At 64.6% G+C, this 57,671-nt stretch carries 53 protein-coding genes (2 of these 53 only partly in view); 22 read left to right on the top strand and 31 right to left on the bottom strand.

The window, feature by feature from the left end:
- From QOH60_RS15795 to QOH60_RS15815, 5 genes are all read right to left on the bottom strand, one after another.
- Window positions 1–1,091: MCE family protein (locus QOH60_RS15795; RefSeq protein WP_526421969.1), on the bottom strand; the 1,091-nt coding region annotated here is incomplete at its 3' end.
- Between the two features lie 4 nt (window positions 1,092–1,095).
- Window positions 1,096–1,950, bottom strand: coding sequence for an MlaE family ABC transporter permease (locus QOH60_RS15800; protein WP_526421971.1), 855 nt, complete (start codon window positions 1,948–1,950; stop codon window positions 1,096–1,098).
- A 10-nt stretch (window positions 1,951–1,960) separates the two neighbouring features.
- Window positions 1,961–2,722 carry an MlaE family ABC transporter permease gene (locus QOH60_RS15805; protein WP_526421973.1) on the bottom strand — a complete coding sequence of 254 codons (762 nt, stop codon included), beginning with the start codon at window positions 2,720–2,722 and terminating at the stop codon, window positions 1,961–1,963.
- A gap of 433 nt (window positions 2,723–3,155) precedes the next feature.
- Window positions 3,156–3,791 carry a TetR/AcrR family transcriptional regulator gene (locus QOH60_RS15810; RefSeq protein ID WP_526421975.1) on the bottom strand — a complete coding sequence of 212 codons (636 nt, stop codon included), beginning with the start codon at window positions 3,789–3,791 and terminating at the stop codon, window positions 3,156–3,158.
- Window positions 3,792–3,806: 15 nt separating this feature from the next.
- A complete protein-coding gene (locus tag QOH60_RS15815) occupies window positions 3,807–4,961 on the bottom strand; it encodes an acyl-CoA dehydrogenase family protein (protein WP_526421977.1) in 1,155 nt (384 codons plus the stop codon).
- Between the two features lie 194 nt (window positions 4,962–5,155).
- Here QOH60_RS15815 and QOH60_RS15820 point away from each other — a divergent pair, with 194 nt between their 5' ends.
- Entirely contained in the window at window positions 5,156–6,055 is a 900-nt protein-coding gene (locus QOH60_RS15820; RefSeq protein WP_526421979.1) for an alpha/beta hydrolase, read from the top strand.
- Entirely contained in the window at window positions 6,052–6,852 is an 801-nt protein-coding gene (locus QOH60_RS15825; protein ID WP_526421981.1) for an SDR family NAD(P)-dependent oxidoreductase, read from the top strand. The genes QOH60_RS15820 and QOH60_RS15825 overlap by 4 nt, the downstream gene beginning before the upstream one ends.
- A 69-nt stretch (window positions 6,853–6,921) precedes the next feature.
- Here QOH60_RS15825 and QOH60_RS15830 read toward each other — a convergent pair whose 3' ends face one another.
- Window positions 6,922–7,983, bottom strand: coding sequence for a helix-turn-helix transcriptional regulator (locus QOH60_RS15830; RefSeq protein WP_526421983.1), 1,062 nt, complete (start codon window positions 7,981–7,983; stop codon window positions 6,922–6,924).
- A gap of 11 nt (window positions 7,984–7,994) precedes the next feature.
- On the bottom strand, window positions 7,995–9,149 hold the full coding sequence (locus QOH60_RS15835) for a helix-turn-helix transcriptional regulator (protein WP_526421985.1): 1,155 nt from the start codon (window positions 9,147–9,149) through the stop codon (window positions 7,995–7,997).
- A 198-nt stretch (window positions 9,150–9,347) separates the two neighbouring features.
- Between QOH60_RS15835 and QOH60_RS15840 the strand changes: the two genes are divergently transcribed.
- The 5 genes from QOH60_RS15840 (at window position 9,348) to QOH60_RS15860 (ending at window position 16,143) form a co-directional block, all read left to right on the top strand.
- Window positions 9,348–10,328 (top strand): zinc-binding dehydrogenase, encoded by a 981-nt coding sequence (locus QOH60_RS15840; protein ID WP_526421987.1) that lies wholly within the window; start codon window positions 9,348–9,350, stop codon window positions 10,326–10,328.
- Window positions 10,329–10,338: 10 nt separating this feature from the next.
- A complete protein-coding gene (locus QOH60_RS15845; protein ID WP_526421989.1) occupies window positions 10,339–11,142 on the top strand; it encodes an enoyl-CoA hydratase/isomerase family protein in 804 nt (267 codons plus the stop codon).
- Between the two features lie 122 nt (window positions 11,143–11,264).
- Window positions 11,265–12,968, top strand: a complete 1,704-nt coding sequence (locus tag QOH60_RS15850; RefSeq protein ID WP_526421991.1) for a class I adenylate-forming enzyme family protein — start codon at window positions 11,265–11,267, stop codon at window positions 12,966–12,968.
- Window positions 12,968–14,158 carry an acyl-CoA dehydrogenase family protein gene (locus tag QOH60_RS15855; protein WP_526421993.1) on the top strand — a complete coding sequence of 397 codons (1,191 nt, stop codon included), beginning with the start codon at window positions 12,968–12,970 and terminating at the stop codon, window positions 14,156–14,158. Before QOH60_RS15850 ends, QOH60_RS15855 begins: the two co-directional genes overlap by 1 nt.
- A 17-nt stretch (window positions 14,159–14,175) precedes the next feature.
- A complete protein-coding gene (locus QOH60_RS15860) occupies window positions 14,176–16,143 on the top strand; it encodes an AMP-binding protein (RefSeq protein WP_526421995.1) in 1,968 nt (655 codons plus the stop codon).
- Between the two features lie 18 nt (window positions 16,144–16,161).
- Here the strand turns inward: QOH60_RS15860 and QOH60_RS15865 are convergent, their stop codons facing one another.
- The 6 genes from QOH60_RS15865 to QOH60_RS15890 all read right to left on the bottom strand — a co-directional run bounded on the left by QOH60_RS15865 (window position 16,162) and on the right by QOH60_RS15890 (window position 22,425).
- On the bottom strand, window positions 16,162–16,887 hold the full coding sequence (locus tag QOH60_RS15865; RefSeq protein WP_526421997.1) for a FadR/GntR family transcriptional regulator: 726 nt from the start codon (window positions 16,885–16,887) through the stop codon (window positions 16,162–16,164).
- A gap of 201 nt (window positions 16,888–17,088) precedes the next feature.
- Window positions 17,089–17,394 carry a hypothetical protein gene (locus QOH60_RS15870; RefSeq protein ID WP_526421999.1) on the bottom strand — a complete coding sequence of 102 codons (306 nt, stop codon included), beginning with the start codon at window positions 17,392–17,394 and terminating at the stop codon, window positions 17,089–17,091.
- A gap of 78 nt (window positions 17,395–17,472) precedes the next feature.
- Entirely contained in the window at window positions 17,473–17,931 is a 459-nt protein-coding gene (locus tag QOH60_RS15875) for a MaoC family dehydratase (protein WP_526422084.1), read from the bottom strand.
- 255 nt (window positions 17,932–18,186) lie between these two features.
- Window positions 18,187–18,981, bottom strand: a complete 795-nt coding sequence (locus QOH60_RS15880; protein WP_526422001.1) for an enoyl-CoA hydratase-related protein — start codon at window positions 18,979–18,981, stop codon at window positions 18,187–18,189.
- 61 nt (window positions 18,982–19,042) lie between these two features.
- The gene (locus QOH60_RS15885; protein WP_526422003.1) at window positions 19,043–20,905 is read right to left on the bottom strand and encodes a 1-acyl-sn-glycerol-3-phosphate acyltransferase; all 1,863 of its coding nucleotides are present in this window, start codon (window positions 20,903–20,905) and stop codon (window positions 19,043–19,045) included.
- Window positions 20,902–22,425, bottom strand: a complete 1,524-nt coding sequence (locus QOH60_RS15890; protein ID WP_526422005.1) for an HAD-IB family hydrolase — start codon at window positions 22,423–22,425, stop codon at window positions 20,902–20,904. The genes QOH60_RS15885 and QOH60_RS15890 overlap by 4 nt, the downstream gene beginning before the upstream one ends.
- A gap of 377 nt (window positions 22,426–22,802) precedes the next feature.
- Here QOH60_RS15890 and QOH60_RS15895 point away from each other — a divergent pair, with 377 nt between their 5' ends.
- From QOH60_RS15895 to QOH60_RS15930, 8 genes are all read left to right on the top strand, one after another.
- Window positions 22,803–23,903, top strand: coding sequence for an NAD(P)-dependent alcohol dehydrogenase (locus tag QOH60_RS15895; protein ID WP_526422007.1), 1,101 nt, complete (start codon window positions 22,803–22,805; stop codon window positions 23,901–23,903).
- 21 nt (window positions 23,904–23,924) lie between these two features.
- The gene (locus QOH60_RS15900) at window positions 23,925–24,890 is read left to right on the top strand and encodes an alpha/beta fold hydrolase (protein ID WP_526422009.1); all 966 of its coding nucleotides are present in this window, start codon (window positions 23,925–23,927) and stop codon (window positions 24,888–24,890) included.
- The gene (locus QOH60_RS15905) at window positions 24,883–26,298 is read left to right on the top strand and encodes a wax ester/triacylglycerol synthase domain-containing protein (RefSeq protein ID WP_526422011.1); all 1,416 of its coding nucleotides are present in this window, start codon (window positions 24,883–24,885) and stop codon (window positions 26,296–26,298) included. The genes QOH60_RS15900 and QOH60_RS15905 overlap by 8 nt, the downstream gene beginning before the upstream one ends.
- 53 nt (window positions 26,299–26,351) lie before the next feature.
- Window positions 26,352–26,678, top strand: a complete 327-nt coding sequence (locus QOH60_RS15910; RefSeq protein WP_526422013.1) for a hypothetical protein — start codon at window positions 26,352–26,354, stop codon at window positions 26,676–26,678.
- 182 nt (window positions 26,679–26,860) lie between these two features.
- A complete protein-coding gene (locus QOH60_RS15915) occupies window positions 26,861–28,192 on the top strand; it encodes a cytochrome P450 (RefSeq protein ID WP_526422015.1) in 1,332 nt (443 codons plus the stop codon).
- A 15-nt stretch (window positions 28,193–28,207) separates the two neighbouring features.
- Window positions 28,208–29,683 carry an aldehyde dehydrogenase gene (locus QOH60_RS15920; protein WP_526422017.1) on the top strand — a complete coding sequence of 492 codons (1,476 nt, stop codon included), beginning with the start codon at window positions 28,208–28,210 and terminating at the stop codon, window positions 29,681–29,683.
- 75 nt (window positions 29,684–29,758) lie between these two features.
- Complete coding sequence (locus QOH60_RS15925; protein ID WP_526422019.1) at window positions 29,759–30,754, top strand: PDR/VanB family oxidoreductase; 996 nt, start codon at window positions 29,759–29,761, stop codon at window positions 30,752–30,754.
- On the top strand, window positions 30,751–31,830 hold the full coding sequence (locus tag QOH60_RS15930; RefSeq protein WP_526422022.1) for a Rieske 2Fe-2S domain-containing protein: 1,080 nt from the start codon (window positions 30,751–30,753) through the stop codon (window positions 31,828–31,830). The genes QOH60_RS15925 and QOH60_RS15930 overlap by 4 nt, the downstream gene beginning before the upstream one ends.
- A gap of 16 nt (window positions 31,831–31,846) precedes the next feature.
- Here the strand turns inward: QOH60_RS15930 and QOH60_RS15935 are convergent, their stop codons facing one another.
- From QOH60_RS15935 to QOH60_RS15970, 8 genes are all read right to left on the bottom strand, one after another.
- Complete coding sequence (locus tag QOH60_RS15935) at window positions 31,847–33,043, bottom strand: acyl-CoA dehydrogenase family protein (protein WP_526422024.1); 1,197 nt, start codon at window positions 33,041–33,043, stop codon at window positions 31,847–31,849.
- A gap of 3 nt (window positions 33,044–33,046) precedes the next feature.
- Window positions 33,047–34,093, bottom strand: a complete 1,047-nt coding sequence (locus QOH60_RS15940) for an acyl-CoA dehydrogenase family protein (protein ID WP_526422026.1) — start codon at window positions 34,091–34,093, stop codon at window positions 33,047–33,049.
- Window position 34,094: 1 nt separating this feature from the next.
- Window positions 34,095–34,928 carry an amidohydrolase family protein gene (locus QOH60_RS15945; RefSeq protein ID WP_526422028.1) on the bottom strand — a complete coding sequence of 278 codons (834 nt, stop codon included), beginning with the start codon at window positions 34,926–34,928 and terminating at the stop codon, window positions 34,095–34,097.
- Complete coding sequence (locus QOH60_RS15950) at window positions 34,925–36,538, bottom strand: AMP-binding protein (protein WP_526422030.1); 1,614 nt, start codon at window positions 36,536–36,538, stop codon at window positions 34,925–34,927. Before QOH60_RS15950 ends, QOH60_RS15945 begins: the two co-directional genes overlap by 4 nt.
- Window positions 36,539–36,623: 85 nt before the next feature.
- Window positions 36,624–37,832 (bottom strand): amidohydrolase family protein, encoded by a 1,209-nt coding sequence (locus QOH60_RS15955; RefSeq protein WP_526422032.1) that lies wholly within the window; start codon window positions 37,830–37,832, stop codon window positions 36,624–36,626.
- Window positions 37,833–37,845: 13 nt separating this feature from the next.
- Window positions 37,846–38,685, bottom strand: a complete 840-nt coding sequence (locus QOH60_RS15960; protein WP_526422034.1) for an enoyl-CoA hydratase — start codon at window positions 38,683–38,685, stop codon at window positions 37,846–37,848.
- A 103-nt stretch (window positions 38,686–38,788) separates the two neighbouring features.
- Window positions 38,789–39,796: a dihydrodipicolinate synthase family protein gene (locus tag QOH60_RS15965; protein WP_526422036.1), complete on the bottom strand. Its 1,008-nt coding sequence runs from the start codon at window positions 39,794–39,796 to the stop codon at window positions 38,789–38,791.
- Between the two features lie 10 nt (window positions 39,797–39,806).
- Window positions 39,807–40,604 carry an SDR family NAD(P)-dependent oxidoreductase gene (locus tag QOH60_RS15970; protein ID WP_526422038.1) on the bottom strand — a complete coding sequence of 266 codons (798 nt, stop codon included), beginning with the start codon at window positions 40,602–40,604 and terminating at the stop codon, window positions 39,807–39,809.
- Window positions 40,605–40,724: 120 nt separating this feature from the next.
- Here QOH60_RS15970 and QOH60_RS15975 point away from each other — a divergent pair, with 120 nt between their 5' ends.
- A complete protein-coding gene (locus QOH60_RS15975) occupies window positions 40,725–41,465 on the top strand; it encodes a TetR/AcrR family transcriptional regulator (RefSeq protein WP_526422040.1) in 741 nt (246 codons plus the stop codon).
- Between the two features lie 148 nt (window positions 41,466–41,613).
- On the opposite strand, the gene QOH60_RS15980 is transcribed toward QOH60_RS15975, so the two are convergent.
- From QOH60_RS15980 to QOH60_RS15995, 4 genes are all read right to left on the bottom strand, one after another.
- Window positions 41,614–42,789, bottom strand: coding sequence for a thiolase family protein (locus QOH60_RS15980; RefSeq protein ID WP_526422042.1), 1,176 nt, complete (start codon window positions 42,787–42,789; stop codon window positions 41,614–41,616).
- 91 nt (window positions 42,790–42,880) lie between these two features.
- The gene (locus QOH60_RS15985) at window positions 42,881–43,753 is read right to left on the bottom strand and encodes an enoyl-CoA hydratase/isomerase family protein (protein ID WP_526422044.1); all 873 of its coding nucleotides are present in this window, start codon (window positions 43,751–43,753) and stop codon (window positions 42,881–42,883) included.
- Window positions 43,750–44,529, bottom strand: coding sequence for a FadR/GntR family transcriptional regulator (locus QOH60_RS15990; protein ID WP_526422046.1), 780 nt, complete (start codon window positions 44,527–44,529; stop codon window positions 43,750–43,752). The genes QOH60_RS15985 and QOH60_RS15990 overlap by 4 nt, the downstream gene beginning before the upstream one ends.
- Complete coding sequence (locus QOH60_RS15995; protein ID WP_526422048.1) at window positions 44,526–45,182, bottom strand: hotdog family protein; 657 nt, start codon at window positions 45,180–45,182, stop codon at window positions 44,526–44,528. The genes QOH60_RS15990 and QOH60_RS15995 overlap by 4 nt, the downstream gene beginning before the upstream one ends.
- Before the next feature lie 100 nt (window positions 45,183–45,282).
- Here QOH60_RS15995 and QOH60_RS16000 point away from each other — a divergent pair, with 100 nt between their 5' ends.
- Genes QOH60_RS16000 through QOH60_RS16025 form a run of 6 tightly spaced genes read left to right on the top strand, consistent with a single transcriptional unit; the run spans window position 45,283 to window position 52,303 of the window.
- Complete coding sequence (locus QOH60_RS16000; protein ID WP_526422050.1) at window positions 45,283–46,080, top strand: enoyl-CoA hydratase/isomerase family protein; 798 nt, start codon at window positions 45,283–45,285, stop codon at window positions 46,078–46,080.
- A 19-nt stretch (window positions 46,081–46,099) separates the two neighbouring features.
- Complete coding sequence (locus QOH60_RS16005; RefSeq protein WP_526422053.1) at window positions 46,100–46,912, top strand: enoyl-CoA hydratase/isomerase family protein; 813 nt, start codon at window positions 46,100–46,102, stop codon at window positions 46,910–46,912.
- Complete coding sequence (locus QOH60_RS16010; protein WP_526422055.1) at window positions 46,903–47,724, top strand: enoyl-CoA hydratase/isomerase family protein; 822 nt, start codon at window positions 46,903–46,905, stop codon at window positions 47,722–47,724. Before QOH60_RS16005 ends, QOH60_RS16010 begins: the two co-directional genes overlap by 10 nt.
- A complete protein-coding gene (locus tag QOH60_RS16015; protein ID WP_526422057.1) occupies window positions 47,721–49,175 on the top strand; it encodes a class I adenylate-forming enzyme family protein in 1,455 nt (484 codons plus the stop codon). Before QOH60_RS16010 ends, QOH60_RS16015 begins: the two co-directional genes overlap by 4 nt.
- Window positions 49,165–50,736 (top strand): class I adenylate-forming enzyme family protein, encoded by a 1,572-nt coding sequence (locus tag QOH60_RS16020; RefSeq protein ID WP_526422059.1) that lies wholly within the window; start codon window positions 49,165–49,167, stop codon window positions 50,734–50,736. Before QOH60_RS16015 ends, QOH60_RS16020 begins: the two co-directional genes overlap by 11 nt.
- Window positions 50,729–52,303, top strand: coding sequence for a class I adenylate-forming enzyme family protein (locus QOH60_RS16025; protein WP_526422062.1), 1,575 nt, complete (start codon window positions 50,729–50,731; stop codon window positions 52,301–52,303). Before QOH60_RS16020 ends, QOH60_RS16025 begins: the two co-directional genes overlap by 8 nt.
- 39 nt (window positions 52,304–52,342) lie before the next feature.
- Here the strand turns inward: QOH60_RS16025 and QOH60_RS16030 are convergent, their stop codons facing one another.
- The gene (locus tag QOH60_RS16030; RefSeq protein ID WP_526422064.1) at window positions 52,343–53,164 is read right to left on the bottom strand and encodes an SAM-dependent methyltransferase; all 822 of its coding nucleotides are present in this window, start codon (window positions 53,162–53,164) and stop codon (window positions 52,343–52,345) included.
- 103 nt (window positions 53,165–53,267) lie between these two features.
- Window positions 53,268–54,503: a cytochrome P450 gene (locus QOH60_RS16035; RefSeq protein WP_526422066.1), complete on the bottom strand. Its 1,236-nt coding sequence runs from the start codon at window positions 54,501–54,503 to the stop codon at window positions 53,268–53,270.
- 70 nt (window positions 54,504–54,573) lie between these two features.
- A complete protein-coding gene (locus tag QOH60_RS16040) occupies window positions 54,574–55,248 on the bottom strand; it encodes a GntR family transcriptional regulator (RefSeq protein WP_526422068.1) in 675 nt (224 codons plus the stop codon).
- 28 nt (window positions 55,249–55,276) lie between these two features.
- On the bottom strand, window positions 55,277–56,470 hold the full coding sequence (locus tag QOH60_RS16045; protein ID WP_526422070.1) for an acyl-CoA dehydrogenase family protein: 1,194 nt from the start codon (window positions 56,468–56,470) through the stop codon (window positions 55,277–55,279).
- Window positions 56,471–56,488: 18 nt separating this feature from the next.
- Window positions 56,489–57,671 carry the 3' portion of a CoA transferase gene (locus QOH60_RS16050; RefSeq protein WP_526422072.1) on the bottom strand. The gene runs 2 nt beyond the window's last position, so the window shows 1,183 of its 1,185 coding nt (coding positions 3–1,185); its start codon straddles the right edge of the window (only 1 of its three bases is visible, at window position 57,671); it ends in the stop codon at window positions 56,489–56,491.
- A protein-coding gene (locus QOH60_RS16055) for a thiolase family protein (RefSeq protein WP_526422074.1) crosses the window boundary here: on the bottom strand, window positions 57,670–57,671 show a 2-nt sliver of it. It continues 1,219 nt past the right edge of the window; just 2 of its 1,221 coding nucleotides fall inside the window; its start codon lies off the right edge, out of view — the gene reads right to left on this strand; the stop codon is cut by the window's right edge — 2 of its three bases fall inside, at window positions 57,670–57,671. The genes QOH60_RS16050 and QOH60_RS16055 overlap by 4 nt, the downstream gene beginning before the upstream one ends.

The following is a 57,671-nucleotide window of genomic DNA, read 5'->3' on the forward strand; positions in this document are numbered from 1 at the left end:
AGCTGGCGCACCGGGAAGTTCTTCGTGGAGTCCGGCAGCGACCCGCACCCCGGCTTTCCGCCGGGCCCGCCCTTGGCCTCGGCAATGGGCAGGTTGTCGGGATAGATGTACGGGTCGTTGCCCAGCAACAGCGCGACGTCGAGTTGAAGCGTTCGGCCGTCGGCGCCGCCCCACGCCGAATAGCCCCCGTTGTTGAGATACCAGGTGACGCCTTGTAAGAAGCAGGTGTACTCGGGGTTGTACTTGAGCAGCAGGTTCGTCGTCGGCTCAAGGACGTTGACGGATGCGACGAGACTTTCACTGCTCGAGGCAAGCAGATTGGTCCCTGCCCTCGAGAGGCCAATTACGTTGAGCAGCAAGTTGTCAAGCCCGGTCGACTGATTGACGACGGTGGTACTGGTGGTGCTGGCGGCATTCAGAACCTTCAGAATGTCCTGGGCGGCCGCGCTGTAGGTGTCGTTGAAGTTCTTGAACGAGCGCCAGTCCTGGCGGATGGTGTCGCTGCGGGCGTTGAGCGCCAGCAACACCTCGTTGAGATCAGTGGTTGCCTGGCCGATCCGTTCACCTTGCCCCCGCAGTGCGTCGGCCACTGCGGTCAGTACCGCGTTCAGCTTGAGCGGGTCCACCTGCTTAAGCAGATCCACGAGATTTTCGAAGACTGTGTTGACCTCTGTGCTGACATTCGTCGAATGCAACACTGCGCCGGCCGCCAGCCGCGCAGTACTCGGGTGTTCCGGATACACCAGGTCGACGAACTTGGCGCCGAAGGCCGTGGTGGCCTGGATCTGTGCCCGCACGTTGGCTGGGATGTAACGGATCTGGTCGGGGTCGATCTCGAGCTCCAGGCTCACCGCGTTCTTGCCACCGTTGATCTGACTGACCCGGCCGACCTGTACGCCACGCATCTTGACCTTGGCGTTGGTTTCCAGCACCAACCCGGAACGTTCCGATGTCAGCGTCACCGGCACGGACGAATCGAACGTGCCGGCGAACAGCGCCGACGTCACGTAGAGGAACAAGCCGACCGTCACGAACAGGATCAGGGTCCACCACGCGGGGTGGATGCGGTTTTCTCCTGGCCTGGCTTCCATACCGCTACCCCGCCAGGTTGAAGTGGCCGGATTGCCCGTATACCGCGAGCGAAATCATCGCGATCTCAACCGCCGCGATCACCATCGACGTACGCACCGCCCGACCAACTGCCTCGCCGACCCCGGCCGGCCCACCGCTCGCGGTGAACCCGTAGAAGGTGTGCACGAGCATGATGACAAGCGTCATTGCTACGCATTGGATGAACGACCAGATCAGATCTGTGGGATTGAGGAAGGTGTTGAAGTAGTGGTCATAGACTCCGGATCCCTGGCCGTAGATGGCGGTGGTGCCGGCGCGGGCGGCCAGGAAGGCCATCATGACGGCGATGCAATACAGCGGGATCACAACGATCACCCCGGCGATCACCCGGGTGGACGCAAGGTAGGTGATGCTGCGGATACCAATCACCTCGAGCGCGTCGATCTCCTCGTTGATCCGCATCGCACCCAGCTGAGCAGTCGCGCCGGCGCCGATGGTCGCGGACAAGGCGACGGAGGTGGTGCCAGGCACGATAAGCCGGACGTTGAAGAATGCCGACGCGAACCCCGTGAGGGCTTCCACCCCGACAGACGCCAACTGGTTGTAGCCCTGAACCGCGACCAATGCGCCGGTGGTGAGCGTGAGGAAGCCGACGATTGCGACGGTTCCGCCGACGATCGCGAGGGCCCCGGACCCCAACCCCATAGTCGCGATCAGCCGGTACACCTCCTTCCTGTAGTGGATGAGGGCATCGGGGATCGCTACGAGCGTCTTGGTATAGAACTGCGTCTGCGATCCCACCCGCAGCCACTCCCCGACCACGCTGTCCCGCGCACGGCGGAGGCGCATATATGGCTTGCTGGGAACGGCTTCCGTCATCGGTTTCACCTCACTGCACTGTGAACTGGATGCCGACGGCGGTCACGATGACGTTGATCGCGAACAGCACCATGAAGGTGAAGACCACGGTTTCGTTGACCGCATTGCCGACGCCGGCCGGCCCTCCGCCGACCGAGAGGCCCTTGTAGCAGGCGATCAGACCTGCGGCCATGCCGAATAGCGTCGCCTTGACCAGCGACACAATGACATCGGCGGTGCCGGTGAGCGTCGTCAGGCCCTGCACGAACGCGCCCGCCGCCACGTGCTGGACGAACACGCAGAAGAAGAACGCGCCGGTGAGCCCCACGATGATCACCGTCGCGGACAACGCCAAGGCCACTGTGGTGGCCGCCAGGACGCGAGGGACGACCAGTGTTTGGATGGGGTTGATGCCCATCACCCGTAGTGCGTCGATCTCGTCGCGAATGGTCCGCGCCCCCAGGTCCGCGCACATGGCGGTGGCGCCCGCGCCCGAGACCACCAGGACCGTGACAATCGGGCCGATCTGGTTCACCGTGCCGATCGCGGCGCCGGTGCCAGAGAAATCCGATGCACCGAATTCGGTCAGCAAAATGTTGAACGTGAATACCAGCAACACCGAGTACGGCATCGTCAGCATCAGCGCCGGCAACACGGACACTCGTGCAACGAACCAGCTCTGAAGGATGTATTCCTTCCCGGCGAACGGCGGCTTGAACATGGCCACGAAGGTGTCGAGGGACATCGCGAAGAAACCGCCCATCGCGCGGACCGGCTTCGCATAAGTAACCATCAGGGCGTTCGCCCCCATATGGTCGAAGGACGCACTGATTCGCAGGGGCGTATATGCAGCGTGAGGACGCCCCGGGTGGTCCGCAGCTGTAGATCTTCACCATCAGCCGGCGACATGGCGGGAACGCTAACCAGGTGTCAGCGCAATGGCTGCACCACCAAGGGGGATTATCGGTCCCTCGTCAGAGTCATCGCCAATTCGCAAACACTTCGAATGTGCTGTGCTCGACTGAAAGTATCGCCTATTTGACGTACGCGGCACATCGCACAATTGCACGGCGATGCGGTCGGGCCACGTCACGTCATTCATCTGGAAGACTTGACCTGCGGCGCCCCTGTAGCGCCGGCGGCAATATGAGGGAGGCCTGCGCGTGCAACGCCGCGTAGACCGCGGCCGGGCCGGCGCGACAGCATCTGCCCTGTAACGCCGAAGGCTATCCGCGATCGCGGGTTGGTGCGTAGAGGGTGTTCCAGACGATGCCCGTGTAGGCGTCGGTCAACCGCTCCTGGCCCGCTTCCGACTCCGCGCGCGCCATCTGGTGCAGGCCACGTTCGGCCATCCATTGCAGCCAGTACGCGGTTTCGGCGGCCGGCAACGACGGGTCGATGAACCGACCGGCCTGCCCGGCTTCGATGTGCGCGCGCAGCCCGTCGATGTAGCGGCGCATCGCGGCATCGACGGCCTCGCGCACGCCGTGGTCGGTACCGATGGCTTCATGAGTGGCGGCCATCAGCTCGGGGTGGGCTCGGTAGGCGCCCATGATCCGTTCCAGCGCGGCGCGCACGTCTTCCTTGGTTGCGGTGCCGCCCAGCGACCACCACGCCTGCGCCGCGTCGAGGATGACCTGAGTGAACTCTTCGTACCAGGTACGCAGCAGGGTGGTTTTGTCTACGAAGTAGGCGTAGAACGTCGAGCGCGAGATTCCCGCCCCGGCAACCACACTGGTGACGTTGACGTCCGCGTATGTCGCTCCTGACCGGAGCTGCTGTTCGACAATCGCCAACACCTGCCCACGCAGCGCATCGCGGCGTGCCTGGCCGTGTTTCTGGGCGAACTCCGCGGTTGTCATTCCCCCACGTTACGGTCAGAAGGACGTGCGCTGGCGGGCGAGAATGTCCTTGGCGATCACACGTTTCTGGATTTCCGCCGTTCCGTCGGCGACGAGGTAGGCCATGACGTCCCGGAAACGTTGTTGCAGCGGGAATTCGGTGGCGTAGCCGAGGTTGCCGTGGATTCTCATCGCGGCTTCGATGGCGTCTTTAGCGATCGTGGGTGGCCACCACTTGCTCATCGATGCGAGTGAGGTGTGGGGCTTGCCCTGTTCGCGCAGCCACAACGCGCGGTAGCAGAGCCAGCGGGCCGCTTCCAAGTACGTGGCGTGCTCGGCGAGCGGGAAGGCGACGCCTTGGTTCTCGGCGATCGGCTTACCGAATGCGTGCCGCTGCGTCGCGTAGACAGCGGCTTCATCCAGGCTGGCCTGAGCGGCACCAAGACACAGCAGCCCGAGTGCGGCGCGGCTGAAGTCGAAGTGACTCATCACGGCGTGGAACCCTCGGCCCGGTTCGCCGATCAGATGTGAGGTCGGGACGAACACGTCGTCGAGGTGGATGGAACCCCAGCCCAACGGCAGGCAGCCCATGCCGGGCATGTGGCGCACAGTGACCTTGTCCGCATCGAGTGGCACCAGGTAACAACTGACTCCGGACGAGCGGCTGGTGCCGGGCTCGCGCGCATACACCAGTGCGGCGGAGGAATGCATGGCCCAGGAGATGGCGGTCTTCTCCCCCGTCAGTGTCCAACCGTCCTTGACGGGTCGCGCCACGGTGGTCAGTCCCCCGGCGTCGGAACCCGAGCCCGGTTCGGTCAGGGCGATTGCGACGTTTTCCCGCCCCTCGATCATCGCGGGCAGATACCGCTGACGGACTTCCTCAGTCCCATGCATCAGCTGCGAGCCGATCAGTCCTACCTGCACGGGCGCGGCGGCGACGTTCACATCTCCATAGGCGAGAGTCTCGGTGGCAAGCCCGAGCATGACCGGTTCCTCGGCACCAGTGCCGCCGTACTCCTCCGGCAGTCCGACTCCCAGCACGCCGAGCTCGCCGAGCTGGCGCAGGACGTCGAACGGAAACTCGGCGGACGCCGCGCGATCCCGGTAGCCCGGCAACAAGACCTTGCGAGAGAAGTCCGCGAGGGTTTTTTGAAATGCGGTCTGATCGGAACTGAACTCGAACGAAATCATTCGGCTATCTCTCTACGGTGCGGTGGCCGCTCAGCTGCGTGCTTGAACGTTGGACTCAGCCACGCGATGACACTACACGCGTGTCTGGACACAGATCCAGACGCACATCTTGACATATGTGCCTTACCGGCTTGACTCATTCGGTCTGACCATTTTAATGTTCTCGATATGGATGCGAACCGTGGAGCCAAGTGATGGCTCCTGAGACGTTCACATACCGCTCCGCGGACGGCACGCAACTCACCGGCTATTGCTGGGCCGCCCCTGACGGCACGACATGCGCGGGCATCGTCGTGGTCGTGCACGGCATGGGCGAGCACATGCGCCGATACGACCACGTGGCCGACACGCTGGCCTCAGCGGGTTTCGTCGTGTACGGACATGACCACCGAGGACACGGTGCCTCGCTGGCCGCCAACGATGAGCCAGGCCAGCTCGGAGACAACGGCTGGGCGGCATTGGTAGACGATCTGAATCTAGTGATTGCCCGGGCGAAATCGGAACATCCTGGCGTCCCCGTCGTGATTGTCGCCCACAGCATGGGTTCGTTTGCGACGCAACAGTTTCTGCTGGATCACGGCGCCGACGTGGACGCGGTTGCCCTCACCGGGACGGCGGCGCTCGATCTTCTCGAACCGGCCTTGGACCTGTCGGCCGAATTGGACCTCTCGACCTTCAATGCGCCTTTCCAGCCGGCGCGGACGGATTTCGACTGGCTCTCCCGCGACGAATCGATCGTCAACGCGTATCTTGCTGATCCGTTGTGCGGCTTCGGCATCGACGCCGCGTCGGTGAAAGGCATGTTCGCTGGCGCCCGCCGACTGGCCGATCCCTCCGAGGTCGCACACATGCCGCGCGACCTGCCGCTCTACATGGCAGTCGGATCGAAGGATCCCATCAACGGCGACCTTACTCTGCTGTGGGCACTGGTTGACCGTTACCGCGCTGCCGGTCTCGGTGACGTGACCGTCCGCGTATACGACGACGGCCGGCATGAGATTCTCAATGAGACCAATCGGGCAGAGGTGATCAAGGATCTTCTCCAATGGCTACTGCGGGTGTCAGCCCATCCCGCGCCGCGGACGAACGCATGACTGACGTGACCGGGGCCGACCTGCCCGCCCCGAAGGAACTCAACGCGTGCTCCGCTCTGATCGTGGGCGGCACCGCCGGCATCGGGCTTGCCTCGGCCCGGGCACTCGCCGCCTCCGGCGTACCCCGCATCGCGATCGTCGGACGTAGTGCCGATCGTGGCCGACTGGCGGCGAAGACGATCGCCGAGCTCGGTGCAGCCGCACACTTCATCGCCGGTGACGCCTCCGATCCCAATGCTGCGATCGCCGTTGCGGCAGAGGCGGATCGGATTCTTTCCGGTACCGACATTCTGATGTGCAGCACCGCCGCCGATGTCCGGCCAGACCTGTTCGTCGACATTCCAACGACCGACGTCAGCCGCATACTCACTCAATTGGCGGTGCCGTCGATGCACATGGCCAGCGCGGTGCTGCCTGGTATGCGCAGCCGCCGAGGCGGCGTCATCGTCAACGTCGCTTCCGACGCGGCCAAGACCGCCACGCCGGGCGAAGCGGTCATCGGCGCCGCGAAGGCCGCCATCGTGATGTTCACGCGGACGATCGCGATCGAAGAGAAGCGCTACGGTATCCGCGCCAACGCCCTAACACCGTCGCTGGTCCACGGCACGGCTTCAACCGAACGCATCACGGCGGACGGGTTCAGCGCCAAACTGTTTGCACGCGCCGCCAAACAAGCTCAACTCGGTGTGCCGACCGCCGACGACATCGCCGCGCTGACAGTCTTCCTGTGCAGCCCGGCCGCCGCGCGGTTGACCGGTCAGGCAATCAGCGTCAACGGCGGAATCTCCGCGGCATAACATTACCGTCACGCCAATCGGCCAAAACGCCTGCGGGTAACCTGATTTCGGCATCGACTCCGCAAAATGTCACCCACCGTACGGGAGAAACCCGGTTCTGGCCTCCATATAGAGGGCGATCGCCTCCGAGCGGTTGATCGCGCCGATCTTGCGAAGGATCCTTTTCACGTGTGTTTTGACTGTTTCGACGGTGATGACGAGGTCGTCGGCAATCTCCGCGTTCGAGGCGCCAACTACCATCCTTTCGAAAACCTGGCGTTCACGGTCCGACAGCGTGGCGGCCAATGCTGAGTCCGGCGCTATCGTCGGGGGCTCGACTCGATCCTGGTATTCCACATCAAGGCTGATCGCTGCTGCGGCGATGCGGTCTGCTTGATCGGTGAGTGTCGCGGCCGCCCGCGCAATGGAAGTCCGCTGCTGCTGCACCCGTTCGGTATTCAGCATCCGCTCATGAAGCAACGAGTAGGCGGAGGCGAAGGTGTCCACCACCGCGATGTCACGGCAGGAGATGCTTTCGCCGCCGCGACTGGCGTGAAGAAGGGCGACCACCCGCGATTCCGCGATGACCGGGCCGACCACGTAATGTCCCGAACCGAGCAGCCGCCGGTAGCCAGGCGACGCGGGTACGTCTGACTCATTTGCCCGGATCGTCTCGCGCCGACGAATACAGTCCCGTTCGGCCGTGCATTCGCGACGCGGGACCATGGTGGGGCCGCCAACGCCATGGCCGGATTCCTCGACGACGAATCCGTCGTCGACGACGAGAGACAGCACCGCGTGGTCGAAACCGAACGCATCACACAATTCCGTACAGGCTTGGCGGCCAAGCCCCTGTAGCGAGCCGGCCTTCTTCATACGACGGATGCCCTCGGTTAACGACCGCACCATCTCCGCGCTTTCGGTGGCTTTCATCTCACGCGCTTCTAACTGCGCCTGAAGGAATGCCGCCACAGTACTCGGCGCGATCAGTGGCACGGTGTAGTCGCGCAAGGCACGTTCGCCAACCAACAGTCGATCGGTGGTGGCGGCGGACATCCTAATGGCCTCATCGAGATCTGCCGCATCGCCCACGCGGACCACACCGAATGTGCCACACAGCTTTTCGTCGAGAATATTGAGCGTGGCGACCATCTCGCGGGTGTTCATCGCGACTGACCGGCTTGGGCGACTGCGATGCCGGCGTAGACCGCGACCGCTGCCGCTCTGCTCGACGTTTTGAGTTTCCTCGCGATGTGTTTGAGATGGGACTTCACGGTCCCTTCCGAGATCACCAGGCACCGGGCGATCTGGCTATTGGTGGCCCCAGTCGCCACATACGACATGATTTCTCGTTCGCGGGCGGTCAGCGACGGCACGGCAGGTTGATCGCCGCGGTGGTAAACGTCATGCCGCTGACCGACGGTGACACCTGAAAGCGACCGCCACGCCGATCGGGCGGACCGCTTGAGCAGTTCCTCCACGTTGGCGCAGAGGTTGCCGATTGCGACCTGTTGTTGGGCGGCCCTCTCTTCCAACACCGCGCTCTCGAACGCCACGGCAAGACACTCGGCGAAGGCCTCCAACTGATCGAGGTGGTCGGTCGTCACGATTCCGTCGGGTTCCGGGCGGTCGGCGTGCAACATCCCAATCGCCCTGCCCTGAACGATGATCGGGGCCGCGATGTAGCCGACGCAGCCGGAGGCGTCGACGATTCCCTTGAACGTGCGTTTATCTTCCTTCGGGGATGGCACGAGTGCCCCGCACCGCTTGCGAATGAGTTCTGTCTCGAGCGGAGCGTCCGCCAGTTGGATCTGGGCGCCGGCCACGAATTCGCGGAACGGCCGCGATTGGGGATCGCCCGCTTCGTCTTCGATATACAGGTGTTTGGGCAGCCACACTGAACCTCGCACGGTGGAGATCATGGTCCGCGCGAAACCAAACTCGCGGCTGAGTACCGCGGGGGCGGCGTGGATCATCTCCCGCGGCGACAAGCCCCGTAGGCTGCCCAGCCCGTTACGGACCTCCGCCAGACACCTCGCCCGGCGGCACAGGTCGTGATCGAGCAGTTCACATTGCACCCGCAGGATCGAGATCAACAGCTCGGCAGTTTTCGCTGCCTCATCCGTCGAATCAGGTGATAGCATCAGCCGCTCCTCGAGGCGATGCCTCAGGTCGTCCAGCCGGCACCGCAGTCCGGTCTGTGGAAACTCGGGAGGCGGCAAGCCCAGATGGTCGACGGCGGCGGCAACAGCTGCCGTGGCCCGCTCAACCAAGGTCAGATCTTCTGCGCTGGTGGCTAGGGCTGCTCGCTGAACCATCACCACTCCTTCCCCGCTTCGGCTAACCTATCGAATGGTCATACCATTACGTCGAACTATAACCTGGAAGTTACGTAGGTCACAATGGGCGGAGAAAATCTCCACGCCAGCGTCAATTTGTTCGGTCCTTGTCGCACCTAGTACCTTGTATCGCGTTCTCACGGAATGGTCTAATGGTCAGTCCGTAAGGAGGTCAGTGTGCAGGCTGTAGTGATGCGCGAGTTCGGCGGCCCTGCGGTGTTGCGGCCGGAAGAATGTCCGGATCCCCCCGTACGGCCTGGCTGGGTCACTGTGGCCGTCCGGGCCAGCGCGCTGAATTGGCATGACGTCCTAGTGCGCCAAGGTCGGTACCGTTCGCCTCTGCCACACATCATCGGCGCCGACGGCGCCGGCGTTCGCACCGACACCGGGGAAGAAGTGGTGGTGCTGCCGTCGCTGCACTGGGGCGAACGCGACGATGCACCGAGCGGCAACTGGGAGATCTTGGGCGACCGCACCGCCGGCACGTATGCCGAGTTGGTGAGCGTGCCGGCTGACTGCCTGGCCGCCAAGCCGGCTGGGCTGAGCTGGGCCGAGGCTGCGGCACTTCCCTTGGTGGGGGTGACGACGTACCGGGCGCTGTTCGTCCGCGGACGGCTGAGGTCGGGTGAGTCGATGCTGGTGGTCGGCGCCGGCGGAGGGATCGCCACCATGGCGGTCGCCCTGGCGGTCGCCGCCGGAGTGGCCATCACGGTCACCTCCTCCTCGCCTGACACAATCGACCGCGCGGTCTCGGCGGGCGCCCGCAGCGGCGTGCTGCACAACGAAGCGGGGTGGCCCGAACTCGCCCGTGAGACGACACCAAACAACATGGGGTTCGACCTTGTCCTCGACCCCGTCGGCCGCTGGACGGAGTCTGTCCGAGCACTGCGGCCCGGCGGGCGACTCGTCGTCCTCGGCGCCAACGCGGCGGAGACCGCACCAATGGACATCCGCAGCTTCTATTTCGGCCAGTTCGATCTGCTCGGCACCACCATGGGCAGTAACAGGGACTTCGCCGGCCTGCTCAACATGATCGATCGTTGTTCAGTGCGGGCCCCCGTAATCGACAGCGAGTTCCCATTGGATCGGGCTGCCGAAGCGCACGAATACCTCGAGGACGGACGCACATTCGGCAAATGCGTCCTGAAGCACGACTAGGAGATACGCTTTGGCAGAGTCACCTGAACTGGTCACCTACCGGCTAGAAACCGTCGACTCCGACGCCTTTGCGGCCTACCTCACTCTGAACGACCCCGCGCGGCGCAACGCCTTATCCGACGCACTTCTGGACCAGCTGAGCGAACTGCTGCAACGTGCGGCATCCGAAGCGCGCGTGAGGGTTATCGTGCTGACGTCGTCGCACCCACGGGTTTTCTCCTCCGGCGGCAACCTCGACGCGTTCGCCGACAGTCGGCCGATCATCGACAAGTACGCCGCCCTTGCGCGATTCCCCATCCTCTATCGCACCCTCACGGGAATCGACAAGCCGGTCGTCTGCGCTGCGAACGGCGACGTGCTCGCGGGTGCACTTGGTATCGCGTTGGCCTGTGACCTCGTCATCGCGAAGGAGTCGATCCGGCTGGGCTGCCCCGAGATCAACGTCGGCGCCTTTCCGTTCATGATTTCGGCATTGATCTTCCGGGCCACCGGACGACTGATCGCGAACGAGTTGATGATGACCGGCCGGCTGATCAGTGCGACCGAGGCGGCGGCCGCCGGACTGGTCAACAAGGTGGTTCCGGATACGGAGTTCGACGACGCCCTGCGTCAGTGGGTCGCCGACATCGCCGGCAAATCACCCCTGTTACTCGGGATGGGCAAGCGGGCGTTGGCGGCGACCCAAGACATGCCACTGGATTCGGCGCTGGACTACCTGCAAGGTCAGCTTGCCTTGGCCTTCACCACCCACGATCTGGGCGAAGGAGTGCGGGCGTTCAAGGAGAAGCGCTCCCCGCGGTGGCGCAACTCGTGAAGCTCGATGGCTCGCGTCGGATGGTCCTTGCCGTTTCGGTCTGACCATTCTATGATTCGTATGATTGTGGCCTCCGTGGCACGTCCCCGGAGACGGATCCCGAGTAACCGAGGAATAGCGCGATGAAGCCGAGCCCCCACACCGACCGCTACAGTCAACAGGAAATCGAGCATTACTACGGTTCAGGGCTGTGGTCCACGGAGACGTTCCACGACCTTCTGGTCGGCCGGGTCCAGGAAAACCCCGACAAGGTGTTCGCGACCGATGGAACGCGATCACTGACGTTCCGCCAGCTCTTCGACGCCGGCCAACGGCTGGCCGTTGGACTGCACCGGCTGGGCTTGCGACGCGGAGACACCGCCGCCGTGCAGCTGCCCAACTGGGTTGAGTTCATTCAGGTGCTGGCCGCATTGTCGCGCCTCGGCGTCATCATGATCCCGATCATGCCGATCTATCGGCGCGAAGACGTCAGCTACGTGGTGTCCAACGCCGAGGTACGGGCGGTATTCACACCAGCACATTTCAGCAAATTCGGCTATCTGGACATGTATCTGGGTCTACGTCAGGAGCATCCGGACCTGACGATTGTCGTCGCCCGGCCCGACAGCGCCGCCCAAGATGTCGCTGACACCGACGCCGACGTGTTCACACTGCAGGATCTCGAAGCCGATACCGACGACGACAGCGCCAGACAGGAGATCGGCGACCCGCCGGGGCCAGACGAGCCTTTCGTCATCGTTTACACGTCTGGAACCACCTCGCGGCCAAAGGGATGCGTGCACACCTTCAACACCTACTGCGCGGGCTCTCGTGCGCTGGTCGGCCCGTTCGGCTACACGGAGGCGGATGTCCAGTTCGGCCCATCCCCGATCGCCCACACCACCGGCCTGGTCACCAGCGTGTTGCTGCCCATGCTGACCGGGGCCGCCACACACATCATGGCCAAGTGGGATCCGGTCCACGGCATCGAGGAGATTCAACGCTTCGGTTGCACGGCCGCGGTGACGGCACCAACCTTCCTGCACACACTGTTGGCCGAATACGACCCCCAGCGCCACGACCTGTCCCGGTTGCGGTTGTGGACGTGTGCGGGCGCGCCGATCCCGGGCGCGGTCGTGGAGCGGGCCGGCGCAACACTGCCCAACATCAGGGTGCTCAGCCTCTACGGGCGCAGCGAAAATCTGGTCACCACAACATGTTCGGTCACAGATGCTGTGTCGCGCGCCCTGACCTCGGATGGCACGGCGACGCCGGGTGCCGAGGTCAAAATCGTCGGCGAGGACGGGAAGGAGTTGCCTCGCGGCGCTGAGGGCGACATCGCCTACCGCGGGCCCGCCCACATGATTGAATACCTCGCCAACCCCGAGGAAACCGCGGGCCTGTTCACCAAGGATGGCTTTTCCAAGTCCGGCGATCTAGGGAAAATGACCGAGGACGGATACGTGCGGGTAACCGGCCGGACCAAAGACATCGTCATTCGCGGTGGGATGAACATCAGTGTTCGTGAGATCGAAGAGCATCTGGCCCATCATCCCGCGTTGCAGGCGTTCTCGGTGGTCGGCATGCCCGACGAGCGGCTTGGTGAGCGGGTGTGCTGCTACGTTGTCACCGCGTCCGGACACGACATCCCGACCGTCGAGGAAATGCGCGAGTTCCTGCTCGAACGAGGCATGCCGATCCAGAAGACACCAGAGCGCGTCGTCGCCGTCGACGACCTGCCAATGACCGCAACCGGCAAGGTACTCAAACACAAGTTGCGCAAAGACATCGAACGGCGCGTCAACGAGGAAGCTGCGCGCGCCAGTGAAGTTGCGGGCACCCCCTGATGGAGCTGAAAGACAGTCAAGCCGAGGCCGAGTTTCGCGCGAAAGCGCGCGCGTGGCTGCGGGATACGCTGCCGCGGCTCGGCGGATCCGAACCCGCACGCCTCGAGGACAAGCTCGACTACTGGCGCAATTGGCAGCGGCTGCTCTACTACGCCGGGTATGCGGGGCTGTCGTGGCCGAAGGAGTACGGCGGCGGCGGCGCGGACCCCAAACTGCGTGCCATCTTCAACGAGGAACTCGACCGCGCCGGCGCTCCGGAGCGGCTCAACATTGTCGGCGAGGACTTCGCCGGCCCAACGATCATCGAGTTCGGCACCCCCGAGCAACAGGAGCGGTACCTTCGGCCGATCCTCACCGGCGAAGAGATTTGGTGCCAGTTGTTCTCCGAGCCGGAGGCGGGCTCGGACCTGGCCTCATTGCGTACCACTGCCACCAAGGTGGATGGCGGGTGGCGCATCCAGGGCCAGAAGATCTGGACCAGCCGAGCCCAACTCGCAGCACACGCAATCTTGCTGGCCCGCACGGCCGGCGGAGAGCGGCATCGTGGGATCACCTACTTTCTGCTCGCCATGGACAGCCCGGGCGTCGAGACTCGTCCATTGGCACACATGCTGGGCGAGTCCGAGTTCAACGAAGTGTTCCTCGACGGGGTGTTCATCCCCGACGACGGCGTGCTCGGCGAAGTCGATGGCGGCTGGCGGGTCGCGATGGGCACCTTGGCGTTCGAGCGCGTTGCCATTGCCACCGGACGGGTGAACACCACCGGCGCAGTCAACGATCTGATCCGACAGATCGAGAGCCTCACAACCGATGACGGCGCGCCGCTCGGCGCCGATCCGCTTGTCCGGCAACGGATCGCCGACCTGTACGGCCGCGCACTCGTGCACTACCTCATCGGGCAGAGGGTGATCACCGGGGCGGCCGGCGACGGACCGCCGGGCCCGGTGACCTCGATCGGGAAGCTGTTCTTCTGCCCGCTGGTGGAGGACATCGCAGACTTCGGGCTGCAGCTCGACGAGATGGGAGGGCAGTTTGCCCTCGCCGAGAAGGCAGCGGACGCGCCCTCGGCCGACGACCAGCGGTGGCTGCGGTTGGCATATCAGGCTCGCGGCACTGCCATCGCCGGTGGGTCGACGTACATCCAACGGAACATCGTCGCCGAGCGCATTCTCGGCATGCCAAAAGGCTGAGATCCGAAGAGGATGATGTGACGCGCTATCAATGGAATCCGACGGCCGACTACATCGAGCGGGCCAACGTGACACGTCTGGCCCGCACGCACGGCATGGCCGGCATCGACGAATTGCGGGCGCGCTCTGTCGCCGATACCGCGTGGTACTGGAACGCCGCTGTCACCGACCTCGGTCTGCGGTTCCGCACCCCATACAGCCGGGTGTTGGATCTGCACAACGGAATTGAACATCCCGACTGGTTCATCGACGCCACGATGAACATCATCGATTCCTGCCTGCTGCGCTGGCGCGACGAAGCGCCCGACCGCATCGCTGTGGCCCATGAGGACGAAGCCGGTCGGACCCGACAGCTCTCGTTCAGCCAACTGGCCGCCGAGGTCGCCCGCGCCGCGGAGGGACTGAGGGCGCTGGGGATCGGGCCCGGCGACGCTGTCGCGATCTACCTGCCGATGATCCCGGAGGCGGTCGTCGCGTGCTACGCGGTGGCCTCGCTCGGAGCGGTCCTGGTGCCGCTGTTCTCTGGTTTCGCCTCGGCGGCGATCGCCTCTCGGCTCGCCGATGCCGAGGCTAAGGCGGTGATCGTGGCCGACGTGACCATCCGGCGCGGGCGCGCAGTACCGCTTCTGCCGCAGGTCGGTGCTGCGCTGGCCCACTGCCCCACCGTGCGGCACGTGGTCGTCGTGCCCAACGGCGCCGATGGGCCCCCCGAATACGTTGGCGCGCAGATGGTTTTGTGGTCCCAGCTAACCTATCGCGATGCACCGTTTGCGGCCGTCGAACTTGACGCCATGCATCCGCTGCTGCTGGCATACACGTCGGGTACCACCGGTAAACCCAAGGGGGCGGTGCACACCCATGCGGGATTCTTGGTGAAGACGGCCACCGAGGTCGCCTACTCGTTCGATGTCAACCCCGGTGGAGTCTTTAGCTGGGTCACCGACATGGGCTGGATCATGGGCCCGCTATCGGTGTTCGGCTCGCACGCGAATGGCGCAACCCTGCTGCTGTACGAGGGCTCACCCGACAGACCCGACAGCACGCGTCTGTGGCAGCTCGTCGAGCGCCACCGGGTGACCATGCTCGGTGTGTCACCCACGCTGGCGCGAGCGTTGCATTCCGCTGAGCCCGGCTTCGGCTCAACACCCGATCTGTCATCGGTGCATGTGCTGGGCTCGACCGGTGAACCCTGGGATCCCGAGTCCTACGAATGGCTCGCCCGCGACATGTTCGGCGGACGTGTCCCGGTGATCAACTTCTCCGGAGGCACCGAGGTCGGGGGATCGTTCCTGGCGCCCTATCCGGTCGAACCGATCCGCAGCTGCTCGCTTGGTGGTCCGTCGCTGGGGATGGCCGTTGATGTTGTCGACGAAAGCGGCCGATCCGTGCGCGGCCAAGTGGGCGAGCTGGTCTGCCGTCAGCCGTGGCCCTCGATGACGCGAGGCATCTGGAACGACGAGAAGCGCTACCTTCAGGCGTATTGGTCGCGCTTCCCGGGCATGTGGACGCACGGGGACTTCGCAATCGTCGACGGTGACGGCCAGTGGTTCATCCTCGGACGCTCCGACGACGTCATGAACGTGGCGGGCAAGCGGCTGGCACCCGCCGAGGTGGAATCGGTGATGATCACCCACCCACACGTTGCCGAGGCGGCTGTCGTTGGTGTACCAGATACCGTCAAAGGTGAAGCAGTGTGGGCATTTTGGGTCGCAAGATCCGACCGTGCGCCCGATCCGAACGACGAGCAGGTGGGCGCCGACCTCGCAGCACTAGTCGGACGAGAACTGGGCAAACCATTCACCCCGTCACGGGTGTGGCGGGTGGAGGCACTGCCCAAGACGCGATCGGCCAAGATCATGCGTAGAGCCATCCGGGCCGCCGCGCTCGGCGTTGATCCCGGGGACCTGTCGGGCGCCGAAAACCCCGACGCCGTCGAGAAGATTCGGCGACTCGTTTCCGACAAGGAGACACCTGTCGACGTCTAGGTGACCCACTTGCCCGGCTCAGTCGTCGACACTGATTACGTCGCGCTTGTCCATGGCCAGCGCCGCCTTCGCGTAGCTGTGCACGTGATTACGCATGCGTCGACCGGCCACGTCAGGATCGCCGCTTCGGATCGCGTTGGTGATTGACCGGTGTGCACGTTGAGTGACAGTGCGTACGTTGTCGTCGACGAACGCCGCGTTGTCGGTTCCCATATAGATGGCATGCGACAGCGCCATCATTAAGCCGATCAACAACTCGTTGTGACTGGCCATCGCCACACCGACATGCCAGTCGAGATTGGCCTGCAGAAACGCCGTCAAATCAGCGTCGGGGTTGGCGATTTCGTCGTTAGCCCGGTCGAGAACGTCCAGGTCCTCATTGGTGCGCTTGCGCGCAGCCAGCTCGGCGCAAGAAGGCTCGAGCGCCTCGCGCGTTTCCATCAGATCAGCCAGCCGAATCTTCTGGCCGCGGATCAGCGTGCTCACTGAGCTGGCCATCGACTTTGTTGTAGGGCGCTGGACGAACGCGCCGCCGGCCCGGCCCGGCCTGACCCGAATCAGGTTTTGCACCTCGAGAATGCGTAATGCCTCTCGCACCGTGGCCCGGCTCATCTGTGTCTGCTTGACGAGTTCGCGTTCTGCTGGCAACGCCGTTCCCTCGGTCAGCTCGCCGCTGAGAATCCGCTCGCGAAGCTCGCGCGCCAGCACGTCGGATGCCTTGGGCACATCCACCGGTTTGAGCATGACAGTCGATCGTGTCAGCGCCGCCGCTGCGACTGGCTCCATGGGCGCTCCCGCTTTCAGCTTCGGTGTAACGGTCAGACCTAATTTACCGGTCAAGCATTACCCGGCCGCCAACAAGGGGGTCAGCGCGGTGTCGAGACTATGACTACGCAGACGGGAGCGCTTGTTCGGACGGTATGCGCAATCGACGCATGCCCTGGTTCACGTGTGCTCTTCTCGTTCTAGCTCCCGTTCAACGTCGGCCTCGCCGAACAGCTCGTCACCTGCCGTGTGATGATGTTCCCCAGGCTCGGCCGGTTTAGACTTCGGCCGCTTCGACTCGATGAACAGCAGGATCAGGCCTACCGCGCACAAGGCTAGGCAGGACCAGGCGATGAAACCGCTATCAAATCCTTCAACACCGAAAGTGCCGTGTCTGGGATAGCCAGGTGGGGGAGTACCAACGACCACCGCGGTGATTAATCCCATGATGCTCACGATTAGCAGGATTGCGACAATGACCAACATCGTTCGCCCCTCCCTCGCCGCGTGTGCCGCCCAGAAGCCGAGTCTACTTCGCAGTTCAGCGCCTTTGCGGACTAACTTTCAAAAGATCATCCTGGCGATAACCTCGGCCACCGCGGCCGGTTTCTCCGACCCGTGAAGCTCTACCGTCTGCCGCACGGTCAGGTCGACCGTCGTCTCGTTGACCTCCTTGGCGTCGACAAGGTCGGATCGGAGACGGATGCGGGTGCCCGCCGGAACCGGCGCGAGAAACCGAACCTTGTTGAGCCCGTAGTTGATGCCCATCTTCGCGTTGTCGAGGCGGTAGATGTCCTTGCTCAACGCCGGAATGAGGGACAGCGTCAAGAAGCCGTGCGCAATCGTTGTGCGATAGGGGCTTTCAGTGCGGGCCCGATCCACGTCTACGTGGATCCACTGGTGATCGCCGGTCGCGTCGGCGAACGCATTGATGAGTCCCTGGTCAATGGCGATCCAGTCGGAGACACCGAGGAGTTGCCCCACGGCCTCAACAGCCTCGTCCATCGATGAAATGACTCGCACCATTCGCCTTTCTTGTACCGGTGGACGGAAGATTGGTCGCCTTGGCTATTCGGTTGACCAGGACCCAACCCATCCCAGCGAGCACCAATCCCGTGACGATCATCGCAATGTTGTCCACCACCAAACCCACTGCGCCAGAGGATATTCCGGCTAGCGTAGCGATCAGCGAGACGAGGAGGGGCCGCAGGGCAGTTTCGCGCTCGTCGGCCCCTAACGCTGGCTGTTTGGCGGGGACCATCGCTGTCGACGTCCCGCTCAGTTGCCGCGGTACGCGGCGAATTCAGGCGCACGCTTCTCGTTGAACGCGCTCACGCCTTCCTTGGCCTCGGGTGTGTCGCCGAAAAGTCTCAGGCTGGAATAAGCCATCTGACCCATTGACGCAAACTGTTCGGTGTCGGTATTGAACGACTGCTTCAGAATCCTCAAGGCCGTCGGCGAGAGCTGCAGAATCTCGTCCGCCCACGCTCGGACCTCTGACTTGAGTTGATCGGCCGGTACCACTTTGTTCACCAGCCCCCACTCGGCTGCCTGCTGCGCAGAGTATCGACGGCACAAGAACCAGATCTCGCGAGCGCGCTTCTCTCCCACTATTCGCGCCAGGTAGCCGGTGCCGAAACCGGCGTCAAACGATCCGACTCGCGGACCGTTCTGCCCGAACACCGCAGTGTCGGCGGCGATCGTCAGATCGCACAGCACGTGCAGAACATGACCGCCGCCGATCGCAAACCCGTTGACCGCGGCGATCACCGGCTTGGGCACGTCACGAATGACTCGATGTAGTGAATCCACTTCGAACAGACCGGTTTCGGAAGGTCCGTAGTCGCCGGTCTCTGCCCGTTGCTTCTGGTCCCCGCCGGTACAAAAAGCCTTCTCGCCGGCCCCCGTCAGGCAGATCACGCCGACCTCCGAGCTCCCCCACGCCAACTTGAACGCCCGAATCAGCTCGTCGAGAGTACGCGCCCGAAATGCGTTGTACCGATCGGGTCTATTGATCGTGATCCAGGCCAGGCCGTTGTCGACCTCGTAGGTGATGTCGGTGAACTCGGTCATCTTCGCCTCTCCGTTGAAACTAAGTCATGGCCAATTATGGTCTTACCATATTACCAAAGCGTCACACCGGGACGAAATCCTTGCGCATTCGGGCCAGCTCACCGATCGACGCCTGTAGATCGTCGAGCTCAGTAACGAGCGCTGTTCGACGATCGGCAATGTCGTCCGCTGGGCCCTCGCTGTCAAGCAGACCGCGGTGCCGGGCCATCTTCAACGCGGTACTGAACATCTCACCCGACACCGACTCTTCGGTGATGCGGTGCTGTAACGACCATTGCCGGCCGAGGCGAAGACACCTCGTAAGCAGTTCCCGTTCGTCGACGCTGGGATCCGACCCGAGCTTGACCAGTTCCTCCGCCACCACCCGGTATGCGTCGACGAAGGGTCTGAGCACGAGATGAGCCACCAACAGGTCGCTTTCATTCACGCTCCGGGCGGCCTCTTCGGTGTCGAACGGCGCGCTCGGGTCATGGTCACGTCCAGTCATGATTGCGAACTCACGCCACAACTCGTCCGCGAACTCGTCGCGGCCGGCGAAGAAGAAATCGAATTTCAGCAGTTCGCGAACCGCCAGCGCCTTCTCCCACCCTGTCCGCTTGGTTGCTCCCGGAATGGCCACGATCGCCAGCAAGGCCAATTCGGCGATCGCTCTCATCACCAAGACGTGAATCGCGCTGTTGCGGTAGACCGCAACGATCAGGTGCTGATCGTCACCGATCCCCCACACCGTTTCCGGCCCCTCCGAGTAGCAGGTCAACACACCGGAGCCGACTAAGTCGTGCAGCGTCTGCGACACAGTGGCACGGTCGGTGAGGTCGGCACCCCCGGCGACGGCCCATCCGCGGGCGCGCAGGTAACGGGCCAGCGGCGCGACGGTGGCGGACACTTCGTCAAGGGTGAGCGAACGGTCCTCGCCGAGCATCGCGACGCACACGGCGGCCGTCGCAGACACCGGCGTTGCCTGGTTCAGACGGTGGCAGATGTCCAGCGCGACGCGCTCGACCACCTGCCGGTCATTCAGGCCTTCGGCGCGTAACGCGGCCAGCCGCTCGTACAGCGGCACTGGCGCCCCAAAGTTGATGTAGATGCGTCCCAGGCGATGCCGCAGGCCACGTGCGTAACTGAACAACCAGCGAGCGTTCTCCGGCCTCTTGGGAAGTCCGCGCGACTCCTCGACCATCAGCTTGACCTCGTGCAGCGGCAACTGGTCGAAGAGGATCGAGACCGGGACGGCGAGGGTCTGCTCCGAGCGGACGGATTCGACCGCGTCGGTTACATACCGCAGCAACCCGTACCGCGGTGGCCGCAGTTTGCCGGTGCGCGTCCGTCCACCCTCGATCGACCACACCAGGTTGCAGCCGCTGGACACCATCCAGCCCACGACGGCGCGCAGGGCCAGCCGGTAGGCGGGCAAGTCCCCCGTCGCGCGCCGCACCGGGATGAATCCGTTACGCCGGGCCAGGGTGCCCAACGGAAAGAAGTTGAGGTTGGCACCAGCCAGCCCGAACGTCGGCGCGACTCCGCCCTGGGCAAGGCGTGGCGGAAACGAGAACTGATCCAGGTAGGAGCGGTGCGAGATCAGGAAGATCAGGGCGTGGTCGCGGTCGAGTGCCCGCAGCTTGGCGAGGTCGTCGTCGTCGATGACGACCTGGAAACCGCGGACCATCCACGCGGACATCGCGTGCCACGCGCGTACCACGGGGGCTACGTGCGAGGCCGCCATCTCGCGCACGTAGACCGCGGCCTCGGCCCGCACGTCGGCCACATCGCGATCCAACTGCGACGCTAATTGTGCTGTGGCGGTGAGAAATTCGTCTGAGTTCAGTAGCGCAGCGATCTCCGGGAGGTCGCCCGGCCGCGACAGCGTATCGGAGGACCCGTTCGGTCGCAGCAGACGGGCGATGCGATCCGCCAGCATCGTCATATCCGCTCCGCCGCACCGGATCCCGCGGCAATTGCCGCAGACCACTTCTTCCCGGCGTCGACGCCCGGCCAATCGTCGAGGGTGTCGACGTAGAGCTGGCGCATCCGCGGCACCCACTCATCGAGATCGGCCTTAGTCCAGGTCGCGGTCGGAACCGGTTCGTGAACAACGACTTCGAGCGTGCCTTCCTGGGCCACCCGTGCGTTGCGCCACATGATTTCGCCGGCATTGCGGATGACAATCGGAACGATCGGAACCCCCGCGTCGCGGGCCATGTGAAAGCCGCCTTTCTTGAACGCCCCGACCTTCGGGCTCATCGACCGGGTGCCTTCGGGCGAGATTGCGACCGAAACGCCCGCCCGCAATCTGTCCACCGCGGGCTGCAACGCCGAGACGGCCTTCGAGGTGCTTGACCGGTCCACGAAGGCGACGTCGGCCAGGCTGAGCAGCTGCCCGAGTACGGGTATTTGCTTCACCTCGGCCTTGGCCACCACGGTAAATCCCCGTTGCACGACTCGTGAGGTCACCAGCGCGTCGACCAGTGTGCTCTGATGATTGATGAAGAACACCGCGGGCCGGTGCGCCGTGTGCTCCTCGCCAATCACGTCGACCTTGATATTGCCGAGTTGCCCTGCAAGGCGGCCGAACAGGGACGTGGCCAGGTCGACCCCACCCCGTCTGTCGTTCGTCAACACCCCGACGACCGTGCCCGCCCCCACCGCCGCGGCGAAACCACCGATCAAGCCCGTCGTCCGGACCAGCGACATCGGATGGAATTGGCTTCGCTTGCTCCGGAACCGCACGATTGGCCATCCGTGCTCGCCGGCATGGCGGGCCAGGTCCGCCCCCGGATTGACTGGGTGCGGGAAGCCGACGCCGCTGAGGAACGGCACATCCTCATTGCCGTTGGCGTACCCGTGGCATGTCTTCAGGGGGATTCGTTCGCGTTTGGCGAAATCACGGACCGCGGCCAGCTTGCCTTCCCCCCACGGCGGGCGGCCCGTTATGCCACCGGTGAGCACACCATGCTCGGTCTCGAGTTCTGTGCACAGAATATGGCCGATACCCAATTCGCGGGCCATGGGCTCCACCTGCATCCGTGTCGCGGATGTCGCGATGACAACGGTGTGGCCTTGGTTTTGATGGGCGCGCACCAGCCGCCACGTCCCATGGAAGAGCGCACCGGCGATTTCCTGCGCGAACAGTTGCTCCCCGAGTTCCATCAGCTCGTCATCGGTACGGCCGACCCAGCCCCGGATTCCTTGCTGCATCAGATCTTTGAACCCACCTTCGTCGAGCGTGCCGCCGAGCGCCGCGCGCATTGTGCGCACAAACTCGTCGGGACCCAATTCGAAGTTGCGTGCGCGGTGCGCAATGAGCGCGTTGGCCGAATACCCCTGGATCATCGTTCCGTCAAAGTCGAAGAACGCCGCGATCTCTGGGCCGCTGGGTCCGGACTTGATGTTGGCGATGACGTTTTCGACGGCAATCACCGTCGGTGATGATGTCGCACCGCTCATCTCATACCCCGCCTCTGGCAGACACGCACATCAGGTCCGGACTAGGCGCGCACCCGTGCGGTGCCGGGACCGGTGGCTTACGAGCAGTCGCCTTGGCCCCGGCCATCCCACTATGAAGAGTCGACCTGGCTGGGCCAAGAGGGTCCGCACAGAGATACCTCTGCTGCGGGAGGGAGAACCGCCCGATGTGGTGACGCGGCGGCACTAGTGGGTCGGTCACACTCGCAACACAGCGGTCAGCGACCCGGAGCGCAGACAGCGGCGATGAGCCGCGTGCGCGAAGAGCAGACAGCTGAGCCGACCGTGGCACCGGATTGTCTCCGGTCTGCCCAGTCGTCCCGGAAGCCGCACCGCCGATTAGATAGGGGAGCCAACGGATGCAAATCACAGCTGCGGTGGTGCAGGAGGTGGGCGCGCCCTTCAAGCTCACCGAGGTCGAGCTTCAAGACCCCGCACCCGGCGAAGTAGTGGTGCAGATCGCCGGAGCCGGGATCTGCCATACCGACATCGCTGTCCAGCAAGGGCACCTGCCTTTTCCGCTGCCCGGCGTTCTCGGACATGAGGGCAGCGGAACCGTGGTAGAGGTCGGGGCCGACGTGACGACGGTCGCGGTCGGCGATCAAGTGGCGATCAGTTTCAACAGCTGTGCTGAGTGCAAGCAGTGCGCGAAGGGTGAACCGGCGTACTGCCACGGTTTCCTCGAATACAACTTCGGCGGGGTGCGCCGCGACGGATCCTCCGGGTTAGCCGCCTCCGGAACCAAATTGGGGGCCAACTTCTTCGGCCAGTCATCGTTGGCGACATACGCTCTGGCTCACGTACGCAACGTGGTCAAGCTACCGCCAGGCACCCCGGTGGAGCTGGCGGGGCCGCTTGGCTGCGGCATCCAGACCGGGGCCGGCGCGGTGATGAACTCACTCGACGTCCAGCCCGGATCGACGGTGGTCATCGCGGGCGCGGGACCGGTGGGCCTGTCCGCGGTGCTCGCCGCCGTGGTGCGCGAGGCCGCGTCGATCATCGCTGTCGATCTACACGAGAGCAGACGGTCGCTGGCGACCGAACTCGGGGCCACCCACGCCGTCGACCCGAAGGCCGGCCCGCTCTCCGAGCAGATCCGGGAAATCTCGCCAGAGGGCGCCGATTACGCCGTCGACACCACCGCAGTGACCACCGTCGTGGAACAGCTTCTTGCCTCACTTGGCATGCGGGGGATGCTGGGGTTGCTCGGCGTGCCTGCCGATCCGCAGGCCGCCTTTTCGGTCGGACTGTTCAATCCGCCCCTCCTCGGCCTGACCATCCGGGGAATCATCGAAGGCGACGCCGATCCCAAGGCGTTCATCCCCTACCTGCTCGATCTGCATGGACAGGGCAAGTTCCCGTTCGACAAGCTGATCACCACCATGCCGCTGGACCAGATCAACGAGGCGGTGGAGGCTCAGCACCGTGGCGAGATCCTCAAGGCGGTGCTGACGCCGTGATCCGAATTCGGACAACATGCCATGGCTAATAAGTCGCGCCGCTGGACGACCACCGTAGCCATGGCGCTCCTGGCCGGCAGCGCCGTGGCCGCGGTGGCTGTGCTCGCGCGGCGCAACTCCCGCGGGCCGCGCGCGGTCATCGCCCCGCTGGAGCTGACACCGCTTCACCGCGCCGGAACGGGGACGCCGCTGCTGCTCCTGCACGGAGTCGGCGCCATCTGGCGGGCCTGGTCACCAGTTCTGCCCTACCTCGAGCCGCACCACGACGTCATCGTGCCGACCCTGGCGGGCCACGGCGGCGGGCCAGCACTGGATGCGCAGATTGCGCCGTCGATTCAGGCCTTGACTGACAACATCGAGGACGAGCTCGACCGGCTGGGCCTGCAGAAAGTGCACATCGCGGGTAACTCCCTCGGCGGGTGGATCGGAATCGAGCTCGCGCGCCGCGGCCGGGCCCAGTCACTGGTGCTGTTCAGCCCGGCAGGGGCATGGCGGTCACAGCGCGCCATAAATTTGCGGGCAACCGGGATACGACTCTCGCTCAACGCGATCGGCCGTTACGCGTCCCGCGCCGACGCCATCGCCGCCAACTCTTTGTTGCGGTGGTCTCTGTTGGCCGCGCAGGTCGCCCACCCCAACCGCGTCCCACCCGAGGCGCTGGCGACCTACCTCCGGGCCGGCGCTGAGGCGCCCGTCGTCGCGCCGCTGCTGCAGGACCTTCCCCTTCGCCAAGTGGAACCCCTCGCTGTCGCCCGCGACTACCCCGTCCGGTTGGTGTGGGGCGAGCGGGACCGGGTGCTGCCATTCGACGGCTTCGGTGCGGCGATGCACGAACGGCTGCCCGGGTCCGAGCTGATCCGGCTTCAGGACGTCGGGCACGTCCCGATGTCCGACGACCCGGCCGGCGTAGCGAGACTTATCCTTCAGGTAACCGCTGCCGTGGACGGCGCGGCGGTGTTGACCGCGAGAGCCGAACACGATGTCTAGCACCGGCCCTGACGCGCTCGCCTCATGGGGTGGGGGGCCCGACCTGAGTGCGTGGGAAGCGCTCATGTGGCGCACAGATGGCGACCACCGCACCCGCTCGACCGGGGTAATGATCGAGTTGCTCGACACCGAGCCAGACTGGGATCGCTTGGTGGCCGCCCACGACCGGTTCACCCAGCTGGTCCCGCGGCTGCGGGAACGCGTTGTCGAGCCACCTCTCCCCATCGTTCCGCCGGCATGGTCTCCGGACCCGCACTTCGACCTGGAGTATCACCTGCAACGGGTGCGGCTACCGGGTGACGGATCGATGGCCGAGCTGCACGCCCTGGCGGCCCAGTTCGCTGCGCGTCCGCTGGATCCCGAGCGTCCCGCGTGGGAGGCCCTGCTCGTGCTCGGCGTCGCCGGCGGCCAGGCCGCCTACCTGTTCAAACCACATCACAGTCTGAGTGACGGGATCGGCCTGCTGCAATTGCTGGACCTGGCTCACGGGCACAGTCGGGAACCCGGACCCGCCGACGATAAGCCGCCGCCCGGGCCGCGACGACGAGAGTCTCCCGAGGGTCTGCTGGTAAATCGGCTCGCCGCCCGGGCCGTCACCGCACCCGCGGGCGTGGTGCGCGAAGCGCTCTCCGCCGCAGGCCGCTTTGCGGGCGACCCGATCGGAACGACCACCGACGCCGTTCGGTTTGCGATGTCACTGCGGCGCGTGATGACGCCGCCGGATACACCTCACTCCCCGGCGCTGACCGGGAGCGGATCAGGTTATCGGCTGGACACCTTCGATGTGGCATTCAAAGACCTGAAAGCCGCGGGAAAGGCCGCCGGCGGCTCGGTCAACGACGCATTCCTGGCCGGTGTGCTCGGCGGGGTCCGGCGTTACCACGAAAAGCTCTCCCTCACAGTCGATTCCATACCGGTGGCGATACCGGTCAGCCTCCGCACCGACGCCGACCCGATGGGCGCCAACAAGTTCGCCGGTGCGCGGTTCGTCGCGCCGGTCGGTGAACCGGATCCGAAGGCGCGCATCGCCGCCATCCACGAATTCATCACGGACGCGCGCATGGAACCGGCGCTGGGATTTCTCGACCTCCTTGCACCGGTGCTGAGCCGCCTGCCGGAGATTGTGCTCAGCCGCATCGCCGGACAGATGACCGGCCTGTCCGACCTGCAGGCCTCCAACCTCGGGGCGATCGGCCGTGAGATGTATCTGGCGGGCGCGCGGGTGACGCGTATCTACCCCATGGGTCCCCGACCCGGCATCCCGGCCATGGTGGCGATGTTGACCTACGACGGAACCTGTTGTATCGCAGTCAACTTCGACCCCGACGCCATCGCCGATGCCCCGGCGTTCTCGACCTGCCTTCGTAAAGGTTTTGCGGAAGTGACCGCGCTTGCCGGCACCGACTGAGTTCGGCCCAATCGCATAAGAGATCAACCACAGAGGGCGGGAGGAACGAGATCATGAACTTTGATGACGTCGTCGAAATCCTTGACAAGTCGGTCGGCGGGCCAGACGCCGACGTGGTTTCCCACGGCCCGTTCTGGCGAGGAGTCACGCGAGACCGATTCGTCGAAATGAAGGTCGGCGGAAGGAAACTTGTGACGCTGGGCGACGGCGCGCACTCAAATCTGGTGTTGTCGTTGAGGGGTGACGCACCATTTGGCTCGGACCTGGACGACCCCCCGGCAGGCTCCGTGGCGCCCCGCATGCCGGCGTACCTCGATCCCGTGCCGGCAGAGTCGATCAGCGATATCGAGCGCTGGATAAACGACGGCTGCCCGGAATGACCGAGGCGGCGCGTCGAGTTTTTCGTGCCGTCAACGACCATTACCCCCAACGCGGGAGGGATGACCCCCCGTCATGGTGACGCACCAGGAACCCTCCCGCGATGAGACTTGACTCACCAGCACTGCCCGCGAATTCTCGTGGACACGCTACGTAGGTGACTCAATGGAGAAAGAGGACATCCGTGACGACCACCCAGCACACCGAACCAGCGGTTCTTCCTGATGACATAGCGCGGCAGATCGTGCTCCCCGAGGGTCACTCCGACCTCGCCGCGCTGCATGACGCCTACAAGTGGATGCGCATCAACATGCCGCTTGCGAAAGCCGTCGTGGAGGGCTACCCGCCGATCTGGCTGGTTAGCAAGCACGCCGACATCCAAGAGGTCGAGGGTCAGCCGGAGATCTTCAGCGCGGGCGGCGGCCCGGAGCACCCCGGCTCGCAAAACCCGATCCTCCAGAACATCGCCGGCGACGAGTTCACCAAGAGTCTGCTCGGCGGCAGCCTGCGCATCCTCGATGCCCTGCCGTACGTAGACCCGCCCGAGCACACCGCTATGAAGAACATGGCGTTCAACTGGTTCAAGCCTCCACAGCTCAAGAAATGGGAAGACCAGATCCGCGAGCTGGCCAAGGAGTCCATCGATCACCTCAAGCAACTCTCGCAACGTGGAGAGATCGACCTGCTGGATGACTGGGCCCTGGGCTTCCCGCTGCACGTGATGATGACGCTGGTGGGAGTTCCACCGGAGGACGAGCCACGGATGATGGCGCTCACCCAGGAGTTTTTCGGCACCGCCGATCCGGAACATCAGCGCGAGGACGTCGAAGCGCTGACCCCAGAAGCAATGGCCCAGCAATTCTCGAACACCATCCAAGACTTCTTCGCCTACTTCGACACGCTCGTCGAAGACCGCCGCGCCAATCCCCGCGACGACCTCGCCACGGTGGTCGCCTGCGCCAAGCTGCCAGACGGTGAGTACTGGCCCAAATCCTTCGTCTACGGGTGGTATACGGCCATCTTTACCGCCGGTCACGACACGACCTCGGCAACCCTGGCCGGCACGCTCAAAGCGCTGGCTGAAAACCCCGATGCGCTGGCCCGGGTCAAAGCCGACCCGCGTCTGGTGCCCCACCTCATCCAGGAGGGTCTGCGGTACATCGCACCGGTCAAGCACTTCATGCGCCACGCCGAGCAGGATTACACGATGCGCGGGCAGACCATCAGAGCCGGTGACCGCGTGATGCCGCTGTTCCAGTCCGGCTGCCGCGACGAGGAGGTCTTCGACAACCCTGACGAGTTCAACATCGACCGCAACCCGAACCCCCACCTCGGGTTCGGGTTCGGAGCGCACACCTGCATCGGCCAACACCTCGCCAAGCTCGAACTGAGGGTGATGTTCGAAGAGCTGCTGCCGCGCCTGGAGTCGATCGAGGTGCTTGGACCCGGCAGTGTGACGCAGACGAATTTCGTCGGCGGCCTGAAGCACTTGCCCGCGAAAATTACCGTCTCCTGAACGGCTGAATATCCAATGACGACGATTGATTACCCCCAGCTCTACATCGGCGGCACGTGGACCGCGCCTGCCGGCCACGACACCATCGAGGTCCATTCGCCGGCGACCGAGGAGCAGATCGGCTCGGTGCCCCGGGGCACCGAGGCCGATATCGACGCCGCTGTCGCTGCGGCCAGGACAGCGTTAGACCCCGCCGACGGATGGGCGACCTGGGAACCGAAGGACCGCGCGGACGCCCTCGAACGGTTCGCCGTGGAACTGGAAGCCCGCGGCGCCGAAACGGCGCGACGGGTGTCGATGCAGAACGGGATGCCGATCTGGCTCGCCCACCAATTCGAGGCCGTTTTTCCGCCGCTGCTGGTGCGTTACTACAGCGACCTGATGACCAGTGCACCAGTGGAGGAATCGCGTGCCGGCATGTTTGGCGGCACATCGCTGGTGTCGAAGCACCCCGTCGGTGTCGTCGGCGCGATCGTGCCCTGGAATGTCCCGCAAGGGATTTCGTTCCTCAAGGTCGCACCCGCGTTGGCCGCCGGCTGCTCCGTCGTCCTCAAACCGGCCGAGGAGACTGTGCTCGACGCGTTCCTGATGGCCGAGGCCGCCGCCGCAGCCGGCCTACCCGACGGTGTGCTCAACGTGGTTCCCGGCGGCCGTGAAGTGGGTGCCTACCTGGTCGAACATCCGGGCGTCGACAAGGTCTCGTTCACCGGCTCCACCGCCGCCGGCCGCTGGATCGCCGAAGCGTGCGGGCGGCTGCTTCGGCCGGTCACCCTCGAACTCGGCGGCAAGTCCGCGGCGATCGTCCTCGACGACGCCGATCTGGCTGCCTCGATCGAGTCCTTCTTCGGGTGCACCCTGCTCAACAACGGTCAAATCTGCTGGCTCAACACCCGGGTGCTGGCTCCCCGCAGCCGATACGACGAGATCGTCGACACCATTACCGATTTGGCGCGCTCGCTGACCGTGGGCGATCCGCTCGATCCGCAGACCAAGGTCGGCCCGCTGGTATCAAAGCGCCAGCGCGAGCGGGTCGAAGGCTACATCGCCAAGGGCAAGAGTGAAGGCGCCCGAATGACCACCGGCGGTAAGCGGCCATTCGACCGAGGCTGGTTCCTCGAACCCACCATCTTCGCCGACTTGGACAACAACGCGACGGTGGCACGCGAAGAGATCTTCGGCCCAGTCCTCTCGGTGATTCCGTACTCCAACGTGCAGGAAGCGATCACGCTCGCCAACGACAGTGTCTATGGCCTGGGCGGCAGCGTGTGGTCATCGGATCCAGAGCGAGCCACCAACGTCGCCCGCCGCGTCCGCTCGGGCACTGTTGGCGTCAATCACTACGTCAACGATCCCGTCGCCCCGTTCGGCGGCATCAAGCAAAGCGGCATGGGGCGCGAACTCGGTCCGGAGGGGCTGCACGCGTTCCAGGTCTACAAGACCATCTACCTGCCGCCCCCTGCAGACGGTCCACTACCGGAGACGCCGCTGTAGCACGGCTGGATTGATGTCAAAGCCACTGGCATCCAACTGATTTCGTGTTATCCGACGGATCGGAGCAAGTAACCAATGTCTACGCCCGCCGCCACGAAAGCCAGCGCCAACGTTCACGAGTTCACGACTGAACTGATTGTGCGGCGCCGGCACACACCGGCAGAGGGTGTGGTGGTGCTGGACCTTGCTCATCCATATGGCGAAGAGCTGCCCCGCTGGGAACCGGGAGCTCATATCGACATGCTTCTCAGCGATGGCCTCACGCGCCAATACTCGCTGTGCGGTGATTCCGGTGATTCGAGTGTGTGGCGCGTTGGGGTCTTGCGCGATCCCAATAGTCGAGGTGGTTCGCAGTACGTCCACGACAAGCTGGAAGAGGGAGTCACCCTACGAGTGCGCGGCCCCCGAAACCACTTTCCACTCGTCGACGCGCCGCGCTACCGGTTCATCGCGGGCGGTATCGGCATTACCCCGATCTTTGCGATGCTCGACGAGGTACAGCGGGCGGGCAACGAATGGACGCTTCTCTATGGCGGACGGACCAGGGCGTCGATGGCGTTCGCCGACGAACTGGCCGAATGCTACCCCGAGCGCGTCACCGTATGGCCGCAGGACGAACGGGGCTTTCTCGACCTGGCAGCGCTTCTGAAGGACCCCGAGGCCGACACGTTGGTGTACTGCTGTGGGCCCGAGGGATTGCTCACGGCGGTCGAGAGCCAATGTGCCGATTGGCCGGCAGGGACGCTGCACATCGAACGGTTCGCGGCGAAGGCACCAACGGCCGAGGAAGCCGCTGAAGCACTGGAGAGTTTCGAGGTCGTATGCCACCGCACCGGGGTTGCGTTGGAAATATCGTCGGACACGTCGATCCTGGAAGTCCTTGAGGAAGCCGATGTTCCGATCATGGCCAGCTGCTATGAGGGCGTCTGCGGCACCTGCGAAGCGAGGGTGTTGGAGGGAATCCCGGATCACCGTGATTCGGTGCTCAGCCAGGCTGAAAAAGACGCCGGCGAAGTAATGTTGGTCTGCGTGTCGCGCTCGCGCACCGAAAGGCTGGTGCTGGACCTGTGAAAGCCAACTTCCCGAAGAAGTGCTGGTACGTCGCAGCCACCTGCGACGAGATCGCCGAATCGCCACTCGGTCGACGCCTGCTCGGCAAGGACGTCGTGCTATGGCGCGGTGCAAGCGGACAGGTAAACGCATTCCAAAACCGTTGCGCGCACCGGGCATTCCCGCTGTCGCACAGCACTGTCGACGGAGATCAATTGGTTTGCGGTTACCACGGATGCACCTACGACATCAACGGCAAGTGCGTGCACATTCCGTCTCAACCCCAAGTCCCCACAGGTATGAGGGTGCCGGTGTTCCCCGTCCTCGAGGAACCACCGTTCATCTGGATCTGGCCGGGACAGCCAGCCGCTGCGGCTGGCGTCCAACGGCCCCGGATGCCGTGGATCAATGACCCGGCGTGGTCGACATTCGGGAATGCCTGGCAAGTAAGCGCCAACTACATGATGGTCCACGAGCACTATCTGGACTTCAGCTACGCTCCCATCCTCCACAGGCGCGATGTGCCTGAGGAAATCGCCAGTATGCCTGCCTTCAACGATGTCGAAGTCACCGAAACCACCGTGTCCTACACGCGGCTTCTGCCGGACGCCCGGCTCACTGACTGGGAGGCCGACGCCACCGGACTCGACCGTAGCGTCACGTACAAGCGTCGCGAGAGCGGCACGTTCGCCTCGCCGGCGATGCACCGCCAGTATTGGGCAATCGAAGCTCCGGATGGCAAGGTGTACACCACCACTCGGAGCCATGGCATCACGCCCGAGACGGAAACATCGACTCACGTTTTCATGCAAGGGTCGCGTAACTACGCACTGGACAGTGACGTCGTGACTTCGGGTCTGAGGTCATTCCTATCTGGGGTTGCGCAACGTGACGTCTCCATTCTCGAGATGGCGTCCAAGCACTCTGGCTACGACGGGTGGCGCGGCGGAGTGGAATTTCAGGCGGACGCGGCCGCCTTGCGCGCTCGACGGATTGTCGGCGTGATGCTGGCCAAGGAAGCGGGCCGCTCGGCAATACGTCCCGGTCTGGCGCCCACCAGCAGGGGTGACGCGCTCAGCCCTGTTGAGGCAGTTTGAGGTTAACGCGCCGTCCTCAGGACGCCTTGTTCGCTGCCGGCGGTGAGTAGTTCGGCTTGCCGAGGCCGAGCGTGTATTGCGCGATCATGTTTCGGAACACCTCCAGTGTGCCGCCGTAAATGCCGACCAGCGGAGCGAAGCGGTAGACGTATTCGGATCCACCGTCGTCGGCCGCACCGTCGGTACCGGCCGGCAACGACGAAGCCGCGCCGAGGATGTCCATCAACTCCGGCGCGACGTCCCGCATCGTCTGCGCGAGCGCGACGCGGCCGAAAATGCTCGGTGCGCTTAGCGCCGCTTCCATCCGGGCGGCGCTGCGGCCCAACCGATATGCCACCGATCCGTCATCGATCAACCGCCGCCCATTGGGGCCTTTCTGCGCGACCTTTGCCGCGGCCTTGTCCAGGGCATCGGCCATGAACCCGGCCTGATGCGCCATGATCGACACATCCTGCAGTCCGTCCGGGGCGGCCGCGACCGCACCGTGCTCGACGTTGAGCGGCTCACGAACCACTGCCCAGCCGCCGTTGACCTCGCCGAGCCGGTACTTGTCGGCGACCCGGACGTCGGTGTAGTAGACGATGTTCGTCCTGTCGCCGTCGACAGTGCGGATGCCTTGGATCTCGATACCCGGGGTGTCCAGCGGAACCAGAAACATGGTCAGGCTCTTGTGCTTTGGCGCTTCGGGGTCGGTGTTGGTGATGAGATAGACGTACTGGCAGTTGTGCGCGCCGGTGGTGAACATCTTCGACCCGTTGATCACCCATTCGTCGCCATCGCGCACCGCCCGCGTTTTGCAGGTCGCGACGTCCGAGCCGCCTTCGGGTTCCGTATAGCCCAGGCACATCCGGACATGCCCGCTGAAAAACCCGGGCATCACTTCGTCGACAAGCTCGGACGATCCGAACTTCTGAACGGAATGCGCGATCATCGCGCTGGTGCCCCACGTCACCCACGGGACATGTGCGCGTCGCTTCTCCTGCACCCAGATGCGCTGGCGGACACGGCTGAACCCACCATCGGACGAGGGCTTCCACTCACCCGCAAGGTAACCCGCCGCGCCGAGGGCGAGGTGAACACCTTCATCGAAGTTGTCGCCGGTCTCGCGGTCGCGCCGGATGACGTCTTCCGTCACGTGTTCGCGCAGGAAGGCTCGGGCGTCGTCGAGAAACGCCTGATCCTCGTCCGACAGTTCGACTCGTGAAAAATCCACTGGTCAGCTCCGGCTCTCACGTGCCGCCACAAGCTCGGCGATGTACTTGGCGCTGGCCCCTGGATCACCGCCTGCCAACGGCCAGCCTCGCGCGCGCACCAGGTACGCCGTCGCTGCGGCCTCTGCCGAAACCCCAAGTCCGCCTTGGACGTGCACCGCCATCGTCGCAGCCTTTGACGCTTCCTCGGCCATGAACACGAACGCGCATGCCGGCAATTCGGGCCGCTCGTCGGGCTCGTTGTCGAGGAACCACGCCGCGCGGCGCGACAGGTTGCGGCCGCCCTGCACAGTGATCGCGATGTTCGCCAGCGGGTGAGAGATGCCCTGCAGGGTGGAGATCGGTACGCCCAGCGTGTAGCGCGTCTTCGAGAACTCAGCGGCAATCTGCAACGCCTCGTCGATGAGGCCCACCAGTGCGGCAGCGCTCAGCACCCGCCACTCGTCAAGCGCCCGTTGGTATTCGGCTAGCGCGTCGGTGCCGCTGGCGACCACGGTGCGGCTGGCAGCGGACGCCGGGTCCACCCACGCCATCGGCAACCTGCCGATGTTGTCGACTCGGGTAGGGCGGGTGTCGAAGGTCAACCTGACGACGTCGTCGCCGTCGCGGATGATGATGTGGTCGGCGATCGACCCGGTGCCGATCAACCTGGTGCCGGTCACGTTGTCCTGCGCAGGATCCAGCGTCGCAATCTGTTTGCCGGTGACCACGTCGGGCAGGTCGCTCAACGCACCCAAGCGTCCCAGAAGGCGTGCCGCACAGACATGGTCGATCCAGGGCACCGGCGCAAGCGAGCGACCGGCCTCCTCGGCGACCAGCGTGAGGTCGACCAGTGTCGCGCCGTCGCCGCCGACGGACTCGGGCAGCGCCATCGTCGTGGCGCCCATCGCGCACAACCGCTCCCAGAGGCTCTTGTCGAAGCCGGATTCCTCCGCCGCACGGACTGTTTCGATCGGACAGGAGGTCTTGAAGAAGTCCCGGTAGGCCGACTGAACAGCCTGGTGGTCGTCGGACAGGCTGTAGTCGATCCGCCGGAGTTCGTAACGGTCCATCTCAGTCCTTTCGGCCTTCGAAGAAGAATCGCTGTGCATTGTTGTACAGGTAGTTATCCCGGACGTCGTCGGGCAGGTCGAGCGCCAACGCCTCGGGGACCACGCGGCGCTGACGCAGCACCGGCCAGTCCGACGCGAACATCACCTTGTTCGGGCCGCGGGTACGCATGGAGTGCAGCAGGCTTTCCGGCAACCGCTTCGGCGACCACGCTGAGGTCATCAAATGCAGGTTCTCGTACTTGATCATCAAGCGAATAGCTATGTCCCACCACGGATCCGCCCCGTGAATCATGCACAGCTTGAGCTCGGGGAACCGCACACACACCCGGTCGAGGTAAATCGGGTTCTGCACCTCGCCCGGAATGGGTGGTCCGGGGATTCCGGTGTTCATGCACAGCGGCAGTTGGAGTTCCGCGCACTTCGCGTACAGCGGGTAGTAGACGGCGTCGGTCGCCGGGTACTGACCGTCGCCCCAGAAGCTCGGGCCGACGCAGGTATAGGCGACCGGCAACTCCTTGACAATTGCCGTCAGCTCCCGCAGCGGCTGCACCGGCTTCAGCAGATTGACCCCACCCATCGCGAGCGCGAACCGCTCCGGCTTGGCCTCTACGAACTTGCGCGCGGTGACCGACGGCTTGGTGAGATTATCCATCAGGATCGCCTTCTGCACGCCCTGCTCGTCCATCTCGTCGATCAGCTCGGACATCTCGACTGGGGCGAACATCGACTGCGGCCCTTTGAAATAGTCGTCGCGCACCTTGAGCATCCACGAGGGTTGTACCTCGGTCTCGCCGAAGTGCACGTTCACCAGACAATCGATAACTCGCTGCGTCACGCGGGTGTCTCCTGTTGTGCGGCAATACTCTTCGCCCAGCGGTAGTCCGCCTTGCCGTTGCCGAGTCGCCGGACCTGCTCGACGACGACGTATCGCTTCGGCGCCTTGAACCGAGCGAGGTGGGTGGTGCAATGTGTGTGCAGCGTCTCGTCGTCGATCAACACGTCGTCGTGCAATGCCACAAGCGCGACCAGTTCCTCGCCCCAGCGGTCACTCGGTGCACCTACGACGAGAGCGTCGGCAATACCGGGATGGGCACGCAGCACTTCCTCGACCTCCTCGACGAACACCTTCTCCCCGCCGGTGTTGACCACCAGCGAGTCGCGGCCGAACAGCCGCAGCATGCCGTCGGGCTCTACGGACGCCCGGTCACCGGAGATCACCACGCGCTGCCCTTCGACCTCCGGGAACGTTTTGCGCGTGGCAGGTTCATCATCGAAGTAGCCCAACGGAATTCGGCCTATCCGGGCCACCCAGCCGATCTCGTCCTCACCGGGTTGCAGGAACCGGCTGTAGTCGTCGGACAGCACCAGGCCACCCTCCCGGAAGAGGAAGGTGTCGTTCGCGCTGCCGCGCTTGCTGTGCGCGAACGCCATGTTCCCTGTCTCCGACGAGCCGTAGCCGTTGATCAACGTGATCTGTGGCATGGCCTCCAGCAGCGCGTGCTGGTACTTCGGGTTGGTGGCCGCACCGCCCGTCCCGATCGCGTACAGAGAGGACAGATCGTAGGCGCCGCGGCGGAGTTCGTCGACGAGCGGACCGGCGTAGGCGTCGCCGACCATCGTCATCATGCCAACCTTCTCCCGCTCGACGGTCTTCAGGACGGTGACGGGGTCGTACTTGGTCCTGCTGTCGTAGAGGATCGCCGTCTGGCCGTTCATCGTCGCGGCGAACGCCGTCCACATGCCGGCGGCGTGCATCAGCGGCGATACCGCGTACCAGGGCTGGCCGGCGTGCTGCACCTTCTGTTTGATCTCGTCGACGGAGTCGTGGTCGACGCCGTTCATCGACAACACGTACATGTCGGCTTGCCGCCAGAGCACACCCTTGGGACGGCCCGTGGTACCACCAGTGCAGATCATGATCAGATCGTCGGGCGAGGGCGTCGCGTCGTGATCGGTATTTCCTTGTGCAAGAGCGTCTTCCAGTGTGACAGCTCCCGGGAGGTCGGCAGCGTCAGTCGCGTCGTCGACCGACACCCGCAACTCGACATCACCGAGCACGTCGGCGAATTTCGCACCGAGCGAGCGGTGATAGATGACTCCTCGCGGCTTGACGTAGTCAAGGAGTTCGCCGACCTCGCGGGGCGTGTAGTAGTGGTTGATGTTCACCGGCACGACGCGCCCCTTCAGGCAGCCGATGACCATGTCCGGATACAGGTCGTTATGCATGATCAGCGCGACCCGGTCCTGCCCGCACTCCCATGGGCGCAACTCGGAGCGCTCGCGCTGAGCACCGAAGCCACTGGCCGCGAGGAAGTTTCCGAGTCTGCGAGTGCGCTCCGCCGATTCCGCATAGGTGCTCTCGCGGTCTCCGCATGCCGTCATCACACGGTCGGGAACAGCGTCCGCGATCGCGTCGAGCACCGCGCCCAGCGTCCATTCGCTCACGCCTCACCCCCGCGAGCAGACGCGGAATCGCACAAAAAGGGTCCCAAGCGTGCGAGTTTGTGTCTGCTCGGCATAAGAAGGTCGCCTACGCCGCTAGTCCCGCTTTGACACCGAGCAGGTCTAACGCATTGTCGCGCATGACCTTTCGCGTGTCCTCAGCGCTGAATTCAGGGAATTGCGGGATGTCGGCGGTGAAGGACATCGGATCAGCAAGCCCCTCGCCATGCGGCCAGTCCGACCCGAACATGATCTTGTCCACGCCGATGGTCTCGGCGAGCAGCTTCACATCGTCCTCGTAATAGGGCGCGATCCAGACGTTGTTGCGCAGCTGCTCGACGGGGTCTTCCTTGAAGTGATACGGCGCGCTGTTGGCGGCCTTCTTCAAGCGCTTGATCAGGCGGTAGACGAAGTAGGAGCCGTTCTCGATGCTGGCGGCCTTCAGCTTGGGATGACGCGTGAACACCTGGTGCACGATCATCGAGGCCATCGTGTCGTGGATCGCGCGGTCGTCGAGCAGCAGCTGATCCAGTGGGTCCTTCTTGCCGAATCCTTCGAACGTCGCCTGGCCGCCCCACAACGCCGCGATCGCCAGATAACCGCTGTCGGACAGGTGGAAGCCCACCGGGACACCGGCCTCGGCCAGCCGTGCCCACACCGGATCATGCACGGGATCGCCCAGAGAACGCGGTTTGACCAGACCCGGCACGGGCGCCGGGCGCACCAGCACCATCCGGGCGCCGCGGCCCAGCACGAAATCGACTTCCTCGACGGCCTTTTCGGGATCGGCCAGCGAGACGATCGGTGCCGCCACGATGCGGTGGTCCGGACGGTCGAAGCCCCAGTCGTCGTCGAGCCAGAGGTTGAACGCGTGCACCGAGGCCATCGTCGCCTCAATATCGTGTTTGAGCGCCTCCTCGACGCCGCACGCGAAAGTCGGCAGCATGAACACCGTCTCGAGGTTCTGGCGGTCCATCACCGCCACCCGCGCATCACGGTTCTGATACTCGGGATGGTTCGCCATGCGGTCGACCTTCATCAGTGACGCCGGGTCGACGCCCTCGGGGATCGTGCCGCGGAACAGCAGATCGAGGCAGCCAGGTTCGATGATCGGGTCGAAGGTCGGGTTCGGGATGAATTGGTTGACCACGCCTCCCATCACCGCGAACGTCCGCTTGCCATCCACGAGCATCTGCACACCGCGGCGCTTGAACTCCTTTGGCAGATATCGAGTGAAGGAGTCGAGCGGCTCGTAGTAGTGGTTGTCGACATCGATCGCTTTGTAGTCGAGCGTCATGGTGTCCGTCCTCTCAATCACTAAGCGGCGGGAAGTTCGGCGGCCGCTTCTCGAAGAAGCTCGTGATGCCCTCGATGAAATCCGGGCGCTGCATCGACTGGTGCATCAGCTTCTCCGCGATCGCGCTCGCTTCGAACACATCCCGCATAGTGTCTGCGTACACCTGCTGCTTGATCACCGCCAGAGAACTGGGTGCGCAATTCGCGGCGATGTCCTCCGCGTAGGCGATCGCACGCTGCATCAACTCCTCTCCAGCCAGCACCTCCTTCACCAGCCCGAGTTCTGCCGCCTCCTCCGCGAGAAACACGCGCCCCGTCAACAACAGATCGAGCGCCGCGCTCCAACCGACGATGCGCGGAAGTATCCACGAGATGCCGTACTCGGCGATCAGGCCGCGGCGCGCGAACGACGTGGTGAATTTGGCGCCTGCCGCGGCGAACCGGACGTCGCACATCAGCGCCTGGGTGAGCCCGATGCCTGCGCACGCGCCGTTGATCGCCGCGATGATCGGTTTACGAAGTGTGGTCACGAAATGCGGATGACGTTCGCCGACAAGCTTGTCCACATCGGTGCCGCCGGCGCTGTCGACCGTGGTGTTGCTGATCGTCGACAAGTCGCCCATGTCCGCGCCGGCGCAGAACGCGCGCCCCGCGCCCGTGAGGACGATCGCGCGCACGTTCGGATCGGCCTCGGCGCGGTCGAGACACGACCAGAAGGCGCCCGCCATGCCGCCGCCCCACCCGTTCATGCGTTCGGGCCGGTTCAACGTCAGCACGACGACGCCGGTGTCGAGCAGCTCGTAGAGGACTTTCTCGTCTTCTCGCAGGGCAGCCTCGGCGTCCGCCACGGTCATGTGCTCCTCGCGTACGCAGAAGTCACCTGGCCGGCCTCCTCACAAAGGGCTCTGAACTGGCTGTAGTCTCATACTGTACACCTATCGGTAGTGCCTTCCGCAATCATGCTTCGATCAGCCCGAACCGCTGATATGCCGCCCGGATCTGCGTCTTTGCCTCGTCCGGCAGGGTGGCCTGCGGCGGCCGGGACTCCGGATAGTCGCCGATCGGCAAACCGAGGATCGAGGCCGCGTACTTGAACGCGCCGCCCCAGTGTGTGAAGTAGTCCGGGCGACCCGGATAGCGCGTGAACCACCCCGCGATGTCGACCGTCAGTTGGTCGAGTCCCGTCGCGGCGGCGTAGTCCATCGCCTCGACCAACTTGTCGTTCCAGATCAGTTCCCAGTACTCCGTGAAGACGCGCCGCTGCGGCGTCTCGTGCAGGTAGCCGGTCGTCCCCAGTTGCCCTGGCCCGACGACGCCCTCGCGCAGCCAGCCCGCGCGGTAGACCGTCGTATCGCACTCCCAGATCACGAGTTCGGGCGCGAGGTTGTGAAGCACTCTGCTGTTGCCCGGCCGGAAGGCGCCCTCCTTCGTCGCGCAGACGGCCGGAATCTCGTCGACGATGCGTGCGCTCTCGGCGGCGTTCAGGACGTAACCCGACGACGGCGAGTTGAACATCCCCAGCGGGATGTCTGTGCGATCGGCGATGTAGCGGAAGAAGTTCAGCGCACCTTCGCCGCCGTGCAGCTCCATCATCGGTGTCTGGATGTAGACGATGTCGGCACCAGAATCCTGCGCGTGCTGGGTCAATTCCAGGCAGTCCTTCGCCGACAGCGCGGCCGTGCACGACTGGACGACGACGTCGGGGTTGATTGCCCGACTCTCCTCGATTGCGATCTCCAGCAAGCGTTTTCGCTCCGGGATCGTCAGCGACCAGAACTCGGCGACCCCGCTCGTCACCCAGAGCATCGGGTGGGCGAGGTCGCCGACGCAGTAGCGAACCAGTGTTCGGTATGCGTCCCAGTCGATCTCGTCGCCGTCAGCGCCGGAGAACGGCGTGTACAGCGAGTTCCCGATTCCCCGCAATGTGGTGTGGGCCCATGCTCGTGCGTCACGTGCCGTTGCCATTGATCACTCCTTAAGTGAAATCGCTACCACCGTCGACGTTGACGTTTGCGCCGGTCATGTATGAGTTGCGCTTTGAGGCCAAAAATGCTGCGACGGGACCGATCTCGTCGGGCAGCCCGGCGCGCGGCAGGTGGGCGGGATGGCCGAAGTGTTTGTCGATCGCGGCCATCAGCGCGTACGGATCGTTTCCGTCGACGCCCACTGTCGACGCCCACCCGACCAGAGATTCCGACGCCACACTGCCGGGCGACAGCACGTTGACAAGGATCTCGTCGGGGGCCAGCGCCAGCGACAAGTTCTTCGAGACGCTGTTCACCATCGCCTTCGCGGCCGTGTAGGCCGGCAGGATCACGCTCTGGCGCTGCGTGGAATGGGCCGAGAAGTTCACGATCCGCGCCCATTCCGCGTTGCGTAGCAATGGAAGTGCCGACCGCACACAATGCACCATGCCCAGCACGCCCTCGTCGACGGCTTGGCGCCACTGGTCGTCGGTCAGATCCTCGAAGTTGCCGACAGCTCCCGGCCCGACGGTGTTGATCAGCGCGTTGAGTTTCCCGTCCCACCGTGCACCGAGCTCGGCGAACACAGCATCAACCTGTGCGGCGTCGGTGACGTCGGCGACCAGCGCCACGGCGTCCGGGCTGCCGCGGCGCGTCAGATCCGCAACGGCTTCGTCGAGGACCGCGGGCGTCCGGCCGACGATCGCTAGCTTCGCGCCGTCATCGGCCAGGCAACGCGCGGTGGCCAAACCCATCCCGCGGCCGCCGCCGACCACGACGGCGGTTGCGTCTGTGAAACCGAGATCCATTGCGGCCTCCGCGCTCCGTCCATGCGATCCACGGTGATTCCCAGAAAAGCTTACTATAGGTGTTACGGTAGTAGATCGCCGGTACGGTTGGCCGGTTCATACGACGGGAGGCAACGCACCGTGGCAAGCAAGGCAACCGCCGAGAAACGCCAGCGGCGCGAGCGCGGTTCGATCAATCCCGAGGACATCATCCACGGCGCGTTCGAGCTTGCCGACGAGGTGTCCATCGACAACCTGAGCATGCCGCTATTGGGTAAGCATCTCGGCGTCGGCGTCACGAGCATCTACTGGTATTTCCGCAAGAAGGACGATCTTCTCAACGCGATGACGGACCGCGCGCTTCGCAGGTTCACGTTCGCGACACCGTACGTCGAGGCGGGCAACTGGCGCGAGTCGCTGCGCAACCATGCGCGGTCGATGCGCAAGACGTTCTTGAGCAGTCCGATCCTGACCGACCTGATTCTGATCCGCGGCGCGCTCAGCGCGAAGGTGCGGCGGTTGAGTGTGGAGCAGATGGAGAAGGCGATCCAGTCGCTGGTGGAAGCAGGCCTGTCGCCCGAGGACGCGTACGACACGTATTCGGCGGTGTCACTTCATGTCCGCGGGACGGTCGTGTTAGAACGACTGCAGGAAAAGACCCGCGAACTGGAAGGCTCCGAGCCGAGCGGCTTCGAACCTCGGGCGATCGACCCGGAGGTCGCACCGCTGATCGCCAAGCTGTCCGCCAAGGGCCATCGGCTGGCCGTGGCTGACGAGAAGAACTTCGAATACGGACTCAACTGCATCCTCGACCACGCCGAACGGCTGATCGAGGAGGGGCAGAAGGGCGCTCGCGCGCGCAAGATATCACCGAAGCGCTAGACCGTCGGCGTCCGCGGCCGTCGTCACAGTCGTAAGAGCCGTGTTTCGGCGAGTGCCACCGCCGAGATCTGCACCAGGGTTGTCGATCCGCGAAAATCACAGCCCTGGTGCAGATCTCGCGAACGGCCAGTGACGCGGGCAACCGACGCTAGACCTCGATGACGACTGCGCCGCCCTGACCGCCGCCGGCACACATCGCCGCAACACCGATTCCGCCACCGCGGCGCTGAAGTTCGTAGACGAGCGTCGTCACCATCCGCGCACCGGACGCGGCGATCGGATGCCCAAGGCTGCAACCACTTCCAGAGAAGTTCACCAGTTCCTCGTCAAGGCCGTACTCGCGGCACGCCGCGATCGGCACCGACGCGAAGGCCTCGTTGATCTCCCACAGCGCGACATCGGATGGCTTCAGACCCGCACGCTGCAGCACCTTGCCGATCACCTTGACCGCGCCCATACCACAGTCGCGCGGCGCGACACCGGCTGCGGCCCAAGCCCGTACAGTCGCCATCTTCGTCAGCTTCTCGGCGTCGGCATAAGCACTGTCAACGACCGCCACCGCCGCCGCCGCATCGTTGGTGCCGCTGCTGTTGCCGGCGGTGATCGAGAATCCATCGATCTCTGGATGCAGGACCTTCAGCCCGGCAAGCTTTTCGACGGTGGTGTCGCGGCGCGGGAATTCGTCGACACTGAAGTCGACGACCGACCCGTCGAACTGCTGGATCTTCATCGCAATGATCTCGTCGACGAACTTGCCCTCGTCGATCGCGGCGGTCGCGCGATGATGTGACCGCGCCGCCCACGCGTCCATTTCCTCGCGGCTGATGCCGACCTTCTGCGCGGTATTCCACCCGACCGTGATCGACATGTCCTTGCACGGCGCATCGGGCGTCTCCGGATGCGTCGGCGGCATCCACCGCTCCTCGAACTTCAGCTCGGGTCCGGGGATGCGCTGGTTCATCAGCGGCGTCATCGACAGCGACTGGACGCCGCCTGCGATCAGCGCGCGCTCCATTCCGGAGCCAATCTGTGCCGACGCGTTGCCGATGGCGGTGAGGCTGCCCGCGCAGTGCCGGTTCACGGACTGGCCGGGGATGTCCTCCATACCGGTCGCCGCTGCGGCATACCGGGCGAGATCGCCACCGCCGTAATGAGATTCGGCAATGATGATGTCGTCGAATGCGGCAGGATCGACGCCCGAGCGGCGCACGACCTCGGGAAGGACGGTGGTGAGAAGCGTCTCGGGTGTTGTGTTTACCAGCGTTCCCTTGAACGAACGGCCGATCGCGGTCCTGGCAGCAGCGACGATGACAGGTGTGGACATGGCTTCAACCTCGGGTTCGGTATCAAGGACTTTTCAAACGTAGCGTTACAAAAGTAGCAGATACTGTAGCGCTTTCGGGAGGTGGGCTGTGTCACTCCGGTTCGGGAACGGAGAAGTGCTCGTCGCGCAGCCGAAACGCCTCCTTGGTCCCGACCTGCGCGCGGGTCTTGACGAAGTTGAACTCGCCAGGCGCGAACTGCAGGTTTGTGCCGAAGGCGTGAAACAGGTAGCTCGCGACTTCCTCGCCCTGATACGCCTGGCTCTGCTCGACGAGCCGGAATGCTTCCTTCGCGATGACGACGCCGTCGGCGGGCATCTTCGCCGCCTTTTCCGCCCAGTAGCGCGCCCGCGCGGTCACTGAGCCGGGCTCGCAGGTCTCGGTGAAAATCCCCAGCTGCTCGACCTCGCCCGCCTCGATAATGTCGCCCGTCAACAGCAGACGCCGGGCCAGCACCGGGCCGAGCCGGTGGAAGAACATGTGCAGGCTGCCCAGCGCAGGACCGAGGAAGCGCGTCGCCGGCATGCCGATCCTGGTATCGCGGGCGATCACCGAGATGTCCGTCATCAGCGCGATCTCGAACCCGCCGCCCAGCGCGTAGCCGGCGATCTCCCCCACCGTGACCTTCGGGAAGCCCATCAGATTGTGATAGAAGCTGAACGACTTGCGGTCCACCGTCAGTCGCCGACGCTGGCTGGGCCGGCTCTTTTTCTCCCGCGCGTCCGGAGCTGTATCGCCATACCAGCCGTACGCGTTGTTCATATCCGCACCGGTGGAGAACACGCCGTCGACGCCCCGCAGCAGCACCACGGTCAGGTCGTCGTCCTCGGCAACGCGGTCCAGGCAGCGGGCAAGCGCGTCGCGCATCGCGGCGTCGTAGGAATTGCGCTGCTTGGGGTTGTTCAGGGTGATCGTGGCGATCCGATTGTCTGGGTCCACGTCAAAGAGAACGCGGTCATCGCTCATGCGTGGGCTCCGTTCGTCGAAATCCGTTTGGCCTCAATCGTCTTGTCCCGACCGACAGCCAGCGTGTTGCGGCGCGCGACGGCGAGGTGGTCCTGTGCGAGCCGCGTGGCCCGATCCGGCTGGCCATCACGGATCGCATCAACAAGCCGTTGATGGTCACGCAGCGCGGCGCGCATCGTTTTGGCGGTCATCAACGAGTCGTCGCCCCACACCGCCGATTCGTGCGCAGACCAGATCAACGACAGCGATCCGATCAAAAGGATCATCGGCTCATTGCCGCAGCGCGACACGATCGCCTCATGGAACCGACGGGCGTTCGGCACGTATTGCGAAGCGTCGTCGAATTGCTCTGTCTGCCGCGTGATCTCGGCCTCCAGATACGGCACGACCTCGGTCGACCGGTCGTCGCGGGCGGCGCACATACCCGCGCAAACGGGCTCGAGGTACAGCAGCGCTCCGCTGACATCGGCTGGCGTCGCCGAGCGCGCCTGCAGCACCATGCTGATCATCTGCGCGGTTCGCTCGGCAGACGGGACGTGCACCACAGCGCCGCCGACATTGCCCCGCCGCACCGAGATCAGTCCGTCGGTTTCCAGGATCCGAATCGCCTCGCGCAGGGCCGGCGGGCTCACACCGAACTCCGAGAACAATGTCTCCTGCGACGGCAGCACGTCGCCTTCCTTCAGACGACCGGACAAGATTTCCTCGCGCAGCTGCGACGCAACAAGCTCAGCGACCCGCGGCTGGCGGATGCGTTGCGGCGCAGAACGACTCACGCGGAGCCACCTCGCGTGGCGAACAGCGCCACGCTCAGCTTCTCGGGCGGCATGGCCACCGCCTTCATCTCGCCGATGCACAACACCTCTTCGCGGTCCAGAAGACGAGCCGTTGACGTGATCGCACGTTCCACCTCGCTGCGCACGACGTCGAAACGCAGTTCCGTCAGCACAGGCGTCGGCCGCCGGTACGTCACCGTCAGTGTGCGCGTCCTGCCCGACAAGGCTTCAGCGCAGTTCTGGTGCTGGGTAACGCAGTCGAAGAACACGCCGAGAAAGCCGCCATGCACGTACCCAGGCGGACCCTCGAACACCAGAGGGAACGTCACCGTTCCCGACGCCGTCTCGGCGTCCAGATGGTCGAAGCTGTACTCGGGAAAGCAGGGATTGAACGCGCCGATGTCGAACGCGTGCGCAAGGTAGATGCGCTTCGTCTCATCATCTGTACGCATCCTCGGCGCGCTGTCAGGCGGAATCGCTGCGCCGAGTTCACGTTCCCAGTCTGCGAACTGGACGAGCATGGCGTCGACCGTCGGGTGCGGATGCTCCAGCGCGAGAAGCAGGCTTGTCAGACGCCGGATCGCTGCGGCCGCGGCGACCGTCTGCGCAAGCGGCAGTTCCCCGAACCGGCGGTCCTCGTTCTCACTCGCCACATTGCTCCTCGCGCCCCGGGACCTATCCTTGCTAACTTATACAAGATAGTACTGTTATAGCGTACTGTATGAGCAACCGTAAAGGTGAGAAGGGTTGGCGGTGGCTGACGACGGCTCGGTGACGGCGCAGCGCGATGCATCGGTGCTGCGTATCACGCTCGACCGTCCGGCACAACGCAATTCGCTGAGCCACACGATGGTCGACGCGCTGGTGGCCATCCTCACCGACGCCGCACTCGACGGTTCGCTCCGCGCCGTCCACATCACCGGCGCGGGCGGCGACTTCTGCGCCGGCGCCGATCTGGGTGCCCCGAACCGCGACGGCCCACGGCCACGCGCCGGCGACATCGTTCGGCGCATACCGCACACCGCGCATCGCGTCATCGAGCTGATCCACACGATCCACCTGCCGGTTGTGTGCAGCGTGCGCGGCTACGCGGTGGGCCTGGGATGCAACCTCGCGCTGGCCGCCGATTTCACCGTGGCCGACGCCGGCGCGGTCTTCTGGGAGCCGTTCATGGCGCGCGGGTTTACCCCCGACTCGGGAGCGACCTGGCTGCTGCCCCGGCTCGTCGGGTTGACGAGGGCCAAGGAGATGCTGTTGCTCGGCGACAAAGTGACCGCGGCGGATGCGGCGGAGTGGGGCCTGATCCACCGCTGCGTTGCCGACGGGCAGCTGGACGCGACCGCTGCCGAGCTGCTGGATCGGCTGGCCAATGGCCCCACGGTGGCGATCGGGCTGACCAAACAGGCCATCGCATCCGCCCAGCACGCGACGCTGAGCCAGGCGATGTCACAAGAGCTCTTCAACGTCGAGCTCTCCAGTCGCACGGGCGACTTCAAGGAGGGCATGTCCGCGTTCAAGGAACGACGAACGCCGCGTTTCGACGGCCGATAAGCGTACGAAGGGAAATTCCGTGGCAGACCACTCGTTTCAGGACATCAAGTACGAAGTCGATGGACGCAAGGCGACGATCACGCTGAACCGGCCGAACGCACTCAACGCGCTCAGCCCGCACATGATCACCGAGCTGCGCTCCGCGTATCGCGAAGCGGAGAACGACGACAATGTCTGGCTGCTGATCGTCACCGCCACCGGCAGCGGGTTCTGCACCGGCGCCGACGTCAGCGAGATCCGCGAAGACGGCAAGGTGCTCAACGAGCGTCCATTCCTGTCGACGTACGAACAGTGGGAGGCACCGCAGGAAGGCACGCCACCGTTTCGCACGATGGCGAAGCCGGTTCTCGTCGCCGTCAACGGAATCTGCTGCGGCGCAGGACTCGACTGGGTCACCACGGGTGACATCGTGATCGCGTCCGAGAAGGCCACCTTCTTCGACCCGCACGTCAGCATCGGCCTTGTCGCGGGTCGCGAGGTGGTCCGGCTGGCGCGCGTGCTGCCACGATCGATCGCATTGCGCGCGGCGTTGATGGGCAGGCACGAGCGGATGAGCGCGCAGCGCGCGTACGAGCTGGGTCTGATCAGCGAGATCGTCCAGCACGAACGGCTTCTCGAGCGCATCCACGAGATCGCAGACATCGTGAACTCGAACGCGCCTCTCGCGGTCCGGGGCACCCGGCTGGCCATCGTGAAAGGCCTCGACCTGCCCCTGCATGAAGCAGAGATGCTCGCCGAGTCGTTCCGTGAGCGCAACTTGCACACCGAGGATTCGTTGGAGGGCCCAAAGGCTTTCATGGAGAAGCGCACTCCGAACTGGCAATGCCGATGAGCACCGATGAGCCTCTCGGGCGAAGAGGCAACAGCCTCTTCGAGACCATCCTGCTCGAGATCGATGCCGCCGACCACGTCGCGACGATTACGTTGAACCGGCCCGAGACACTCAACGCGTTCAACAGGGCGATGTGCGAAGAGATGGCCGAGGCGTGGCGCGCCGTCAAGCTGGATGACGCGGTGAACGCCGTCGTGCTGCGTGCAGCCGGAACACGCGCTTTCAGTACGGGTTTGGATATCAAGACGCCCTTTGGCCAGCCGGCCAACGTATGGAATCACGAGGATCCCGGCGAACCGCTCAGCCCGAAATGGCAGAAGATGTTCAAGCCGGTCGTATGCGCTGTCCAGGGCATGTGCACCGCGGGCGCGTTCTATTTCGTCAACGAATCCGACGTCGTCATCTGCTCCACCGACGCCTCGTTCTTCGACTCGCACGTGAGCGCAGGCCTGGTCTGCGCACTGGAGCCCATCGGGCTGATGCGTCGCGTCGGCCTGGGTGAAGCGTTGCGCATCGCGCTGATGGGCAACAGCGAGCGCGTCAGCGCCGACACTGCTCTTCGCATCGGTTTGGTGACGGAAGTCGTTGCACCCGAACAGCTGTGGCAGCGGGCTCATGAGATCGCGGCGACCATTGCCGGCTGCCCTCCGACGGCGACCCAGGGCACGGTCAAGGCGATCTGGGAATCCCTCGACAAGCCCTACCGCGCGGCGATGGAACAGGGGCTCATCTACACGCGGCTCGGCAATCCGATCGCGAAGACCGAATTGGCTTCGCAGACCGCGCGTCCCGTCGACCCGAGGGTCCGATGACCGAGCATCGGCTCAGCCGGCGAATCGCGCATGTGTTGGGGCTGCAGCCCGACGCAACGGCGATTGAGTATGAGGGGCAATGGAGTTCGTGGAGTAGCGTCGGCGACGCAGCGCACCGGATCGGCGCACTCACCACAGGCGGCATGCAGGTCGGAATCCTGCTGCGAAATCGACCCGTCCACGTGGCAGCACTTCTTGGCGTGCTGCAGAGGGGCGCATGCGCCGTCGTCATCAACCCGGGACGCGGCGACGACCGCATCAGAGCCGACATCGACGGACTCGGGCTGCCTCTGATCGTCGGCGCGCCCGACGACGTGGCCGCACTCGTCACGCCGTCCGCCCAGACGAGTGTGGCAACGATCACGCGCCTCGACGACGACCCAGTCGTCGCGGGTGGTGGTGCGGCGGACGGCGGCCGTCCCGGCGTGGCGGTGCGGATGCTGACCAGCGGAACCACCGGGCCGCCCAAGCGCATCGACCTCACCTACGACATGTTGGCCCTCAGCGTGATGGGCGCCGACGACACCCCGGCGCCGACGCGACTGCGCAGCGGCGTCGCCATCGTGAACGCACCACTCGTTCACATCGGGGGCGTGTTCCGCGTGCTGCAATGCGTCTGCGAGGCGAGGTCTTTCGCGCTGCTGGAAAAATTCGACCTCGACCTCTGGACGGACGCCGTCCGCCGGCACCAGCCCAAGGCCGTATCGCTCGTGCCCGCGGCATTGCGCATGGTGCTGCATTCCGATCTCACCCGCGATGACCTGGCCAGCATCCGTGCGGTCACCTCGGGCACCGCGCCGCTATCAGCCGACGACGCCGACGCGTTCACCGCGAAGTTCGGCATCCCGGTATTAACATCCTATGCGGCAACGGAATTCGGTGGCGGCGTGGCCGGTTGGACGCTTGCTGATTACCAGACGTTCTGGCACAAGAAGCGAGGCAGCGTCGGGCGCTCCACCCTGGGGGCACAGCTGCGGGTGGTCAGCGATGACGGCCGCCCGCTCGGTCCTGACGAACCTGGTCTGCTGGAGGTCAAGCCCGGCCAGTTGGGTCCGACGACCGAGTGGATCCGGACTACCGACATCGCCCGCATCGACGCCGATGGCTTCCTGTGGATCGTCGGACGCGCGGACCAGGCCATCATCCGCGGCGGGTTCAAGATCATGCCCGAGGACGTCCGCAGTGCGCTTGAGAGCCACCCTGCGGTGCGCGGAGCGGCCGTGGTCGGCCGGCCCGACGGGCGTCTCGGTGAAATACCCATTGCGATGGTCGAATTGCGTCATGGGGCGTCCGTGGATGCTTCAGCGATCGCCGAGTTCGTCGGCACCCGGCTGGCGCGCTACGAGGTTCCCGTCGAGATCGCGATCGTCGACACGATCCCGAGAACTCCCTCCGGCAAGGCTGATTTGAGCGCAGTGAAGCGATTCTTCACCGGCGAGCATGCCCGCTAGCGCGTTAACGGTCGCCGGCGTCCTGCGGGACCAGGCACGCGAGCGGGGTGAGCACCCGCTGCTGATCTGCGACGCCGACACGATCAGCTACGCGGAGGCCGAACGCCGTTCGGCGCTGCTGGCCCGCGGGATGATCGCGCTCGACATCGGCAAAGGCACGCACGTGGGTCTGCTCTACCCCAACGGGCCGGACGTCGTCGTCGGCATGCTTGCTGCTGCGCGGATCGGTGCGGTGGTGGTGCCGTTCTCCACGTTCGCGACGGCGCGCGAACTTCACGAGCAGCTTCTCGACAGCGACGTGGCGCTTCTGCTGACGTCCGCGTCCTACCGTTCCCACGATTACGTGCAGCGGCTCGCCGAGGTGATGCCAGATGTCGATCTCGTCTCTGGCGAAAGGCTTTTCACCGCTGCCGTGCCTGCGCTGCGCAGGGTGTTCGTCGGCTTCGAGGAGATCGTGGGGTTGGCAGAGACGGTCGATGCCGCCCTCTTGCCGGCCATGGAAGACGACGTCGACGGCAGCGATCTGCTGGCGATCGTGTACACCTCGGGGTCGACCAGCAAGCCGAAGGGCGTGATGCACACTCACGCGGGATTGCTTGGACATCAGCGCAATCTCGATGACCTTCGCGGCTTGACCGCCGATGTGCGGCTGTTCTGCAACTCGCCGTTCTTCTGGATCGGCGGAATCGGGTTCTCAGTATTGGCAACTCTTCTCGCGGGTGCGACGCTGTTGTGCTCGAATGCGGCTGATCCGGACGAGGTGCTCGACTTTCTCGAGGCCGAAAAGCCCACAATGACCAATGGTTTCGCTGCGGGTGTTGCACATCTGGCCCGTCATCCCAGTTTTCCCAGCCGCGACCTGTCGTCGATGCGGGCTGGCAACCTGTACCCGATCATGCCGCCGGACGTGCGTCCCACCGATCCTGACTTGCGGCACAACATGCTCGGGATGACCGAGACAGGCAGCGTGAACCTGCTCAGCCGCGACACGTCCGACCAGCCCGAGCACCGGCGCGGGTCGTTCGGCAAGCCGGCACCAGGCTTCGAGACCAGGGTGATCGCGGTCGACACCGGCGAGCCGGCGGACGTCGGGGAGGTTGGAGAACTCTGGGTCCGTGGCCCCTACGTGATGCAGCGATATCACCGCCACAGCCGCGAGGAGTGCTTTGACGCCGATGGGTGGTTTCCCACAGGCGATCTCGTGCACACAGACGCGGAGGGCTTCCACTACTTCATCGGCAGACGCGGCGCGATGATCAAGACAGCAGGCGCCAACGTGTCACCGCCGGAGGTCGAGAAGGCCATTGCCAGGGTGACGGGCGGGGCCGTCGCGCATGTCATCGGCCTGCCTGACTCCGAACGCGGGCAGATCGTTGCCGCAGCGGTGGTGGTCAGCGACGTCGAGAAATTCGACGAGGCGGCGCTGCGCGACGGGCTGCGGTCGGAGCTCTCGGCGTACAAGGTCCCGCGGCGGTTCATCGCACTGACGGGAGCCGACGTTCCTCTCATGTCGAGTGGCAAGGTCGACCTACCCGCGCTACGAAAGATGTTCGATGCCTGAGCAATCGACCATCGACGAGATCGTGAGAACTCAAGCGGCGCGGCGTGGCCCGCATGACGCGGTAATCGACACCGCCGGCCGGATCACTTACGCCGAACTGGATTCGTCCACGCGCGAACTTGCCGCGGTGTTCGTCGAGGCGGGCGTCGGCAAGGGAACCCGGGTCGGCTTGATGATGCCGAACGGAGTGCGCTGGGTGCAGTTCGCCATCGCAATCATGCGCATCGGTGGCGTGCTGGTGCCGCTGAGCACGCTGCTGCAGGCCAGGGAGTTGATGGCGCTGCTGGGCGCCGCATCGGTGCAATCCCTGCTCTCGGTGGAAGAGTTCCGGGGGCACCGGTATCTCGACGAGCTCCGCTCTGAGCTGGGCACTGCCGAGCTGGGTGATCCGGTGCGGCATCCGAAACTGCCTGCGCTGCGCCATGTCTGGACCCCTGATCTCGTTGTTCGGGGACCCCCGGGCGAGGGAGCCGCTCGCGTCGTCGACGCCATGACCGCATCGGCGTGCCCGAGTGACCCGTTGGCCATCATGTTCACCTCGGGCAGCAGCGGACCGCCGAAAGGCGTTGTGCATTCACACGGCAGCGCGCTCGGTGCGGTCAGTTCGGGTCAACAAGCGCGCTGCATCGACTCGAACACCTGCCTCTACATCCCGATGCCGTTCTTCTGGGTGGGCGGACTGGCGGGCGGCGTGATTTCTGCGCTGCTGGCCGGGGCCACGCTGATCACCGAAGAGGTGCCGCAACCGGAGACCACGCTGCGGCTGCTGGAGCGCGAACGTGTCACGCTCTTCCGCGGCTGGCCCGATCAGGCTGAAGCGCTTGCACGTCAAGCTGATTCGGTGGGTGCGGATCTGTCGGCGCTGCGAGGCGGCAGTCTGGAAGCCCTGCTGCCACCCGAGCAACGGGGCGCACCGGGAGCGCGGGCAAAGCTGTTCGGGATGACCGAGTCGTTCGGGCCGTACTGCGGTTACCGCGCCGATACCGACATGCCTCGGTCCGCGTGGGGCAGTTGCGGCAGGCCGTTCGACGGGATGGAAGTTCGGGTCGTCGACCCTGAAAGCGGCGCGCCCGTGCCAACTGGCTCGGTGGGGATGATCCAGATCCGTGGACCCCACACGCTGCGCGGTGTCTGCCGGCGCAGCCGCGAAGACTTGTTCACCACCGACGGGTTCTATCCGACAGGCGACCTGGGACACCTCGACGACGACGGCTTCATGTTCTATCACGGGCGGTCCGACGACATGTTCAAGGTCAGCGGCGCGACGGTCTATCCGAGTGAGGTCGAGCAGGCACTGCGGACGATCGAGGGCGTTGACGGCGCGTTCGTCACCGATGTCGACGGCGTGGTCGGAGCCGTCGTGGTGTGCGGCGCCGAGACGACCGCCGACGACCTGCGTTTGTCGGCGCGAAAGGTGCTGAGTTCCTTCAAGATTCCGTCGGTGTGGCTGTTGGTGGACTCCGACGAGGCGATCCCCCGGAAAGCCACGGGCAAGGTCGACGTGCGGCAGCTGCGCGAACTCCTCTCGACCGCGAGCAGACGCGGAATCGCATTACCGGAGGGGTAATCGTGCGATTTAGTGTCTGCTCGCCACGCTCGGCGGGGGTCAGTCCTTCGTCGCCTTAATGAAGTAGCCGCGCGGCACCCCGGGTACGTCGAGCGGCACCACGGGGTGGTCCCACCTGTGCCATGCATTCCCGGGTTCGGCGACGTCGGTGACCTTCGCCGACCAACCCCGGCCCTCGATGAGCTCGGCAGGGCGGTCGGTGGCGAAAAGCCAAGGCGCGCCGATCTGTTTCATGAAACCCAGCGTGGGCTTCAGAAAGTCGGCGTGCAGCAAGGTCTCACCAACGGTCTCGTACAACAGGATCGACCCCGGCGACGACAGCGCGTCGATGCGCGCGAACAATGTGTCGACGGCGGGTGCATCAAGGTACTGCAGAAGTCCCTCCACGAGCCACACCGTCGTCGCAGAGGCGTCAAAGCCGTGTGCTTGCAACTCCGTTGGCCAGTCGTCGGCCAGGTCGACACCTACGGAGACCCTCTGGCACCGCGGTGACTCACCGGCGAGCCGGTCGGCCTTGAGACCCATGACCGCGGGTTGGTCGATTTCATACACGGTGGTTCCGGCTTGCCAGTCAAGGCGGTACGCACGCGAGTCCATCCCGGCGGCCAGAATGACAACCTGCGACACACCCGCGGCGTTGATGCCCAGCAGCGTTTCGTCCCAGAACCGTGTGCGGATGATGATCTGCGCCGACTGCTTGCCCGTGATCGCTTCGGCTTCCGCCAGCAGCGCGATGCCCTCCTTGCCGGCTAGCCGCTCGGCGAACGGATCGGTGAACAGCCGATCCTCCTGCTGTGATTCTTCGGCCCGCATCGCGGCGACGAGCAGTCCCGTCGCGGCTACCCCAACTCTGGTATCCATGCCGCCATCATGCCTATGCCCGACCTAGTCGGTAAACCGCGTTGACTCTGCGCTCAGGGCGGGTCCTACTCGCACTTCTGCGCCACAGACGCAGAGTCAACGCTCAGACCAGCGAGTAGCGGATCGGCAGATGCTTGAGCCCGCCGACGAACGTCGTTGCCATGTGTTGAGGTGCGTCAGTGAGCTCGATCGCGTCGAGTCGGGGCAGCAGCTCGCTGAAGAAGCTGTTGACCTCCATCCGGGCCAGCGCCGCACCGAGGCAGAAGTGCACACCGTAGCCGAAGGCGACGTGCTTGTTGGGCTCGCGGCCGACATCGAATCGGAATGGGTCGGCGAACACGTCTTCGTCGCGGTTGCCCGACGCATAGGACAGCAGCACCGACTCGCCCGCGGCAATCGGCACCCCGCGAACGGTGGTGTCCTCGGTCGCGGTTCGCATGAATGACTTGACCGGGGTGACCCAGCGGATCATCTCTTCGGTCGCCTTCGGCATCAAGGACAGCTCATCTCTCAAACGCGTTCGCTGGTCAGGGTTTTCGACAAGGCCCAGCAGCCCACCGGAGATCGTGGCGCTGGTGGTGTCGTGGCCGGCCGTCGCGATGATCAAGTAGTAGGACAGCGTGTCGATGTCGGACAGCAGCTCGCCGTCGATGCGGGCATTAGCGATCGCCGACGCCAGATCCTCCGTCGGACTCTCGCGGCGCGACGACGTGACCCGCTGGAAGTATTCGAACATCTCCATCAACGCAGGCAACTGAGACTCGACGTCAGCGCCGCGTTTGAACTCGTCGTCTTCGGCACCGAAAAGCTCCTGGGTGAGCTTGAGCATGAACGGGAAGTCCGACTCCGGCAGACCGAGCAACGACAAGATGACGTACAGCGGGTAGTTGACGGCGACTTCCTGGACGAAGTCGCATTCGGAGCCCAGGCCGGCCATCTTGTCGACGTAGATCTTCGCGAGTTCGTCGGTTCGCGTCTTCAACGCGCGCATCGCTTTCGGCCGGAACCAGTCCGCGCCGATCGCACGCACGTCCCTGTGCTGGGGGTCGTCCATGTGGATCAGAGTGCGCACGCCCGCCGATGCCTGGAACTCGTCGCCCTCGATGGTCGCCAGCACCGGTCGCGGCCAGTTCGTGAAAATCGTATTGGCGCGCTCGATTTCCATGATGTCCGTGTACTTGGTGATCGCCCAGAACGGCCGGTACTTGGGCACCTCGACCCACGACACTGGCGCATTGGCACGCAGGTGGGTCAACGCCGCGTGCAGCCGTGGTTCGTCGGCGTAAGCCTTCGGATCCGCGAACACATTCGCGGCTTCGTCGATCACTCGCGTGGCCATCAACACTCCTCTGTGTCTACCGTCGCACTTACTGTAACGCTCTACACGTCTCGGCGAAACTGCCGACGCATCAGCGGGCGCCGTTGTCGCGGATTCGCGCCAGGTGCTTCACCATCGGTGCGACTCCGGCGGTGAAATGCTCCGACATCGCCGCCCGCGCGCGTTCTCCGTCCCGCGCGGCGAGCGCGGCGATTACCCGTCGGTGGTCCTTGATGGACCGAGCCGGCCAGCCCTCGACCGCGGGAAACACCGATTCCGGTGCGTACCGAGTGATCTGGCCCATGAGCTGGGAGAGCTTGGGCGATTCGGCAGCCACGTTGACGGCGCGATGCCATTCGTGGTTGAGCCGCACCGCGCTCTCGTGGTCTTCGGTCCCATAGGCCTGCTCGAGCTGCTTTTGAATCTCTTTGAGCTCCGCGAGCTGGGCGTCGGTGATGTTCGACGCCGCCCGCGCGGCCAGCTCGCCCCCAATGTGCGCCTGCACGCTGGAGACGTCGGCGATGTCGCGGTCGGTCACCGGCAGCACCATGAAGCCGCGGTGCGGCCGCTGAACGAGCAGGCCCTCGGCGCGAAGCCCCAGCAGCGCCTCACGAACCGGCGTCACGCTGATGCCCAATTCGGCCGCGAGCTGCTCGAGCCTGATGTACTCCCCCGCCGCGTATCTGCCCTCGAAGATCCGCTGCCGCACGTGGCGCGCAACGTCTTCCGACAGCTGCGGGCGTGCCGCGAAATCGGCCGCCGTCACTGCGCTATCTCCTCTTCGCGCAAGCGGCTCATAGGGCGTATTCCGCCAGCAGCCGCTTGCTGATGATCTGCTTCTGAATCTCGCTGGTCCCTTCGCCGATGAGCAGGAACGGGGCGTCACGCATCAGCCGCTCGATCTCGTATTCCTTGGAGTAGCCGTATCCGCCATGGATGCGGAAGCTCTGTTGGGTTACCTCAGAACAGAATTCGCTTGCCAGGTACTTGGCCATGCCCGCTGCCACATCGTTGCGTTCGCCCGAGTCTTTGAGTCGTGCGGCATTGACCATCATCAGGTGCGCGGCCTCGATCTTCGTGGCCATCTCGGCGAGCTGGAACGCGATGGCCTGATGCTCCGCAATGGGCTTGCCGAATGTCGACCGCTGTTGCGCATAACGGACCGCGAGCTCGAACGCGCGGATTCCCACCCCGCAGGCCCGGGCGGACACGTTGACGCGGCCGACCTCGATCCCGTCCATCATCTGGAAGAACCCCTGGCCGGGTGCACCGCCCAGAACGTCGTCGGCGCTGGCGGCATACCCGTCGAAGATCAGCTCCGTGGTGTCGATGCCCTTGTAGCCGAGCTTGTCGATCTTGCCGGGGATCGTCAGGCCCGGCTTGACTTCGCCGAAACCCGTTGGCTTCTCGACGAGAAACGCCGTCAGGTTGCGATGCGGCTTGTCCGCACCTTCGTCGGTGCGCACCAGCACGGCAATCAGCGTCGAGCTGCCGCCGTTGGTCAGCCACATCTTCTGGCCGTTGATCGTGTAGTCGCCGTTGGCGTTTCGCGTCGCTCGGGTACGGATCGCGGCGACGTCGGAGCCGAGCTCCGGTTCGGACATCGAGAACGCGCCGCGCGCGTCACCGGCGGCCATCCGGGGCAGGTAATGCTGCTTCTGTGCATCGGTGCCGTGCTGGCGCAGCATGTAGGCGACGATGAAATGCGTATTGATGACGCCCGAGATGCTCATCCATCCGCGGGCCAGTTCCTCCACGCACAGCGCATAGGTCAGCAGCGACTCGCCGAGTCCGCCGTACTCTTCGGGAATCATCATCCCGAACAGACCCATCTCCTTCATCTGGTCGACGATTTCGGTCGGATAGGTGTCGGTGCGTTCCAGCTCGGGCGCGTTGGGGATCACTTCCTTGTCCACGAACTGGCGGACGGTGGCGATGATCTCGGTCTGAAAGTCGGTGAGGCCCAGTGTCTGAGCGAGTTTGGTCAAGGCGTTCTCCTCTTGTCCTCAGATTGTTCCCGCGTCGGTCAGGCGCGCGATCTCGTCGGGACTCAGCCCGAGCCGGTCGGTGAGCAGCGTGGACGTGTGCTGCCCCAGGGTCGGCGCGGGACCCGTCGACGGGTGGGCGCCGTCGAATGCAGCGGGCATGCCCGGCGCTAAGTATTCGCCGACCCCAGGCTGATCGAGCCTGCTGAACAACGGATTTCGTGTCACGCGGTCATCCGATGCGACCTCTGCGAATGTCCGGTACCGCTCGAACAACACGGACTTGGCGGACAACGCCTCGGTGACCTCGGCGGCGGTATGCCGGCGGAACCAGGTGGCGAACAGTCCGGAGAGCGCGTCGCGGTACGTGTACCGCTGACCCTCGTCGCTGAAGTCGACGCCGAGCGCCTCGCCCATGGCAGCCACCGCCGCCGCCGTCCCCGTGACTTCCATGAGATCGCGAAAGTGCCTGCCCGTCAACGCGACAACCATGAATCGGGCGCCGTCGCCGCTCGTGAAATCCTGGCCGTACTGTCCGTAGATCGCGTTGCCCAGCCGCGGTCGCTCGGTGCCGAGGATCTGCGGCTCGCTGAGGAACCCGAGGTGCCCGCCGATCGCAAGCGCGACGTCCTCCAGCGGCAGGGTCACCTTGGCGCCGTCTCCGCTGCCGTCACGGCGCAGGACGGCCGCGGTGACCGCGAGCGCCGCGTACAGGCCGCAGCAGACATCCCAGGCCGGAAGTACGTGGTTGATCGGACCGGCGTGATCGGCAGGGCCGGTGACGAATGGGAACCCGATGGCCGCGTTGACCGTGTAGTCGACACCCGTGGACCCGTCCGTGCGGCCGAGCAGCTGGACGTGGATGACGTCCGAGCGCAGCGTGGCGAGCGTGTCGTGTGACAGCCAGTCGAACGTCGTGTTGGTGACGACGATGCCATCGCCTTCGACGATGAGCCGCTGGATCAGCTTCTGCCCTTCGGGTGAACGCAGATCGATTGCCGCCGAGCGCTTTCCCTTGTTGAGACCCGTCCAGTAGATCGACGTGCCGCTCTCGGCAAGGGGCCAGCGGCGGTAATCGGCGGCCCCCCCGATCGGGTCGACGCGGATCACCTCGGCACCGAGCTGAGCGAGGGTGACCCCGCACAGTGGCGCAGCGACGAAGCTGGACACCTCGACGACGGTGACGCCGTCCAGCGGTAAACTC

Source organism: Mycobacterium sp. (assembly GCF_032159765.1).
In the GTDB taxonomy this organism is placed as follows: Bacteria; Actinomycetota; Actinomycetes; order Mycobacteriales; family Mycobacteriaceae; genus Mycobacterium.

What these genes read in the sequence shown, in the direction of transcription:
- QOH60_RS15835 (WP_526421985.1), bottom strand. Translation starts at nt 9,149, where the DNA reads ATGGTTCAGCGAGCAGCCCTAGCCACCAGCGCAGAAGATCTGACCTTG.
- QOH60_RS15885 (WP_526422003.1), bottom strand. Translation starts at nt 20,905, where the DNA reads ATGACGATGCTGGCGGATCGCATCGCCCGTCTGCTGCGACCGAACGGG.
- QOH60_RS15955 (WP_526422032.1), bottom strand. Translation starts at nt 37,832, where the DNA reads ATGACGCTCGACTACAAAGCGATCGATGTCGACAACCACTACTACGAG.
- QOH60_RS15920 (WP_526422017.1), top strand. Translation starts at nt 28,208, where the DNA reads ATGACGACGATTGATTACCCCCAGCTCTACATCGGCGGCACGTGGACC.
- QOH60_RS16015 (WP_526422057.1), top strand. Translation starts at nt 47,721, where the DNA reads ATGACCGAGCATCGGCTCAGCCGGCGAATCGCGCATGTGTTGGGGCTG.
- QOH60_RS15900 (WP_526422009.1), top strand. Translation starts at nt 23,925, where the DNA reads ATGGCTAATAAGTCGCGCCGCTGGACGACCACCGTAGCCATGGCGCTC.
- QOH60_RS15905 (WP_526422011.1), top strand. Translation starts at nt 24,883, where the DNA reads ATGTCTAGCACCGGCCCTGACGCGCTCGCCTCATGGGGTGGGGGGCCC.
- QOH60_RS15925 (WP_526422019.1), top strand. Translation starts at nt 29,759, where the DNA reads ATGTCTACGCCCGCCGCCACGAAAGCCAGCGCCAACGTTCACGAGTTC.
- QOH60_RS15800 (WP_526421971.1), bottom strand. Translation starts at nt 1,950, where the DNA reads ATGACGGAAGCCGTTCCCAGCAAGCCATATATGCGCCTCCGCCGTGCG.
- QOH60_RS15980 (WP_526422042.1), bottom strand. Translation starts at nt 42,789, where the DNA reads ATGTCCACACCTGTCATCGTCGCTGCTGCCAGGACCGCGATCGGCCGT.
- QOH60_RS15880 (WP_526422001.1), bottom strand. Translation starts at nt 18,981, where the DNA reads ATGACCGAGTTCACCGACATCACCTACGAGGTCGACAACGGCCTGGCC.
- QOH60_RS15890 (WP_526422005.1), bottom strand. Translation starts at nt 22,425, where the DNA reads ATGAGCGGTGCGACATCATCACCGACGGTGATTGCCGTCGAAAACGTC.
- QOH60_RS15850 (WP_526421991.1), top strand. Translation starts at nt 11,265, where the DNA reads ATGAAGCCGAGCCCCCACACCGACCGCTACAGTCAACAGGAAATCGAG.
- QOH60_RS15870 (WP_526421999.1), bottom strand. Translation starts at nt 17,394, where the DNA reads ATGTTGGTCATTGTCGCAATCCTGCTAATCGTGAGCATCATGGGATTA.
- QOH60_RS15960 (WP_526422034.1), bottom strand. Translation starts at nt 38,685, where the DNA reads ATGACCGTGGCGGACGCCGAGGCTGCCCTGCGAGAAGACGAGAAAGTC.
- QOH60_RS15865 (WP_526421997.1), bottom strand. Translation starts at nt 16,887, where the DNA reads ATGCTCAAACCGGTGGATGTGCCCAAGGCATCCGACGTGCTGGCGCGC.
- QOH60_RS16025 (WP_526422062.1), top strand. Translation starts at nt 50,729, where the DNA reads ATGCCTGAGCAATCGACCATCGACGAGATCGTGAGAACTCAAGCGGCG.
- QOH60_RS16030 (WP_526422064.1), bottom strand. Translation starts at nt 53,164, where the DNA reads ATGGATACCAGAGTTGGGGTAGCCGCGACGGGACTGCTCGTCGCCGCG.
- QOH60_RS15895 (WP_526422007.1), top strand. Translation starts at nt 22,803, where the DNA reads ATGCAAATCACAGCTGCGGTGGTGCAGGAGGTGGGCGCGCCCTTCAAG.
- QOH60_RS15830 (WP_526421983.1), bottom strand. Translation starts at nt 7,983, where the DNA reads ATGGTCGCCACGCTCAATATTCTCGACGAAAAGCTGTGTGGCACATTC.
- QOH60_RS15970 (WP_526422038.1), bottom strand. Translation starts at nt 40,604, where the DNA reads ATGGATCTCGGTTTCACAGACGCAACCGCCGTCGTGGTCGGCGGCGGC.
- QOH60_RS16010 (WP_526422055.1), top strand. Translation starts at nt 46,903, where the DNA reads ATGCCGATGAGCACCGATGAGCCTCTCGGGCGAAGAGGCAACAGCCTC.
- QOH60_RS15805 (WP_526421973.1), bottom strand. Translation starts at nt 2,722, where the DNA reads ATGGTTACTTATGCGAAGCCGGTCCGCGCGATGGGCGGTTTCTTCGCG.
- QOH60_RS15910 (WP_526422013.1), top strand. Translation starts at nt 26,352, where the DNA reads ATGAACTTTGATGACGTCGTCGAAATCCTTGACAAGTCGGTCGGCGGG.
- QOH60_RS15820 (WP_526421979.1), top strand. Translation starts at nt 5,156, where the DNA reads ATGGCTCCTGAGACGTTCACATACCGCTCCGCGGACGGCACGCAACTC.
- QOH60_RS15855 (WP_526421993.1), top strand. Translation starts at nt 12,968, where the DNA reads ATGGAGCTGAAAGACAGTCAAGCCGAGGCCGAGTTTCGCGCGAAAGCG.
- QOH60_RS15825 (WP_526421981.1), top strand. Translation starts at nt 6,052, where the DNA reads ATGACTGACGTGACCGGGGCCGACCTGCCCGCCCCGAAGGAACTCAAC.
- QOH60_RS15965 (WP_526422036.1), bottom strand. Translation starts at nt 39,796, where the DNA reads ATGGCAACGGCACGTGACGCACGAGCATGGGCCCACACCACATTGCGG.
- QOH60_RS16020 (WP_526422059.1), top strand. Translation starts at nt 49,165, where the DNA reads ATGCCCGCTAGCGCGTTAACGGTCGCCGGCGTCCTGCGGGACCAGGCA.
- QOH60_RS15810 (WP_526421975.1), bottom strand. Translation starts at nt 3,791, where the DNA reads ATGACAACCGCGGAGTTCGCCCAGAAACACGGCCAGGCACGCCGCGAT.
- QOH60_RS15815 (WP_526421977.1), bottom strand. Translation starts at nt 4,961, where the DNA reads ATGATTTCGTTCGAGTTCAGTTCCGATCAGACCGCATTTCAAAAAACC.
- QOH60_RS16035 (WP_526422066.1), bottom strand. Translation starts at nt 54,503, where the DNA reads ATGGCCACGCGAGTGATCGACGAAGCCGCGAATGTGTTCGCGGATCCG.
- QOH60_RS15940 (WP_526422026.1), bottom strand. Translation starts at nt 34,093, where the DNA reads ATGGACCGTTACGAACTCCGGCGGATCGACTACAGCCTGTCCGACGAC.
- QOH60_RS15985 (WP_526422044.1), bottom strand. Translation starts at nt 43,753, where the DNA reads ATGAGCGATGACCGCGTTCTCTTTGACGTGGACCCAGACAATCGGATC.